This window comes from Psychrobacter celer (assembly GCF_016107555.1).
Lineage (GTDB): Bacteria > Pseudomonadota > Gammaproteobacteria > Pseudomonadales > Moraxellaceae > Psychrobacter > Psychrobacter celer.
This window is the reverse complement of sequence record NZ_JABASU010000024.1, coordinates 1-44,720: the sequence shown is the minus strand read 5'-3', so window position 1 is coordinate 44,720 and position 44,720 is coordinate 1. Positions and strand designations below refer to the sequence as shown.

The 44,720-nt window shown below is 46.8% G+C and carries 33 protein-coding genes, 1 other RNA gene and 1 pseudogene; 18 read left to right on the top strand and 17 right to left on the bottom strand.

What is annotated here, in order from left to right:
* Nucleotides 1-75 precede the first annotated feature (75 nt).
* Both JFC05_RS10540 and JFC05_RS10535 read left to right on the top strand, forming a co-directional pair.
* Nucleotides 76-315 (top strand): hypothetical protein, encoded by a 240-nt coding sequence (locus JFC05_RS10540; RefSeq protein ID WP_198336852.1) that lies wholly within the window; start codon nt 76-78, stop codon nt 313-315.
* A 21-nt stretch (nt 316-336) separates the two neighbouring features.
* Entirely contained in the window at nt 337-1,413 is a 1,077-nt protein-coding gene (locus JFC05_RS10535; protein ID WP_198336851.1) for a hypothetical protein, read from the top strand.
* A gap of 101 nt (nt 1,414-1,514) precedes the next feature.
* On the opposite strand, the gene JFC05_RS10530 is transcribed toward JFC05_RS10535, so the two are convergent.
* The 11 genes and pseudogenes from JFC05_RS10530 to ffs all read right to left on the bottom strand — a co-directional run bounded on the left by JFC05_RS10530 (nt 1,515) and on the right by ffs (nt 15,308).
* Nucleotides 1,515-2,273 carry a low temperature requirement protein A gene (locus JFC05_RS10530; RefSeq protein WP_227697527.1) on the bottom strand — a complete coding sequence of 253 codons (759 nt, stop codon included), beginning with the start codon at nt 2,271-2,273 and terminating at the stop codon, nt 1,515-1,517.
* 234 nt (nt 2,274-2,507) lie between these two features.
* Complete coding sequence (locus JFC05_RS10525; protein ID WP_227697526.1) at nt 2,508-4,214, bottom strand: ABC transporter ATP-binding protein; 1,707 nt, start codon at nt 4,212-4,214, stop codon at nt 2,508-2,510.
* Nucleotide 4,215: 1 nt separating this feature from the next.
* The gene (locus JFC05_RS10520) at nt 4,216-5,253 is read right to left on the bottom strand and encodes an ABC transporter permease (protein WP_198336850.1); all 1,038 of its coding nucleotides are present in this window, start codon (nt 5,251-5,253) and stop codon (nt 4,216-4,218) included.
* Nucleotides 5,254-5,294: 41 nt separating this feature from the next.
* Nucleotides 5,295-6,365, bottom strand: coding sequence for a microcin C ABC transporter permease YejB (gene yejB / locus JFC05_RS10515; RefSeq protein WP_105245699.1), 1,071 nt, complete (start codon nt 6,363-6,365; stop codon nt 5,295-5,297).
* A 20-nt stretch (nt 6,366-6,385) separates the two neighbouring features.
* Nucleotides 6,386-7,165 (bottom strand): hydroxyacylglutathione hydrolase, encoded by a 780-nt coding sequence (gene gloB / locus JFC05_RS10510; protein WP_075100892.1) that lies wholly within the window; start codon nt 7,163-7,165, stop codon nt 6,386-6,388.
* A 109-nt stretch (nt 7,166-7,274) separates the two neighbouring features.
* Nucleotides 7,275-8,823 (bottom strand): annotated as a pseudogene (locus tag JFC05_RS10505) (extracellular solute-binding protein).
* A 375-nt stretch (nt 8,824-9,198) separates the two neighbouring features.
* Nucleotides 9,199-10,350, bottom strand: coding sequence for a 3-phosphoserine/phosphohydroxythreonine transaminase (gene serC / locus JFC05_RS10500; protein WP_198336849.1), 1,152 nt, complete (start codon nt 10,348-10,350; stop codon nt 9,199-9,201).
* 141 nt (nt 10,351-10,491) lie between these two features.
* Entirely contained in the window at nt 10,492-11,328 is an 837-nt protein-coding gene (locus JFC05_RS10495) for a hypothetical protein (protein WP_198336848.1), read from the bottom strand.
* A gap of 41 nt (nt 11,329-11,369) precedes the next feature.
* Nucleotides 11,370-14,306 carry a M48 family metalloprotease gene (locus JFC05_RS10490; protein WP_198336847.1) on the bottom strand — a complete coding sequence of 979 codons (2,937 nt, stop codon included), beginning with the start codon at nt 14,304-14,306 and terminating at the stop codon, nt 11,370-11,372.
* Nucleotides 14,307-14,353: 47 nt separating this feature from the next.
* Entirely contained in the window at nt 14,354-14,950 is a 597-nt protein-coding gene (locus JFC05_RS10485) for a LemA family protein (protein WP_198336846.1), read from the bottom strand.
* A gap of 261 nt (nt 14,951-15,211) precedes the next feature.
* Nucleotides 15,212-15,308: signal recognition particle sRNA small type (gene ffs / locus JFC05_RS10480), an RNA gene on the bottom strand.
* A 251-nt stretch (nt 15,309-15,559) separates the two neighbouring features.
* On the opposite strand from ffs, the gene JFC05_RS10475 reads away from it, so the two are divergent.
* A complete protein-coding gene (locus JFC05_RS10475; protein WP_198336845.1) occupies nt 15,560-16,276 on the top strand; it encodes an SIMPL domain-containing protein in 717 nt (238 codons plus the stop codon).
* A gap of 210 nt (nt 16,277-16,486) precedes the next feature.
* Here JFC05_RS10475 and JFC05_RS10470 read toward each other — a convergent pair whose 3' ends face one another.
* From JFC05_RS10470 to JFC05_RS10460, 3 genes are all read right to left on the bottom strand, one after another.
* Nucleotides 16,487-17,320 carry a DUF4124 domain-containing protein gene (locus JFC05_RS10470; protein ID WP_198336844.1) on the bottom strand — a complete coding sequence of 278 codons (834 nt, stop codon included), beginning with the start codon at nt 17,318-17,320 and terminating at the stop codon, nt 16,487-16,489.
* 199 nt (nt 17,321-17,519) lie between these two features.
* Nucleotides 17,520-18,929, bottom strand: a complete 1,410-nt coding sequence (gene glnA, locus JFC05_RS10465) for a type I glutamate--ammonia ligase (RefSeq protein WP_198336843.1) — start codon at nt 18,927-18,929, stop codon at nt 17,520-17,522.
* 166 nt (nt 18,930-19,095) lie between these two features.
* A complete protein-coding gene (locus tag JFC05_RS10460) occupies nt 19,096-19,278 on the bottom strand; it encodes a hypothetical protein (RefSeq protein WP_198336842.1) in 183 nt (60 codons plus the stop codon).
* 489 nt (nt 19,279-19,767) lie between these two features.
* Between JFC05_RS10460 and JFC05_RS10455 the strand changes: the two genes are divergently transcribed.
* The 5 genes from JFC05_RS10455 (at nt 19,768) to JFC05_RS10435 (ending at nt 24,143) form a co-directional block, all read left to right on the top strand.
* Nucleotides 19,768-20,391, top strand: a complete 624-nt coding sequence (locus JFC05_RS10455; protein WP_105245670.1) for an anthranilate synthase component II — start codon at nt 19,768-19,770, stop codon at nt 20,389-20,391.
* Between the two features lie 127 nt (nt 20,392-20,518).
* A complete protein-coding gene (gene trpD, locus JFC05_RS10450; protein ID WP_198336841.1) occupies nt 20,519-21,640 on the top strand; it encodes an anthranilate phosphoribosyltransferase in 1,122 nt (373 codons plus the stop codon).
* 66 nt (nt 21,641-21,706) lie between these two features.
* On the top strand, nt 21,707-22,576 hold the full coding sequence (trpC, locus tag JFC05_RS10445; RefSeq protein WP_105245666.1) for an indole-3-glycerol phosphate synthase TrpC: 870 nt from the start codon (nt 21,707-21,709) through the stop codon (nt 22,574-22,576).
* 70 nt (nt 22,577-22,646) lie between these two features.
* Nucleotides 22,647-23,378: a Smr/MutS family protein gene (locus tag JFC05_RS10440; RefSeq protein ID WP_198336840.1), complete on the top strand. Its 732-nt coding sequence runs from the start codon at nt 22,647-22,649 to the stop codon at nt 23,376-23,378.
* A gap of 132 nt (nt 23,379-23,510) precedes the next feature.
* A complete protein-coding gene (locus JFC05_RS10435) occupies nt 23,511-24,143 on the top strand; it encodes a DNA-3-methyladenine glycosylase family protein (protein WP_105245661.1) in 633 nt (210 codons plus the stop codon).
* Nucleotides 24,144-24,243: 100 nt separating this feature from the next.
* Here JFC05_RS10435 and JFC05_RS10430 read toward each other — a convergent pair whose 3' ends face one another.
* Nucleotides 24,244-26,175 (bottom strand): mechanosensitive ion channel family protein, encoded by a 1,932-nt coding sequence (locus JFC05_RS10430; RefSeq protein WP_198336854.1) that lies wholly within the window; start codon nt 26,173-26,175, stop codon nt 24,244-24,246.
* A gap of 415 nt (nt 26,176-26,590) precedes the next feature.
* On the opposite strand from JFC05_RS10430, the gene JFC05_RS10425 reads away from it, so the two are divergent.
* The 3 genes from JFC05_RS10425 (at nt 26,591) to JFC05_RS10415 (ending at nt 31,163) form a co-directional block, all read left to right on the top strand.
* Nucleotides 26,591-28,564: a TonB-dependent receptor domain-containing protein gene (locus JFC05_RS10425; RefSeq protein WP_198336839.1), complete on the top strand. Its 1,974-nt coding sequence runs from the start codon at nt 26,591-26,593 to the stop codon at nt 28,562-28,564.
* Between the two features lie 314 nt (nt 28,565-28,878).
* Nucleotides 28,879-30,303, top strand: coding sequence for an adenosylhomocysteinase (ahcY, locus tag JFC05_RS10420; protein ID WP_198336838.1), 1,425 nt, complete (start codon nt 28,879-28,881; stop codon nt 30,301-30,303).
* Between the two features lie 11 nt (nt 30,304-30,314).
* Nucleotides 30,315-31,163: a methylenetetrahydrofolate reductase gene (locus JFC05_RS10415; protein WP_198336837.1), complete on the top strand. Its 849-nt coding sequence runs from the start codon at nt 30,315-30,317 to the stop codon at nt 31,161-31,163.
* Nucleotides 31,164-31,168: 5 nt separating this feature from the next.
* Here the strand turns inward: JFC05_RS10415 and JFC05_RS10410 are convergent, their stop codons facing one another.
* A complete protein-coding gene (locus tag JFC05_RS10410) occupies nt 31,169-31,330 on the bottom strand; it encodes a hypothetical protein (RefSeq protein WP_198336836.1) in 162 nt (53 codons plus the stop codon).
* Between the two features lie 86 nt (nt 31,331-31,416).
* Here JFC05_RS10410 and JFC05_RS10405 point away from each other — a divergent pair, with 86 nt between their 5' ends.
* The 5 genes from JFC05_RS10405 (at nt 31,417) to JFC05_RS10385 (ending at nt 41,129) form a co-directional block, all read left to right on the top strand.
* On the top strand, nt 31,417-32,271 hold the full coding sequence (locus JFC05_RS10405) for a 16S rRNA (uracil(1498)-N(3))-methyltransferase (RefSeq protein ID WP_198336835.1): 855 nt from the start codon (nt 31,417-31,419) through the stop codon (nt 32,269-32,271).
* 72 nt (nt 32,272-32,343) lie between these two features.
* Nucleotides 32,344-34,059: a putative bifunctional diguanylate cyclase/phosphodiesterase gene (locus JFC05_RS10400; protein ID WP_227697524.1), complete on the top strand. Its 1,716-nt coding sequence runs from the start codon at nt 32,344-32,346 to the stop codon at nt 34,057-34,059.
* 387 nt (nt 34,060-34,446) lie between these two features.
* Nucleotides 34,447-36,240, top strand: coding sequence for an acyl-CoA dehydrogenase C-terminal domain-containing protein (locus JFC05_RS10395; RefSeq protein ID WP_100749676.1), 1,794 nt, complete (start codon nt 34,447-34,449; stop codon nt 36,238-36,240).
* A gap of 268 nt (nt 36,241-36,508) precedes the next feature.
* Complete coding sequence (locus JFC05_RS10390; protein WP_198336834.1) at nt 36,509-38,293, top strand: acyl-CoA dehydrogenase C-terminal domain-containing protein; 1,785 nt, start codon at nt 36,509-36,511, stop codon at nt 38,291-38,293.
* A 370-nt stretch (nt 38,294-38,663) separates the two neighbouring features.
* Entirely contained in the window at nt 38,664-41,129 is a 2,466-nt protein-coding gene (locus JFC05_RS10385) for a site-specific recombinase (RefSeq protein ID WP_198336833.1), read from the top strand.
* 406 nt (nt 41,130-41,535) lie between these two features.
* Here the strand turns inward: JFC05_RS10385 and JFC05_RS10380 are convergent, their stop codons facing one another.
* Nucleotides 41,536-43,680, bottom strand: a complete 2,145-nt coding sequence (locus JFC05_RS10380) for a heavy metal translocating P-type ATPase (protein WP_198336832.1) — start codon at nt 43,678-43,680, stop codon at nt 41,536-41,538.
* 180 nt (nt 43,681-43,860) lie between these two features.
* On the opposite strand from JFC05_RS10380, the gene cadR reads away from it, so the two are divergent.
* Both cadR and JFC05_RS10370 read left to right on the top strand, forming a co-directional pair.
* Nucleotides 43,861-44,271 carry a Cd(II)/Pb(II)-responsive transcriptional regulator gene (gene cadR, locus JFC05_RS10375; RefSeq protein WP_105246652.1) on the top strand — a complete coding sequence of 137 codons (411 nt, stop codon included), beginning with the start codon at nt 43,861-43,863 and terminating at the stop codon, nt 44,269-44,271.
* Nucleotides 44,272-44,325: 54 nt separating this feature from the next.
* Nucleotides 44,326-44,658 carry a YnfA family protein gene (locus JFC05_RS10370; RefSeq protein WP_198336831.1) on the top strand — a complete coding sequence of 111 codons (333 nt, stop codon included), beginning with the start codon at nt 44,326-44,328 and terminating at the stop codon, nt 44,656-44,658.
* Nucleotides 44,659-44,720 lie beyond the last annotated feature (62 nt).

Genomic DNA, 44,720 nt, shown 5'->3' with positions numbered 1-44,720 from the left:
GACAGGTGGCTTAATTATTCTACGATGATGTTGTGTTAAGAATGGGGTATTTACAGTACCGTCAGTTACTTAGACTTGGCCGAAGGCAATATCTATCAATCGAGTGCCAATCCTGCACTACATCCTGAAGTGCAGCGGCGGCTTATGTGGGACGGTGAGCACAATCCGTATAACATCCTACCTGTCACAGAAGAGCGAATCGCCGCGTTTAACAATCAAAACCGAAAAATGAAAATAAAATGGTACTCAGGCATTGCAATTAATGTCATATGGTTTGTCGGGTCGATATTGTATGTGATGCTGGTGATTGCCTAGATGAAAACTGGAATGTGTTAAATGCAACTACGCAACGATTTTGCCACCCATATTAGTGAGCTTAACAATCCTATTGAGCGTCCCTATACCACCAGTATAGACAAAAGCTTATTAGAGAGTACTGAAGATATTGAACATCTTAATAAAGAAATCCACGACGTCAATCCTGATTACTTAACATTCCTACCTGCGTACTTCTGGGTGTTTTATTTTGTTATTGGTTGGGTGTATTTTTCTTCACATTTTTTTGTAGCTACTTTTATTGGGGATATATTTTATAAAGATATGTTTGAGGGAGGTATGTCTTTAGGAGGTATTTCCTACTTTAGAGTATTCTTTCTAATAGCTTTATTCATAGTTGCTTGTACACCTCTAATCCTGCTTCTCTATCAATTCATTAGAAAGTATCCCATTCGCACCCAGTATTATTTTTTAAAAAAACAACAAAAAATAGCCTACTACTATCGCCCACTATGGAAATTTAGACAGCCCTACGAGCTAAAGATAGTGGACTACAAAGACGTTATTCCAGACCTGCATCAAGATCCATACAATCGAGCGTATACACCGCTTAACTTGTATGTCGCTGATCCTGAGACCGGAGACATCACCCATCATCTAAAGCTAGAAGATTATAGAGTCAACCCACGCGTACAATGGGCATTTATCCGCACTTATATGGAAAGCCCAGCGAATGATCTGCCAATAGACTCTCAGTTCTGCGAAGCTTATCCAGTTGACACAAGCAAATCACTATTTGCCTGTGCTGATATTATCTATCGCAAAAGCGGCATACTACCTAGCAATCATTCAGGCGGCGATCAGATCATGGTCTTTATAATAGGCTCAATAATCGCTTTGGGTAATTTATTTCAGGCCAATCATTATCAATGTACCAAGCGAGCTATCTTACATCCCGACGTACAAAAGCTTTTAACTTGGGACGGTCAAGATAATCCATATCCGATACAGCCTATAACTGATGAAGCCAAACTAGCCTTTGAAGGTAGAAATTGGGAGGTCAATGTCAGATGGGTATGTATCATACTCATCAACGTTGGCTTATTTGTATGGGCAGTGGTGGCTTATAATAGCTAGCATATATAGTAAACCCTACCAAGAATTGTTACGATAATTCTAATCTAAATTCCAGCTCGCTAATTACCATGACATACCCCATTATCCTTCGTAAAAAGGTACTACAGTCTCTTGAACAAGGCATGATCACCAGCGACAGATTCTGTAATCAAATTGAGCATACTGCCGAGACCTGCAATCGAGAAAAAAATAAAAAAGTGACCATAGCCAAACAAAAACAAATCATGATGGCGACGTTCTTTGTTTAAAATTCTATCAAAGGGTACGATAAAATATAGCCACCATAACGAAAACACCAACGCGACTAAGCTTGAGCCTAGAAACATAATAGAGCGGGCGGCGGAAGAAGAGTTGGCTAAAAAATATTGAATGGTATTGCTAACCCCGACCACGCCCTCGCCCAATACGATGATGGTAAGCAAGCCATAACGCTCGGCAATGTGCCCCGGATGCCAGTTATCAAACTGCTCTGAGCGCGCCCAGACTGGCATCAGTAGCTCTGCTAGGATGAATAAAAACAAAGCAGGCGTCTGTAGAGCCGCGGGCAAAAATAGCCAACTTATCCATAAGGCTTGTAAGCCTAGCAAGCCCACCATACTACGACAAGCGACTTTTTGATGACCTGGTACTTGCCGATAAACACGCCACCACTGGCTACAGCTCGCCAGTCGCATAATAGCGTACCCTGTCACCCCAATCCATGTCAGCCCTTGCTCATAAAATTGATGAATATTGGCTGCTATCATTAGTGAGCCAAACCTCTGAAACATCACGGATATACAATAAAACCTGTCGTCAGGGTCGTATCCCGAGGCAAACCAAGTAAGGCTGGTCCATGCAAAGGATAAAAAACGCCACAATAAAGGTCAAAAATCCCGATAAGTCATGCTCACTTAAACAGCTATAAAAACCATAGCCGCCGCTACGGCAATGACATAGACCAAGCCAAACAATAGCTCAAGCGTGGTCGAAGGCCTGTTTGGCTCATTCATTGGTATCACGCGCTCGAATGGGTTTTATTTTGAGCCTACTTATCATCTATGGTGTTCCAGGTTTTATAAATTCGTATAGTTATTTTATTCTGACTGCTTAGACTAAAGCATACTCGCTTGCAATAATTGCTTGGCATACGGATGCTTTGGATTATCAAAAATAGCTTCGGTCGCTCCAGACTCGATGCACGTGCCTTCTTTTAGTACCATAATATGCTGGCATAAAGCGCGCACCACCTTTAGATCGTGACTGATAAACACGTAACTGATGTGCAATTTTTCTTGAATCTCTCGTAGCAAGCTGACCACCGTGACCTGCGTGGTGCTATCAAGTGCGGACGTCGGCTCATCAAGTATCAATAAACTTGGCTGCATCACAAGCGCACGAGCAAGCGCTACCCGCTGACGCTGACCGCCTGACAGCTCATGCGGATAACGCTGGGCAAACTCAGCAGGCAGGTGCACGGTCGCCAGACTATCCATCACTGCCTGCTGACGGGCGACCTTAGCCACGCCTTGTACCAACAGCCCTTCTTCAACTATCTGCATCACCGTCATACGCGGGTTGATACTGGCAAAGGGGTCTTGAAATACCATCTGAATCTGCGAACGGAATTTTCGCAGCTCACTCCTAGACAGTACCGCGATATCTTGGCTGTTCACCACAATCTGACCACTGATGCGTGCTTGATGACTCAGTAATTGGCTCAGCGCCAAGGCAATGGTGGTTTTGCCAGAGCCGGACTCGCCAACGATGCCGAGCGCCTGCCCTTCTTGCAGCGTCATATCGACGTTTTTTACTGCATCAAACCAGCGCTTGATGCCGCCAAATAGACTTTTTTCAATCGGAAACTGTACTTGTAAATGACTGACTTGCAATACGGTTGGCCGCTGACTTTCATCCTCAAATAGATCTAATGCTTGCCCAAAATCTTGCTCGATAAGGGTGCGAGTATAGTCAGATGCTGGCTGATTAAACACCTCGGCAGTTTTCCCCTGCTCAATCGTTTGACCTTGGCACATGACGATGACGTTATCGCTATAGCGTTTGACCAAATTAAGATCATGGCTGATAAGTATCATCGCCATCTGATGCAGCCGCTTGAGCTTATCTAGCAGCTCAAGAATCTCATGCTGCAGAGTGACATCCAACGCAGTGGTTGGCTCATCAGCGATTAAGATATCAGGCTGCTGCGCCAATGCCATGGCGATCATTACCCGCTGGCGTTGGCCGCCTGACAACTCATGTGGATAGCGATGCAGCTTGTCAGCGGGGTCAGTGATATTGACATCACTTAGCAAAGCGATGCTCCTGTCTCGCCAGTGCTTTTTGGGCACGCCGCTTAGACGCAACGACTCGGCAATTTGCTTAGCAACCGTATGTAATGGGTTCAACGCTGTCATCGGCTCTTGAAACACCATAGCAATGCGCTGACCACGGATAGCGCGCAGCGCTGCATCACGTGTTTTATGATTGCTTATCGGCAATGTTGTCATTGTTGTCATTTTTGCCGCGTCTGCTAACTGCACCTCACCTGTGACGCTCAAGCTATTTGGCAGCAAGCCCAACAGTGCAAGACTGGCGATCGACTTACCAGAGCCTGACTCGCCGACGACAGCCAGTGTCTCCCCTTGTCGCAGCTCGTACGTTAGCTTATCGACTAGAGTCACACCAGAAGTAGTGGCAATACTAAGCTTTTCCACTGTCAGCATGAGCTTGTTTGCGGCATTGCTAGAATCATCCTTTAGACGATTATTTTGCTTAGTAGCAGTTTTCATATTGGCGTTTATCATCTTATCAGTTGTCATATCACGAGCGCCTCGGATCAAAGGCATCACGCAGTGCTTCGCCAACAAAGATGAGCAAGGATAAGATAAAAGTCAGACTAAAAAACCCTGATAGTGCCAGCCAAGGCGCATCAAGGTTGTTTTTGCCTTGTACCATCAGCTCACCAAGTGACGGAGAGCCAGGCGGTAAGCCGTACCCTAAAAAATCTAACGCGGTTAAGGCAATGATATTGGCCGTTAGGATAAACGGCAACTGCGATAAGCTAGAGGCCAAGGCATTGGGCAAGATGTGCCTCATCATAATGCGGCTGTCCGACACCCCAAGGTTACGGGCTGCGCGGACATAATCAAAGTTACGCGCCCGCAAAAACTCGGCGCGTACCAAACCGACCAATCCCATCCAGCCAAATAGCAGCATCATAGCAAACAACATAAAGATACTCGGACTAAACAAGCTGACCAAAATAATAATCATAAACAGCTGAGGCATCCCGCCCCACACTTCCATAAAGCGCTGCCCTGCCAAATCTACCCAGCCACCGTAATAGCCTTGTATCGCACCGACAATAATACCAATCATCGCCCCTGCCAGCGTCAAAGCGATACCAAATAACAACGACACCCGCATGCCATAAAGTATGCGCGCCAGCACATCACGACCCAAATCATCCGTACCCAGCCAGTTTTGGCTATTGGGCGGCGCAGGATAAGGCAGACCCAGCGCAACATTTGGCGTCTGATCGGCAAAGGGAATGGGCGGCATCACATAAAAGCCTTGCTCATTAATCAGCGTTTGCACCGCAGGGTCTTTATAATTGGTTTCGGTCTCAAACACACCGCCAAACGTCGTCTCAGGATAGGCCTTTAGCACGGGAAAATAGTAGTCGCCTTGATACTGCACAAGTAGCGGCTTGTCATTGGCAATCACGTTGGCTGCCATACAAAGGACAAATATTAGGGCAAAAATAGCGAGCGATACGACCCCTAGACGATTGCGACGAAAGCGGTTTAGGCGTGCTTGCCAAATAGGATTTAGGCGGCGTTTTTTTGTCATCGTCATAGACGGACTTGCAGGCGCTGAAGGTAATGGTTGACTTGACATTAGCGACCCTCAAAATCAATACGCGGATCAATGAGGTGATAACTTAAATCACTGATGAGCTGTAATAGTAGACCAACTAAGGTAAAGATAAACAGCGTGCCAAATATCACTGGATAATCACGCTGCTGAATGGCCTCAAAGCCAAGCAGTCCTAAACCATCGAGTTTAAAGATGATTTCAATAAGAAAATTACCAGCAAAGAAAATCCCAACGATGGCCGCGGGGATACCAGCGATAATAATCAGCATCGCGTTACGAAACACATGACCGTACAGCACTTGACGCGCGCCTAAGCCTTTGGCACGTGCGGTGAGGACATATTGCTTACCCAGCTCCTCTAAAAAGCTAAACTTGGTCAAATAAGTCAAGCCGGCAAAACCGCCAACGGTACTTGCTAATAGCGGCAGTGCCAAATGCCAAAAGTAATCTTTCACTTTACCCAAGGTACTTAACTGATCAAAATTCTCGGAGGTCAGTCCCTGCAGCGGAAAGATATTCCAGTAGCTGCCACCCGCAAAAAACACCAACAGTATGACGGCAAACACAAACACAGGTATCGCATGGCCAATGGCGAGCAGCATAGCAGTGGCTTTATCAATCCCCGAGCCGTGATGCATGGCTTTGTAGATACCAAGTGGGATGGCAATCATATATATCAGCAGCGTACTCCACAGCCCAAGCGAGATAGATACTGGCAGCTTTTCTATAATCAGATCGGTCACCGTCTGGCCCTTAAAAAACGACTCACCAAAATCTAACTGGGCGTAGTTCTTTAGCATCAGCCAAAAGCGCTCAGGCGCTGACTTATCAAAGCCGTATTGCGCATTGATTGCGGCCACCATCTCCTCAGATAGGCCGCGCGTGCCTTGGTAGGTACTATCATTGCCGCCTGCACTACCCGCGCCGATACTGCCGCCGAGCGCATTGTCTTTTGCGCCTTGCTCAATCAATGCCAGCTGCTGCTCCACAGGACCGCCTGGCGCCGCTTGTACAATCACAAAGTTCGCCAACAATATCAAAAATAGCGTCGGTAATATCAGCAGCAATCTTTTTAAGATATAACGACCCATATGTCAGCTTCCTAAAATAATTAGAAGTTGTTTTTCAGCTCACGTAGCGCGGCAAATACCGTCAGTGACTTATCATCATCGATCGCCATCTTGGCCTTGACACCTGCGATCACACTCGGCTCTTGTGTGCGCAAAAACACATTAACAGCACGCTCATGCGCTAAGGTCACCGGCAGTGTTGGGGTGCCTTGGGCGGTTTTTTCTTCTGCTTGCGCCAATGCTTGCTGCATCGCTTCATTAGCAGGCTCGATAGAGAGACCAAAGCGTAGATTGCTGGCAGTATATTCATGCGCTGGATACAGCAGCGTCTCGGCTGGCAGTCCGTTTAAACGCTTAAAGCTCTCATGCAGCTGCTCTATCGTTCCTGTAAACACGCGGCCGCAGCCAGCACTAAACAAGGTATCTCCGCAAAAACAATGCTTTTGACCATCGATATCTAAGACATAAGCCACGTGACTTGCCGTATGACCCGACACGTCCCATACTTGCGCCGCGCAGCCCCAGGCACTGACCGTACTACCATCCTTGATGGTCTGGTCTTCATCGACCGTATGCTCGCCATGGGCCACCAGATGTGTCATCGGATAAGACTCTTGTAGCTCTGCCACACCGCCGATATGATCATGATGATGGTGGGTGGTCCAGATAGACGTCAGCTCCAGCTCATTGTCTTCTAGATAAGCAACGACAGGCTCAGCTTGACCCGGATCAATGACGATGGCTTGCTTGTTATTTTCATTAATGAGCGCCCAGATATAGTTGTCATTAAACGCTTTAATCGGGTGAATACGAATACTCATATCAAATCCTTACCAGTAGTTATAGGTGTTGCTTATCTTTTTATTCAAGTATTGAGAATGGCTATTTTTGATAAACGATACATTAGATATTGGGTGCCCAAGCCATCGTTTATTTTTTCAAGTAGTTATTAACGCGCGCTTCGGCTGCTTTATCCACCCACCAGTAGTCGATTCCGACTGCATTGGTCGGCAGTGTGCCATTATGGCGATACTGATTCCAGTAGGCAACATTGGTACTAGATTTGCCATATAGCGGGACCATATAGTGACCTGCGCGTAGCAGACGATCAAGGACGTGCGTATATAAGACAATCTCGTCACGACTTTCGGCGTCGCCTAATTGCTCTATCACCTCATCTATCGCCGCGTTTTTGATACCTGCCGTGTTTCGGTTGCCCGTCTCATCGGCAGCGCTACTACCCCAAAACCCTACTTGCTCAGCACCAGGCGATAAGCTTTGGGCAAATACATCGACCACCATATCATAATCAAAACGGCGCATTCGCTCGTAATATTGTGGGCCATCGACTTGCCGCAAGGTCGCATCGAACCCTAGGCGCTTGAGATTACGAATATAAGGCAGCAACACACGTCCCATGGTCTCGCCCGTCATCAGCATCTCAATCCGAGCACGCTTGCCATTAGGCTGATATAGCTGCATATCGTCATAATAAAAACCCGCATCTAGCAAAAGCGCACGCGCCTTTAATAACCCTTCACGATTGAAGCCGCTAGCATCGCTGGTGGGAAGTTGCCATCTCGCCAGTACTGCACGGCGCTGAATCGGCTCAAGTGTCGGCAGTAGTGGTTTTAGCACCTGCATCTCGGTAGGCGATGGCATGCCCGTAGCGGCAAGCTCCGAGCCATGAAAAAAGCTTTGCAGGCGCTCATACTGCCCATGAAACAGTGTCTTATTCATCCATTCAAAATCATAAGCGGCGCTCAGTGCTTGGCGCACGCGAATGTCTTGAAACAATGGCCGGCGCAAATTCATCACCAGCGCCTGCATAGGTACTGGGTTTTGACTGCTGATGGTTTCTTTTTTAATGAGCCCTGCTTTTACCGCTGGGAAGCGATAACCGGTTGCCCAATTAGAGGCTTTATTTTCTGGGCGAAAGCGATATTGTCCAGACTTAAACCCTTCAAAGGCAATCTCATCACTTTGGTAATAGACAAACTTAATCCTGTCAAAGTTATAGCGACCGCGATTGACCATCAAATCTCGCCCCCAGTAATTGGGATCACGGACATAGCTCACCGAGCGTCCCGCATCGACGCGGCCAAGCTTATAAGGCCCACTGCCCATGAGCGGCGTTAGGCTGATTTTTTCAAAGTCGGTATCGATAGAGGATTTGGCAAACACTGGAAACTGCCCGACTGTTAATAGAATCTCTTTATTATCAATAGTCGGTACCGACCATCGCCACCCCCGTGGTCATCCATTTGTTGGCCGCATTAAAGGTGCCGCGCGCATCGAGTGACAGCGTGCCGCCTTTGGGCGCATTTGGATTGGCATAGGGCATATATGGGGCGTCGGCATATTCAGTGGGACTATTATGACCAAGCGCTGTCGTGGTAACAGGCGCTGCCATAGCTATCGGCAGCCAGCCGATGACCAGAACAAACAAAACGGTTTTTGGCAGGGCTTTTTTGGGCATCATGGGGTATCAATAGACCTCTTTACTTACCGTACCTATCATCGAAAAAACGTGAGCATTATAGCCATAACACGTAAAAACCACTGCCAAGCTCTGCCCTCGAAAAATTTTATCATAACAAACTTAGGTTTTTTCACCTAATGATTTGCTGGATCGATGTCGTCATGCTCGAGGCTTTTTTGATAATACAGCGCAGCGATGAGGTGGGTTTACATCAGTAGAGGCACGGTTTTAGGTATACAGTAGGTTTGCCCAGCGGTTTTTTGACTGACAATAAAAACGCCTGCACATAAAAAAGACGCCGCTTATAAAAGTGGCGTCCTTTTTGTCTTTTAGTGTTTGCGTGATAGCGTTTGAATTATAGCGATCGCTTGATTAAGCATGCTTTTTTTCAAAGGCAATCATAAAATCCACCAGCTGCTGTACCCACTCAAGCGGTACGGCATTATAAATACTAGCGCGCATACCGCCGACATCGCGGTGACCTTTTAGGTTCAATAGTCCTGCGGCCTCTGACTCTTCTAAAAACACCTTATCCAGACTGCTGTCTGCCAAGGTAAAAGGCACATTCATAATCGAGCGATATTGTTTGGCAACCGGATTATTATAAAAATCACTATCATCGATTGTCTGGTATAGCAGATCCGCCTTTTTCTGATTGATTTTACCGATAGCTTCAACGCCGCCTTGCTCTTCTAACCAGTCGAATACTAGACCCGCTAGATACCATGAATACGTCGCTGGCGTGTTAGACATCGACTCTTTTTCAGCCTGATGCGTATAGTTCATCAGCAGCGGGCACCAATCGCTGGCTTGGTTTAGTAAATCTTCACGGATAATGACGATAACAAGACCCGCTGGACCGATGTTTTTTTGTGCGCCGGCGTAAATCATGCCAAATTTTGACACATCTATCGGCTGTGACAAAATGCAAGAAGACATATCGGCAATAATAGGCGCGTCGACTTGTGGTGGCTCAAATATCTGTAGACCGTGAATGGTTTCGTTGGCACAGTAGTGAAAATACGCCGCATCGTCGCTTAGGTTCCACTCGCTTTGGGCTGGCACGTCAGTAAAATTACTGTCTTTGCCAGTAGCGACCTCATTGACTGCGCCCAACCCCAATGCTTCATAGCGTTTGGCTTCTTTGACCGCTTTACCTGACCAAGCGCCCGTCGTTAGATAGTCACCGCGCCCACCATTTAATAAATTCAGAGGAATCGCCGAAAACTGTAAGCTGGCACCGCCTTGCAAAAACAGCACTTTATAGTTATCTGGAATCTCCATCAATGCCCGTAACTTGCTCTCAGCCTTTTCTGTGATAGCGACATAGTCTTTACTACGATGGCTCATCTCCATCACCGAAAGGCCGCGCCCTTGCCAGTCAAGCAGCTCGCTTTGTGCATGCTCTAAGACGGTGGTGGGCATGGTCGCAGGACCCGCACAGAAGTTTGGCAGACGATGCGCGGCAGCGTTTGGATTGGTAGAAGCGTTGGATGTGCGGATAGATTCTGGGGTTGTAGACATGGTTATTATCCTAAATTGATGAGGTCATCATTGTTGGTTAACAGCTAAGCTGATTAACGATTAAAGCGCCTAGGGCGAATTTTTAAAGGCATTGTCAGTCTGGCAGTTTTCTTATTATCTCAAATGCTCAGTTATGTTTATTTACGAGACAGATTTTGCTATCTGTTGCCAAAACTGCCGCTTCAGACGGCTATCGGCGAGCATCTCATCCAAAGTTGGGAGCGTAGTTAGGGCAGGATGCGTCAGCCCTTCAGGCAAGGCCGTCAAAGCTCCCACTTGCACCTCTTCACTACGCCCAATCTTAAAAACATAGCCTGCTAAGCTGGCACTGGCAAGCTCGGCGGTATCCATGCCCGCACAGATCGGAAACGCCGTGGTCTCACAAGTCATCGATAACGCTTGGGTGATGTTTTGCCACAGTTTTTGGCTGTCCCCACTGAGGGTTTGCATGTCCACCATTATGACCCAGTTGCCGTAGCGGCCACCTTGTAAACTAAACGGCAACACCTTTTTGTTGCTCTCATCAGCATATTTATCTGCTGATGCATGTATCGCTGATGGCGCAGCAGTGGTTGTTTTTACGGCGTCAACGAGTGGTGCCACCACCTGCTCGACGGTTGGTAGATCAGGCTCACCATCCAAATAGGCATCATCGTGATAAGAAGACGTATCGCTCGTGTCTACATGATTTGACGAGCCATCATCGATGCGGTGGGGATGGCGGTCATTGACGGGGCTTTGGGTATTCCACGCTGCTTCGCTGTCGCTAACATCGCTGACAGGACTGCGCTGCGAAGAGGCAAGAGAGATGCTAGGGCTTGAGAGGTTTGACGGACTTTCGCTAATGGCGGGGATATCAGCCATGCTTAGTGTCGCAGCATCTGGGCGCACCCACTGATCGATGCCCATCATCGCTAGGATTTGGCGCTGCTGCACACGGCGCTGTAGTACAATTTGCGGATCTTGGATATCACTCATGCGGTTCTGCTGTCTTATTTTTTAATTGAGAGCGGGCGATGTTAAAAAAGCTGGCGAACGCCTAACCAATGCTCTGCCAGCATCATCAGGCAGTCGTATTCATCTTGACTGATTATCGTATCGTGTAACATGACAGTATGCAATGTACTTAGCCATCGTCGATACTCATTATAATCTATTTGGCCGTTATCCTGTTGTCTCTTGCCACAATTATTATCTTCCGCCTTATTAGTGCTCGCTGTATCAGCATGGTCCGCGTGATACGCTGGCACCATACAGACCACCGCTAACAGCTGGCTACTATTTAAGTGGGATGCGGTCATTAATAGCCACTGTAGATTTGCATCGCTGACGGCATTTAAGTCAATATCAATCAAACGGGCATGCCGCCTCACATCCACGATGTAGCGCGCAGCACTCTCCCATGCTGGCAGCCTATGGCGATGGGCGTTTTTGGACAGCCGATACGCCAGTAGTATCAGCACCGACCTCCTCACGGCATCCAGACCAGAAAACACCTGACCTGATGGGTCAAGCTGCGCACCTATATCCTCCATACCCGCCTGCAATAGCGTCTGCCAGCCAGACGGCTTATCGGTATTCTTGTCATTTAACACCGCAAAAAGCGTTGGCAATAACCGCTGTAAATGTAGTGCTTGCCATAATGACACGATAGACACTTCTTGTGGCTTGGTGCATGCCACTTGATCAGATACTGATAATGGTGTATCTGTGCCAGACACAAGGTCTGCTGAGATATCCTGAGCAAAGTCAAAGGTCAAATCAACTGCCAGCTGGCGAGCAAACAGCTGTAGTAAACCGCACTGATAGCGAGCGAGCATGGTACGGCTGCTTTGTTGCTGCTGATAATGCTGATGGGCGTGGTGGTCATGGCTGCGCTCGTTTTGCAGGCGCTGTGCGTTAATTGTCTGTGCCGATAAGTCTTGCTGATGCAGCTGCTTTATCGCAAAAACCAGCACCGCACTGTCTAAGCGCCGATCCAAATTGGCCACCGCTGTCAGCAGTTTAGCATCTATCGTATGCGGTAAGATGGGCAGGTTGTTATGGCTGTCATGATTGCTATCTACAGTGGATGCTGCGCTTTCCTTGCCTTGATCTTGTTGCGTATTACTTTGCGATACTTCATCACCGATAACCCCCTCCCAAATATCGTACAAATCATATTTCATCGTCGTCGTCAGCAAGCGCCGTTGATGACATAACATGATGGCTTCGATCAAAGCTTGCGCGCCCAATGGGTGATGACTGTGATCCAGCACGTACTGCGGCAGGCAAACCTGATGCAAATCGTCGCTATCGATCCATGGTTTTTTTGGTAAATCGCTATCGGGTTTTGCCATCCATGGCTTTAATAGCTGACAGGCACCTATATCCTCTACTGATACTTGCAAGCGGCCATCAATTACGACATCTTCTTTTATGATAAAGGGCAGCGCCGACTCTGCCTCTAAGGCATTATTAGGCTCATTGATCAAAACATCGACATTTTCTTTGATGTTTTCTTCAGCATTTTTGTCTTTTTTGGTAGCAGTAGCAGGGAGGTTATTAACAATTGGTTTTTTATCTTTACTTAGGCTATTTGCTTGGACTTCGCCCCAATCACCTAGGCGACGCTGCGCATATATCTGTTTTATTTTTTGCTGGTTTAAGCGTTTTTCATGGGCAACTTGCACAGCAAAGTCATGATAGGCTTTGGCATTGACGGCACTCATGCGCTCGCTTAAGCTTGGGTGGGTAGCAAACCACGATACATCCCCTAAGTCCGCGCCGCTACTGGCAAAGAAAAAATGACTCAGACCATTGATATCAGCGATGTTGGTTAAGCGCGAGCCTACTGTGTCTTGATGAATCGCTTTTAGAGTCTCTATAATCGCCGGCGAGCGGGTCAACTGTACGCTGGTGGCGTCGGCGAGCAATTCACGCTCACGGTTGAAGCTGTGTTTGATCAACTGAGCGCAGGCCATACTCGAAAAGCTCAGCCCATGTAACAGCAGTGTCCACACGCTACGCGGCGCTTGCCGATCAATGATAGGATGATTCAGCCGGCGCGACTGAGACTGCGTCAATGATAGCGGTTTGTGCGATTGGGCCTGCCAGTACGACACCCATTCGCGATGCGTGGTAAAGCTTGCCGTCTGCGCCTCGGTACGACGTGCATGACTGTCGATGCTACGCTGCGGCATCAAAGCGCTTTGACTAACGCTGCTATCAATAGAGCCAGCATAGCGATTGTCACTTATCAAGCGATTGCTATTATGACTGATAGGATCGCTCCAATCATACAGTATCTGTAGTCCTGCTAGCACCACCATCAGCTGTAGGTTAAATGTCGCATCACCATGTAATATATGACCGTACTCATGGCCGATCAGTCCATATAATGCTTCATCAGAGAGCTTGTCTAACGCACCCTGCGTCACGACCAATACCATGTCTTGACTATGGCGGCCAGCGACAAAACCATTGATACCTTGCTCATCAGGCAGCACGTACAATATCGGCATATCCAGCCCCGATGCAATAGCCAGCTGCTGCGCGATTTCGTAGTAGCGGCGATAGACAGGAGGGAAATCTCGCTCATCACGCACTGCGATCTGACGGTCACTAAAGCGAACTTTTTTGGCCGCAGTATGCTGCTGAGCCACCCCTTGACTGTGCTCCCACGCATCCTGACTGCTATCAACAAACAAACGAACCGCCCCCACGCGTTGAGCAATCGCGCGGCCACCCGCTCTGAGGCGGCGATACTCTACAAAACTACCACCAACAAAACTCGCTATGATCCAAACGATGACCAAAACCAACGCCCAGTAGTAAATACCCCCTGTAAATATCGTCAGCAACAACCACACAACTCCGAGAGCCACTGCTATATGAGCCAAGACGATCAAAAAAAACAGCCCATAAAGTAACAGACTGCGGCGCGTGCGTATCCGCTGCTGAGCAAAAAAATCCATCCGCTTATCTCAAATTGGCGACACTTTTTGTGCTTTTACTTGGTATCTCAAGTCATATCTACAACAGGGGCTTTGGCAATGGCGTCTCTATCTGCAAAGACCAGTGGGCTGAGCGGACGAAATCCAAAAGTGCTGCTGACCAGATTGTTTGGAAACACCTCACGGTCATTATTATAAAACATCACGCTATCGTTATAGTGCTGACGGGCAAAGCCTATACGGTTTTCGGTATTGGTCAGCTCATCCATCAGCTCTTTGATCATGCTATCCGCTTTTAGCTCAGGATACGCCTCCACCACCGCTGAGAGTTGCCCCAAAGCTTTAGACAGCATGCCTTCTGCTTTGGCAAACAACGCCATATGCTCAAGCGACTCTGGCTGATGATGCGTAGAGTCTTGTAGGCTTTGGGCGTGATTACGGGCGCTAATCACACGGCTTAAGGTTTCTTCTTCATGCGTCAGATAACGCTTGGCGGCCTCAACCAAGTTTGGAATCAAGTCATGACGACGCTTGAGCTGGACATCTATCTGCGCAAAACCATTTTTTGCTTGATTGCGCGCGCGTACCAATTTATTAAATATCGACACCCCAAACACGACCAGTAGTACCATGAATATAATCAGTAGCCAAATAAACATCTTCATAAGCAAATCCCAATGTGTCTAGAGTATTAATGATACGTTAATACCTTGTATTTTATCTTAAATTTATTCATGAAGCGCTAGCATTGGGCAATTTTCAGATAAAAAAAAGCCCTTTATGATAAAGGACTGAATATCGAAAACTGCTTTTGATGTTTTATAATTTTGATGTACTAGAGAGGCATAGAGATAGGTATTAACCAAAACAGGCTGTGACTGGACAATGATAAAGACCAATATCAAATTTTAGGCAAAAAAAAGCGACTCCGTCAGCACATCCTCGGCACACATTGTATCTACTACCGTTGCTACCTTCCGGTCCTGGCGGGATTCATAGTACAATGTTGCGAGGCTACCAACGGAGCCACCAGAGCAGATTATACAAGATTTTTTTAGTATTACAACCCCTATCTCAAAACTGTTTTTTTTAATCGAAAATAAGTCTGTAACCTAGCTCACAAAATTCTCACAGCAACTTATACAGATTTTGCTATTTTAGTGAATGAAGTTGCACACATATCAACACTTAAAAATAAGAGGTACAACTTCCTTTGTAAATACCTTTTGAAAGTATTCATATGAATACCCTTAACATTGATTTAGGAGATAACTATGAAAAATGCTCTATTGAATAAACTGGCCATCGCTTCTTGTACTGCTTGTTTAATGACAGCCATGATGGGTAGCGCGCATGCCGAGCCGACAGGCTATGATCAGCTGAGCTTTCAAACCGAAGTCAAAGAAGAGGTGCAAAATGACGAAGTACGCGCCAGCATGTACAAAAAAGCCCAAGCCAGTACCTCAAAAGCCTTGGCCACCACGCTCAACACATCTATTAATAATGCCATGAAAATCGCCAAGCGCTACCCGAGCGTGACTGTCAGCACCGGACAGCAGCGCACCTATCCGCGATATGATAAAAACGACAAAATCATTGGCTGGACGGGGCAAGCCAGTATCGATCTAAAAAGCACCGACTTTGCGGCTACCAGCCAGCTAATTGCTGATTTGCAAGAAACGCTAGTGATGGATAACCTAAACTTTGGCGTCTCTGACAGCAAAAAAGACGCACTAGAGCAAAAGCTGATGACCGAAGCGTCTCGCGCTTTTCAGCAGCAGGCCAAAAACCTAACGCGCGCTTGGAATGCACGCGGCTACCGTGTGGTCACGGTCAATCTAAACACAGGAAACAACTACCCTCGTCCAATGTATGGCAGCATGAATATGAAAGTAGAAGCCGCCGATGCTTCAGTACCTAGTCAGAGTTTTGAATCGGGCAATAGCACCATCTCTGTCACCGCCAACGGCACCATCGAGCTGACCAAATAGCTTTTGCGCCATAAAGACAGCTGTTAGTAAAAAACTTTATAAGTACCTAACTAGACCTCTTGCAAAAGTACCGTTTTATTGACCTTCGTTGACGGAGTATCAAAGGCTAGCAATGACTTATGCAAGAGATCTACTAACTATCAAAGAATATCAAGGGCAGCCACTTATCGTAGTGACTGCCCTTTTTTGTATGCTATTAGGGCATGGCACTTACTTGGTAAAAGCATCATTAGTTTTAGGCTGTGCATTTTGAACCGTTTGTAGACTGCCATCCTTTTGACGCAGTTTTAACAGCAGTTTTTGATGCCATGGTAGATTTTGGTAGGCTAAGCGCTGCTGCGCGATTTTTTTATTGTTTTGGAGGGTTTGAGTGTTTTGAATCACATGTACCGTACGGGCTGTTTCTTTGAGCAGCTGTCCTTTCTCATTTTGTATGACCGCCTTTATGTTATGCGCGCCAGGCATAAGATCGACAGTGGCGATAGAAGCACTTAACCTTTGTGCAACCTCACTACCATCCAGATAAATACGGACTCCATCACCTGCCTGCAAGGCAGGCGTCACCTGTACGCGCACCTCGATGCTTTGAGCAGGACGGCGATATGCGCGAGTCTCGCTAGGCTCGGCGATCATAAGCTGATAGCTCACTGTCTTGCGCGCCTTATCTGTGCTATTGGCCTTGCTCACAGGCGCAGATGACGAGGTCGCCTCGCCAGTCACCTGACCAATCGTGTCTCTACCAGTAGAAACAGCCGTCTGACTGACGGTTTTGTCTGTCTGCTGTTCATAGTTTTGTGGCCGATCGGTAAAGGTGACTTGTCCCGTCTTTTCATCGACTACTTTATAGATGGTTGCTGCGTGACTGGTGGGCACTGCGATAGGTACTGTGATACTCACTGAAAGTACGGTCAGCGCTGTCAGCAAACCGAAACATTTGGCTTTTATGCCTCTGGTCTTTAGAGTACTGGACTTTAGAGCGCTGATTGTTACATCAGCATCTTTTATATGAGTGTTTTTTATATGAGCAAGGATAAATGTCGTCATGGTCAAGCCACCTAATCAGTCTGATACTTCCTATTATGCGGTATTTGCGTGATGAAATCAGTAGCGATGTTTTATTCATTTATCGGGTGGCGTATTTTTCATTTTCGCGCATAAAAAACACCAGCCAAGACAAGCTTAACTGGTGATTTGATGTTATTTTACATTTAGCTTAAATTCAGTGTTTTGAGTACGCAGCTGATTAGCAGCTGTAGTACATGTCAAACTCAACAGGATGCACAGTTACGTTCAGACGTTGTACTTCTTCTTCTTTCAAAGCAATAAACGCTTCTAGCATGTCTTTAGTGAACACATCGCCTTTTAACAAAAACTCGTGGTCGTCTTTTAGCGCCTGTAGTGCAACATCTAGACTCTCTGCAACCGTTGGGATTTGTGCTTCTTCTTCTGGTGGCAAGTCATATAAGTTTTTGTCAGCCGCTTCACCTGGATGCATCTTGTTCTGGATACCGTCAAGACCTGCCATCAATAGCGCAGCAAATGCTAAGTATGGGTTGGCCGTTGGATCTGGGAAACGCGCTTCGACGCGTACTGCTTTTGGACTGCTCACGTGCGGAATACGGATAGACGCTGAGCGGTTTGATGCAGAATACGCAAGCTTGATAGGTGCTTCGTAATGCGGTACCAGACGCTTGTAGCTGTTCGTTGATGGGTTGGTAATCGCATTCAGCGCACGAGCATGCTTGATTATACCACCAATGAAGTACAATGCTGTCTCAGACAGACCAGCATACTCATCACCAGAGAACGTGTTTACGCCATCTTTTGAGATCGACATATGTACGTGCATACCTGAACCGTTGTCACCAACGATTGGTTTTGGCATAAAGGTCGCTGTTTTACCAAACTGGTGCGCCACGTTATGGACAACATATTTCAATTGCTGAACTTCATCCGCTTTACGTACCATCGTGTTGAATGCAACACCAATCTCAGACTGGCAAGAAGCCACTTCGTGATGATGAACTTCTACGCGGCCTTCACCAACGATCTCTTCGATACGTTCACACATGACAGAACGCATGTCATGCGAGCTGTCGATTGGTGGTACTGGGAAGTAACCGCCCTTAACGCGTGGACGATGCGCCATGTTGCCCCACTCGTATGTCTCGTTGGTTGACCAAGCCGCTTCTTCAGCAGTGATCTTGTGGCTCACGCCAGACATATCAACTGACCACTTAACATCATCAAATACAAAGAATTCAGGCTCAGGACCGAAATAAGCCGTGTCACCGATACCAGTAGACTTCAAATACTCTTCTGCGCGGCGAGCAATAGAACGTGGATCACGATCATAGCCTTGTAGCGTTGATGGCTCGATGATATCGCAGGTCACGACGACTGTAACGGCATCAAAAAACGGGTCGATAAAAGCCGTTTCAGGGTCAGGACGTAGGATCATATCTGAGGCTTCAATGCCCTTCCAGCCAGCGATAGATGAACCATCAAACATTTTGCCGTCTTCTAGTACTTCTTCGTCGATGGTAGAGGCAGGAAAACTGATGTGTTGCTCTTTACCGCGAGTATCGGTAAAGCGAAAATCCACCCATTTAGCATTAGATGATTTGATAAGATCCAATAATTTATCCGACATAAATAGTCTCCGTTGTGTTGATTAGATATTTGCAATATAAACTGTTTTAACGCTATTTTAACAACATATGACTGACAATGTTGCTTTGTTCAAATGCTGGCTGATTATTATTAATAAACAGTGATAGGCAGCAGTAGCTGATAAAGAAGCAGCTCATCATCAACCCTCATACTGTCCGCTGACAATAATGATGCAACTGCTGTGCCAAGCTGCTTGGCGCATGACAGTGCAGCAAACCCATCGGCAGCCAAATAGTAAATAAATACAGATATTTAGCGTGTTTTTGCCAATGCGTGATAAAGATATCTTGTTGGGCGATCACCGCCATATGATGATTTGGCGCATTCATTAGTGTCTTTAATGCACCAAATTAGCTCATACAATGGTGCAACCTGTCTCTTCGATGCTCTTTTTTGGGGCAAATCACCTGTCTGGTCAGCACTGCTCCCTGTTTTAACTCAATCGACTATATCAGAGTGAGTCGATTTTTGATACATTGCCTCATGTCAATAAAAAGGTGTTTTTATATAAAACTAACTATAAGCGGTAATACAGAAAATCCGTGATAAACCTGCTGGCTGTCGTGCTGCGTTTGATAGCACGCAAAATAGTGGTAAGATAACGGCGGACGATAAAAACTGTGACAATCTTATAAGCTGGCGCACGCTCAACCATGCAGCAAACAAGCATGTAGCAAAAAACGAAAAAACGAAAAAACGAAAAAACGAAAAAACGAAAAAACGAAAAAACGACCAAAGCTGTCGTTCTACATCTACAAAAGCAAGACTTATAAAGCTAAGATTTATAAAAAAGCCAAACCAACTAAGTTGATACCCACATGATTTTGATGATCGATAATTACGACAGCTTTACGTACAATATTGTACAGTACTTCGGTGAACTACAGCAGGATATCACCGTCTGGCGTAACGATGAGATCAGTCTCCAGCAGATCCAAGCCCTCGCACCAGATGCGATCGTAATTGGCCCTGGCCCGTGTACCCCTGACCAAGCGGGTATTTCTTTGCAAGTTATCGATGCCTTTAAGGGCGTCATACCTATCTTGGGCATCTGTCTTGGCCATCAAGCCATTGGACAGGCTTTTGGGGCGCAGATCATCAAGGCAGGCGCGGTCATGCATGGCCGCCTATCTGCGGTATATCATAACGACCAAGGCGTATTTTTTGGCCTGCCAGCACCCGTGCAAGTCACCCGCTATCACTCACTGGTGATTGACCAAGCCAGCTTGCCTGAGTGCCTAGAGATGACTGCTTGGACACAACATAGTAATGGTAGCATCGAGGAGATCATGGGCGTTCGTCATACTGCCTACGCCATTGAAGGCGTGCAGTTTCATCCAGAGTCCATCCTAAGCCAAGCAGGTTATCAGCTGCTCAATAATTTTTTGCACACTCATGGTTTGGCAGTACTGCCTACAGATGCCTTACCGCAAGTCGGTTAAAGTCCGTTCAGTTTAAGACTGTTTGGCGGCAATTTATTTGCCAATTTACTGACAATGCTGATGATAAATAATCTATAACGCCCACGCCTTTTAACCCTTATTTATAAAAATACTAAGCGAGAGAACAATGAGCACAATAAAAACAGAGAATACCACTACCCCAGATCATATCGCTCAGCTATCTGATGAGCAGACGCACAAACTCCTGACCACCGCATTGGCGAGAATCTTTCAGCACATTGACCTAACCTTTGATGAGATGTATCAAGTCATGCTGATTATCATGCAGGGTCGATGTAGTGATGCCATGATGGGTGCGATTTTGACGGGTCTGCGCATGAAAGGCGAGTCCATCGACGAGATTACCGCATCGGCCAGCGCCATGCGTGACTTAGCAGCCAACATTACACCGGCAGACTGCCACTATCTGGTCGATATCGTCGGTACGGGCGGTGATGGTGCCAATTTGTTTAACGTCTCTACCGCTTCAGCCTTGGTCGCAGCAGCGGCAGGGGCACAAGTGGCCAAACATGGTAACCGCGGCGTGTCGACCAAATCTGGCAGCTCCGATTTGCTTGAACAAGCAGGGATCAGCTTGACACTCAGCCCAGAGCAGGCCAAGCAATGCATAGAAAATCAAGGCATTGGCTTTTTATTTGCGCCCAATCACCACAGCGCCATGCGCTATGCAAACCCCGTACGCCGTGAGCTAAAAGCGCGGACGATATTTAATATTCTGGGCCCATTGACCAACCCAGCTGGCGTGCCCAATCTGGTCATTGGCGTCTTTACCGCAGCGCTGTGTGAGCCTATCGCTAAGGTGATGAAAAATCTAGGGGCGCGTCACGTCATGGTGGTCGGTGCCAAAGACGGCCTAGATGAAATCAGCTTGGCCACTTCTACGACGGTCGCTGAGTTAAAAGACGGTACGGTCACAGTCTTTGAGATGATGCCAGAAGACGCGGGGGTCGAGTCGCAAACCCTCATCGGTCTGGATGTTGACTCCCCTAAAGAGAGTCTGGAGCTGATACGCGCCGCCCTGTCGGGTACAGACACTCATGATCGCGCGGTGCTCAAGGCTCGTGATATGATTGCACTCAATGCAGGCGCGGCCATTTATACAGCAGGACTGGCCAGCAACTATCCAAATGGTGTTAGCCGCGCTCAAAAGATCATTCAAAATGGCGATGCCTTGACCAAGCTTGAGTCTTTGGCACAATATACTAAGCAGCTGGCGCAAAACACTTAAGTTTTTCATACAGCCATCGCCCACTGACTTTTGCCCTTTTACCTTTAGACATATTCGGACACCAGCATGACCCATACAGACATACCTTCAGTATTACAGCGCATCGTTGCGACCAAACACCTTGAGGTAAAAGCGGCTCGTGAGGCGCTATCTCTAGATGACTTAAAAGCCAAGGTGCTGGCCAATCAGCAGCCGCGGCGCGGCTTTGCTCAGTCACTACGAGCGGCCAGCACCAGCGAGAGCGGCATCGGTATCATCGCCGAGATTAAAAAAGCATCGCCTTCTAAAGGCATCATCAATCATAACTTTGCCCCCGCATTGTTCGCCCAGCAATATGAGCAGGCGGGTGCCAGTTGTCTGTCTGTCCTCACCGATCGCGAGTACTTTCAGGGAGAAGATAGTTACCTTGAGGCGGCGGCCAATGCTGCCACACTGCCGCTACTGCGTAAAGACTTTATGGTCGATGTGTATCAGATTTATCAATCCTACTTGCTGGGTGCAGACTGTATCTTACTGATTATGGCGTGTCTTGATGATGAGCAAGCACGGCAGCTGCATGCGCTGAGTATCGATCTGGGTATGGATGTGTTGATTGAAGTCCATACCAAAACCGAGCTTGAGCGCGCCCTCCAGCTGCCTCGTAGTGTCCACAACATCTATGGCATCAATAATCGCGATTTAAATACATTCGCTGTCGATCTACAGACCACGCTTGAGTTAAAAAACACCTTAATCAAATCATTGGCCGCTGACGCCGACAGCCATGGACAACAGCCACTTATCGTGACTGAAAGTGGGATTCATAGCAGTGCTGATATTCGCCTGATGCTAAACAACGACATTCAGCACTTTTTGATCGGTGAGCAGTTTATGAAAACCGAGCATCCTGGACAAGCGTTACAATCCTTACTTGCAGGCGTCGCAGCAGACGCGTAAAGTAACTAAAAAATGCCACAGTACACATTACCCAACTACCTTTTCATCAACCAACGATACCTTAACTGTTATGTCAAATTCTCTATTTTCTAAAGAAATGCAAGATCAGCTCAAAGAGCTAAAAGGCCAGCTGAGTAAAGGCCGTGATACCAACTCACCTGAGGGCGAAAACCAAAAGCCGACTGAGCCTGTATCGCTGCCGACGCAAAAACAAGTCAAAAAAACGGTCAAACAACTAGACAGTGAGCATATCGACGACGACAAAGTGCTGTTTATGCAAGCAATGCATGGCGTCACTCAGCTCGAAGACAAAAACGTGCGCTCCCCTGTCACCAACACCAGAGCTGGCAAACCTGATGCCACGACTTTATCAAAACGTGCCGCCGCGCAAGGCAGTGAAAGCGGCGATCTAAGCGCCGGCTTATCAGACATGCAAGCTTTGCTCAATCCTGTAGCAAGCGAAGCATACTTATCGTACAAACAGCCAACCCTACAAAACAAAATATTTGATCAACTAAAAAAAGGCAAATTGCGCTGGTATGATGCCGTAGACATCCATGGCTGTACCATCGAAGAAGCCCGCACCGCGATGACCCAACTACTCAGCCAAGCCAAAGCCAACAACGAAACTGTGGTCAAAATCGTCCATGGCAAAGGCTCTGAGGCCGTCTTAAAAACCTGTGTGAATGGCTGGCTCCGTCAACTGCCTGAAGTACTGGCGTTTTGCTCGGCCTCGCCAAAAGATGGCGGCAATGGTGCGGTACTAGTACTGCTAAAAAAACCAAAAGGCGCGAGTGAATAAACCTTAAAGCAAAGCAAAAAAAAGACTGCCCAACAAGCAGTCTTTTTTTATAGATGATGTGGTTTTAGAATATAGGATGATGTGCTTTTTAGAAGATAGTGCGCCTTATAACTTCGATAAGAGTAAATAACGATGAGCATACAGACCCTTGACACCCCTGAGCAGCTAGCAGCACATATCGATGCGTTGATAGCAATCGAGCCGAGATTTGCGCCGGTCTACGAGCAAGTGGGCTTACCCAGTCTGCGGCACAATACTGGCGGCTTTATGCAATTGATGCGAGCGATGGTCGGCCAGCAGTTGTCTGTCGCTGCGGCAGCCAGTATTTGGCAGCGCTTGCTTGAGACCGGCTTGACCACTCCTAGCATGATTCAGCACGCAAGCGATGACGCGCTCAGAGCCCAAGGCTTATCTAAACAAAAAATTCGCTATATTCGCTCTTTGGTTGCGCATGATATAGACTTTGCTAGCCTAAAAACCCTACCAGATGAGGCAGTAATAAACATCCTAACCACCGTCACAGGTATCGGGCGCTGGACGGCTGAGATGTACTTATTGTTTTCTTTACAGCGCGCTGACATCCTTGCTGTTGATGACTTGGCGATCAAAGTTGCCGCCATGACACTGCTGGACTTGCCTGAGCGTCCTACCCCAAAACGACTCCACTCTCTAACGCAGCATTGGTCACCTTACCGTAGCACAGCCAGCCTATTACTTTGGTCGTATTACGGGCAGCTGCGTAATAAGACCGCTGTACCTATCTAAGAACCCATGATTTACCATCATCATTGCAAACAATATTTTTTATAACAATTATAGTTTTTATAGCGACTATAGCAATGCCACGCCTTATATGGCTGTCTTTTTAGGGCTGGTTCCATATTGACAAGCCAAACTTGCGTTTGGTGTGCTTAAACTTCCTCTTTTTTAGCGCACGGCCTTTTTCTCTGAGCGCCTTGATGCCATGTTGTTTTTTGGTCGCCGTGGCGTCAGGTGACGCGGCAGTCTTTTTATCTTTGCTGGCTCTATGGTCTTTATCCAGATCTATGTTGTGGGCATCATCATGATGTTTATCTTGTTTTTTATCCATGTCGTCGCGAGCATGCTGGGCGCTACCATCTGTCCTATTAGCCATGTCGTCATCTTTTGACGCGTTACTTGCAGACTCGTCATTATCAGATTTTTGCTCGCTGTTTGCTTTAGACGACGCAACATCGGTTTGATTGACTATCAGCTGCTGCGTAGGCAGTGCATGCTCGACGTCGTATTTTTTGACCTGAGTTAATATATCAACGAGCACGACGTTTTGCTTATCATAAAACTCCATCACGTTATTGGCGTTGATATAGGCTTGCAGCTGAATCACATAGCTATCTTGGCGCAGCTCTAAGATATGGACCTGATTCCATTCTTGGTTGGTCAAATAATGCTCATTTAAAAACTCATCTAAGTCTTTGACCATCTTAAAGACCACATCGATATCAGCGGTACGCTTAATATACAGCTGATGAAAAAACCGAAACATATCACGCGAGGTAAAGTTTTCGATTTGCATCGAAGAAAAATCACCGTTTGGCACAGTGACGATGGTACGCGTCAAGGTGCGCACGCGTGATGAGCGAATACCGATATCGATGACCGTGCCTTCATACGTGCCAAATTTACAATAGTCCCCTATGCGTACGGGAGAATCTGCGACCACCACCACACTACCGACGAGGTTTTCGATGGTCTTTTGCGCACCAAGCGCCAATGCCAGACCACCGACCCCTAGTGCGGCAATCCCTGTGGTCAAATCAAACCCTAAATTACCAAAGATGACAATCACCGCAAAGATGAGCAGCAACGCTTTGACGACTTTTCGTAGCAGCCCTAAGATAGAGACACGCTCGGTATAGTTTTTCTTATAGCTTAAATTGACCGCGCGGGTAAATATCGCATCAATGACGCGCAGTAATAACCAAGTCAACGCCAACCACGAGGCGATATCAGCAAAACGATTGACCGGCTCTCGCAGCGTCACCGAGACGCCAGCATAGACCATCACCTCAGACAGTATCAGCGCCATAATGACCACAGAGAGTGGCAGTACCACTTTGTTTGGCAAAGGTAGCGGGACGCCGCGTACTCGCGGATAGGCGATTCGCAGAAGATGATACAGTAGCCAGACTAAAATATAAGTAAAGACAAAACTGCTGACGATCATCGTCAGCGCCGCCACTAAGTCCGCCATCTGATAGCCAAACAGCTTTTTGCCTTCCAATGAGTCAACTGTATAGCGAGACACCAACGTCGGCTCGGTGTTTTCTATCACTTCGGGTACCGAGCTGAGCGTCTCACTAGAAAACTGCCAATACTGTTCGCCTTGCTTAGACAGCACTCTCTCAAGCACCAACGGGACGCTTGTTTCTCCGACATTGATGACCCCGACGTTTTCTTGATTCGGTGGTAATTGATCCGTGAGATTACCCTCAGGTGTATTACTGATTTGTAGGTCAGGCTGAAAACGGCCGCCAGCATCTAGTGCTTGCTTAAACTGACGCACGACCGTGGTGGGATTGTCCGACTTAGACAAATTAAGATAATTGCTCGCCAGCAGGTAGTCGTTTTCGCCCAGCGCCTTAATAAACCCTTGTACCGTATGGCGCGGCGTGTCGCGCCCAAACGAATCTGGTATAGGCGTGCTTGCCGACTCTTCACTGCCAGTCGTGCCATTTACGCCAAGCGTTGTCGTTTCTGCAGCAAAGGACGCTGTGGGCAGCAGTACGCTCATCGCCATGATAAGCAAAAGCATCATAGTGATAAACGGGGTTTTTAGGCTGGTAGACAGTACATCTGGAGCCTGACGAAAAGTCAGATGGTGCTTAATAGACAAAACAAACCTCTTAGCTTGATGAGTGGCACAAAAAGGGCAGATAAAACCCTTACTATCATAACAATTATTTATCACAACAGTGCTTTTGATTGCATGTTTTTGTAGATGGCTGCCGTCAAATTTATTTAGGCGTTTTGCTTTACCGCTCCGACCATGAGCGTCATTCAACCTACCTTGAGGAAAGATTAGGTTAAAGTGGTTTATAAAGGGATAATTTTTGTAGATAATGAGCGCAGTTTTGCCTATTTATTTTTTTTTGTAATTTTTGACACCTTTTACGTCTTAATAGTTATTTCTTATTTCTATATTTTTTAATTTGATTATTTTGGAATTGACCATGTCTTTATCACGTTCATCTTCACGTACCTATCTTCGCCTAAGTATCTTAAGCGCGCTTGGTTTATTTGCAGTCAACACAGCAATGGCGGCGACCCCTGAGGTAATCAATACTAACGATAGCGAGATGCCACAAGTTGAGCTTGACAAAATTGTCGTGACAGCGACGCGTACGCCTACCAAAACCAGTAATGTGGTCGCGCAAACACGAGTGATCGATAAGGAAGAGCTACAACGTTATCAAGGTCAGACGGCACTTGACGTTTTAAAACGTCAGCCAGGGTTCAGTCATTACACTAATGGCGGAGCAGGCACTACCTCAAATTTTTATATACGCGGTTATGATGGCAAGCAAGTCTTAGTGCTCATTGATGGCGTACGCTATAGCTCTTTGAGTACGGGCGGTGCAACATTAAATCTACTTCCAGTAGATCAGATTGATCGTATTGAAGTCTTGTATGGTGCTTCAGGCTCTAGTATTTATGGTGCCGATGCGATGGGCGGCGTTATCCAAGTGTTCACTAAAGGCAATAATATCGAACAAAGCAATATTTCTGTGACCGCAGGTATCGGCTCTCATGATCAATATTTATATGGTGCGAGCGCTCAATTTGCTAATGATAAGGGTACTACGCTGAGCCTAGCAGCCAGTCACAACGAAACAGACGGGTTTAACGCTACTTTACCTCGTGACCTACCAAGTCAGACTGATGATGATGGCTTTGAGAGTGATAACTACAGTTTATTTCTTAATCAAAAAATTAATGATAGTTTAAGATTTGGAATTAGCGGTCTTTATTCGAAATCAACAACCGATATTGACTCTTATGATGATTACATGACGGGCGCTCCTGCTTTAAAGCATGCATTTTCAGATCAAGAAAGTGGAGCTGCTAGCGCATATCTTGAACATTTTACCGATAGCAGCAACACTAAACTTCAATATGGTTATAGTATCGACGAATCAACAACTTATGAGACTGATGTAAATAATGGCAGTCAATATGATACTAAGCAGCAGCAAATAAGCTTAGTGAGAACTCAGACGTTGCCTATTGGTAAAGCCATTATAGGTGCTGAACATTTAAATCAAGAGCTGAAATCAAATGTATATGATGCTAATGATCGTAAAGTAAAAAGCGGCTTCCTAAGCTATTTAGTCTCGCATAACAATATCGATGCCCAAGCTAATGTACGTTATGATGATTACTCTGACTTTGATAGTGAAACGACTTATAACTTAGGAGCAGCCTATCATCTTACTCCAGAATTTCGAGTAGGAGCTAATTATGCAAAAGGCTTTCGCGCCCCTACTTTTAATGACTTGTATTACCCAAATTCAGGTAACCCTAACCTAAAACCTGAAACCAGCGATAACTATGAGGCATTTATTGAGTACAATACGGGGCTCCAATCCACACGCTTAACCGGCTATCATAATAAAGTTGACGATTTAATTAGTTTCGTTTCAATATTTGATACTGATGGTAAATATGCTGGCGGTAGCAGTGAAAACGTTGATAAAGCTAAAATTAAAGGTTTAACCTTAACATCAGACTGGGTTCTTGATAGCTACTTATTTGGAGCGAGTTACGACTATCAAAAAGCTAAAGATGATAGCGATTACACTGGTAAAGTCGACGATCTTGGTAATCCTATTGATTACAATGGTAACTATCTTCCTATTCGCCCTGAGAACAAAGGCCTTATCTACTTAGGTTATCACTTACCGAGCTTAGATATCCGTGCTGAATATGAATACATAGGTCATTATTATTACAGTGTAAACAATGCTGATTCACAGATCATAGACAGCTTTGGTCTATTTAATATTAGTGGCAATTATCAGTTGACAGACAATTTAACAATGAGTGCTCGCTTAAATAATATTACTAATAAAGAATATGTGACAGCGCTTGGTTATAATACTGACGGTACTAACTTCTTCACCTCACTCACCTATAACTGGTTTTAAGCTTATTTGGTAAAAATTAGAACTTATATATAAATAATCAAGGCTATCGATAGATGGCCTTTTTTTTATGACGTAAGCACTTACGATTTTCCGCAGCCAATAGGTGACAAATTAATCCTCATCAATTACAATAACGACCTCCGAGAGGTGTTGCGCCATAATCATCGATTACTGCAATTAAGCTTTATTGCTTTGCAAGTCATTTATTATGTTAGGCTCGGTTAACTGTTTATGACCATTTTTGGTTATGAACAGCGCAAATAACGGCACCTGCGTTTTTATTCTTTTTATCTATTAACTGATAGGAGCATATTATGGACGCAGTGTCTAACACCCCATCTGCCCATACGATCGACCCCTCTTTCACTGACTATAAAGTCGCCGACATTAGCCTTGCTGATTACGGTCGCCGTGAAATCACCCTTGCCGAAGCTGAAATGCCTGCATTGATGGGTCTACGTCGTCGCTATCAAGACGAGCAGCCACTCAAAGGCGCCAAAATCGCCGGCTGTATTCATATGACCATTCAGACCGCAGTGCTTATCGAAACACTCGTTGCGCTCGGTGCAGAAGTACGCTGGACCTCATGTAATATTTTTTCGACCCAAGACCACGCAGCGGCAGCGATTGCGGCGGCTGGCATTCCTGTGTTTGCTTGGAAGGGCGAAACTGAAGAAGAGTACGAGTGGTGCCTCCGTCAGCAAGTACATGTCGGCGGCGAAGCATCAGGCGAGCTTTGGGATGCCAACTTGATCTTAGATGATGGCGGCGACCTTACTGCGTTGATTCACAATGAATACCCACAGATGCTCGATAGTATCCATGGTATCTCAGAAGAGACCACCACAGGTGTGCATCGTTTGATCGAAATGCTAGGCAAAGGCACGCTAAAAGTACCGGCTATCAACGTCAACGACGCGGTGACCAAATCAAAAAATGACAACAAATACGGCTGCCGTCATAGCTTAAATGACGCCATCAAACGCGCAACCGATATGTTCCTTGCAGGTCGCCGCGCGTTAGTCATTGGTTATGGTGATGTGGGCAAAGGCTCAACCCAAAGCCTACGCCAAGAAGGCATGATCGTACGTGTCTCAGAAGTCGATCCTATCTGTGCGATGCAGGCCTGTATGGACGGCTATGAAGTATTGTCTCCGTACATCGATGGCGACAACACCGGCGGCGCAGACAGCATCAACAAGCAGTTGCTAGCAGACACTGATTTGATCGTCACAACGACAGGTAACTATCATGTCTGTGACAGACACATGCTCGCAGCATTAAAGCCTGGTGCGGTCGTCTGTAATATCGGTCACTTCGACACCGAAATCGACACGCAATTTATGCGTGACAACTGGCGCTGGGTTGAGATCAAACCACAAGTACATCAAGTGTTCCGCTCAGATGACGAAAACGACTATCTGATTTTGCTTGCCGAAGGTCGCTTAGTGAACCTAGGTAACGCAACCGGTCACCCGTCACGCGTGATGGACGGCTCGTTTGCCAACCAAGTCTTGGCGCAAATGTACTTGTTTGAAGAAAAATTCGCTGATTTGCCAATGGATGCACGCGCGGACAACTTGTACGTCAAAGTACTACCGAAAAAACTCGACGAAGAAGTCGCAGCAGCGATGGTAGCTGGCTTTAATGGTACGCTGACTAAGCTGACTAAAGAGCAAGCTGACTACCTAGGTGTGCCAGTCGAAGGCCCGTTTAAGCCTGACGCTTATAAATACTAAGGAGCGTGATTATGAGCAAGCCTGCTTTTTCTTTTGAGTTCTTCCCTGCCAAAACTGAGCAAGGGGGTCAAAAGCTCCTAAACACCTATGACGAACTAAACAAACTGGCACCAAGCTATTTTTCAGTGACTTACGGTGCGGGTGGCTCGACACGTAGCCGTACGCTAAACATCGTACAGACCTTATGTGCGCGCGGCGATACTGATATTGCGCCGCACATGTCGTGTATCGGTGATGATAAGGTCGAAATCGCAGGCCTGCTCGATCACTATAAAGCACTGGGCATCAAGCGTCTGGTGGCGCTGCGCGGCGATTTGCCCTCAGGTCAGATCGGTATGGGTGAGCTGCCATTTGCATTAGATTTGGTCAAGTTCATTCGTGAGCATTCAGGCGAGCACTTTCGTATCGAGGTCGCCGCCTACCCTGAGATGCATCCGCAAGCGCGTAGCTTTGAGTTTGATATCGACAACTTAGTCAACAAGTACCAAGCAGGTGCCAACGCGGCGATTACTCAGTTTTTTTATAATGCTGATAGCTACTTGTACTTGCGTGATACGTTAGAAAGGCGTGGTATCGACACGGTCGCACAGCCATTAATCGCTGGTATCATGCCGATCACCAACTCCAGCAATTTAGTACGCTTTGCTGATAGCTGCGGCGCTGATATTCCGCGTTATGTGCGTAAACGCTTGGCGGATTTTGGCGATGACAGCAAATCTATTCGCGAGTTTGGTTTTGATGTGGTGTATCGCTTATGTGAGCGCTTAATGAGCGAAGGCGTGCCAGCCATGCATTTTTATAGCATGAACAAAGTTGAGCCAAATAAACGCTTGGTTGAAGCACTGGGCCTTAGCGCTTAGACTACTTATATAGTAATAAAAACTGGCGTTCTTAGGAGCGCCAGTTTTTTGTTGCAAGCTTTTTTTGTTGCAAGCTTTTTTTGTTGCAAGCTTTTTTTGTTGCAAGCTTTTTTTGTTGCAAGCTTTTTTTGTTGCAAGCTTTTTTTGTTGCAAGCTTTTTTTGTCATCGCGTTTTTATCTCCCCTCCTCACTTCACCAATAGTCTGCTAAGATACTAAGACAGACTATTGTTCAACCAAAGGATGAACCGACTGTGCGACGTTTTTTTTATGCCAGCAGTAATACTAAGGACACACCTTACCCGCCATTGAGCACGGTTGCGATTGGTGCCAGCATCGAATTGACCGACAGTATCGTTCATCACTGGTGCCGTGTACTACGCGCAAATATCGGCGATGAAGGGGTGTTGTTTGATGGTTTTGGCGGTGAGTATCACGTACAGCTCCAAAGCATCAGTAAAAAACACGCCACGGTGGCGGTGTTGGCTCACAGCATAGATGAGCGTACGGCGCCTATTCTCAGCCAGATTGGTCTGGTGATGAGCCGCGGCGAGCGTATGGATTATGCCATTCAAAAGTCCACCGAGCTTGGGGTGACGGCGATTCAATTGCTCACCAGCCATCATGGCGAGGTCAATCTAAAACCTGCGCAAGTAGAGAAAAAGCTGGCGCACTGGCAGCAAGTGGCAATAGCGGCCTGTGAGCAGTGTGGCCTCAACCGTCCGCCGCTCATCTTTGTGCCTATCTCTATCACTGATTGGCTGACACAGCCGTCGCGTAGCGCGCCACACCTCGCCGTCAGTCCTTTGGTCGCCGAGCTAAGCCAAGACCATTACTACCAAGCACTGCAGCAGCCAGCCGATTTACGCTTGCAGCTTAGCGTCCCAGCAGTAGGACAACCTGCGATGCCAGAGGCGTTATTGCCAGTACTAAAACAAGCGGCGCCTTATATTGAGTTGCTCATTGGCCCTGAAGGCGGTCTTAGCGATGAGGAGTGCAAGTGGGCGGCGGATGCAGGCTTTGCACCTTGGCAAATTGGCGCAAGGGTACTGCGCACCGAAACAGCGCCTGTGGTTGCTTTAGCGACTTTGGACGCGCTGACTTTATAACACAAGCACTCGGCTCGCTCATTGTTATGATGACAAACCGACTAATGATCCACCTTTGCCATGATGATTTCGATGATGACTACTTTTGCTCCCATCCCCATTGCCGACAAGCAGCTACTGCTGACCAAACTGTGTGAGCAATGCGATGATGCTATTTTCATTTTAGATGAAAACCTACGCTATTTGTCGATCAATGCCAGTTATGAGCTTATCATCGGCTATAGCGAGTCTTTTTTGCTGGGTCGGCCGCTTGGAGTCTATGCCGCTGATTTTTTGTCAGAGGAAGAAAGAGGCGTTTTGACGCAAATCACCAACCAACTTGATAGTAGCGGCTTTTATGAAAGTGATTTTTCGATGGCCAACCGTTATGGTGAGATACTACAGTGCCATATCACGTATCGCAAGGTAGCCATAGAGGCCAAGACTTATTATATCGGTCTGATTCGTGATATGTCTTCTGCGGCCAAAGACCGAAAGCAGCTGACCCATCTGCTCAATTACGATCAGCTGACCGGCCTGCCCAACCGTAAGGTTTTTTTGAGCCAGACCAGTGATTTGCTGCTCGACAGCTATCAAGAGGTGATCATCGTCCGTCTCAATATCGATCGGTATCGTAGTCTTGCAAGCCTATTGGGTCCTGATGGTATCAATCATTTAATCAAAAGCTTTGTGGCTCGTCTCAAGGCGCTAGAGTTGGGCTGTTTGCGCTGCTTTTCGCACTTTGGCGGCGATGATTTTGCGTTGTTATTTGAATGCCATGATGCCAATATGGTGCGCCATCAGTTAGATAAGCTCATGCAGATGTGTGAGCGGCCTTTTTCGATCGATAAGGACACCAAAACCGACGCCAATATCTATTGTCATATCTCCGTCGGTGTCAGCTATTTCCCGCAAAACGACACCGAGCTGACAGGGCTTTTGACCAAAGCTGAAAAAGCCTTGCATTATGTCAAGCAGCAAGGCGGCGACGATATCTGCTGGTACAATGCGGCGATCGAAGAAGCCACCGCTGGCAGTTTACAGTTAGAGGCTGAGTTAAGAGAGGCCACCACCGCAGGCCAGTTTATTCCCTATTATCAGCCAAAATTCGACTTGCCGACGGGTCATATTACCGGCTTTGAAGCGTTGGTACGCTGGCAACATCCCACTCGCGGTCTACTAAAACCAAAACATTTTATCGATGCTATTTTGACCCATAAGCTCTCGTTTGAGCTGTTTTCACAGATGGCTAACAAGATTGCCAACCAGTTATCTGAATGGCAACAGCAAGGGCTTCATCAGCATATTTGTATCAACGCAGATGCTGCTGAATTTAGCCACCCTGATTTTTTTGAGATGGTCAGTAGCCTGCTGGTAGAGCACGGTATCTCGGCCCATCAGCTACATATCGAAGTCACCGAATCATCTTTGATACAGCGCCATGACAATGTCAAAAAACAACTAGCTCTGCTAAAAGATCTGGGTATTTGTATTGCCTTAGACGACTTTGGCACCGGCTATGCATCCTTGAGTTATTTACAAGAATACCCGTTTGATTTTATCAAAGTCGATAAAAGCTTTATCTCAAACATTGAGTCGGATCGCACCCAGTATGCCATTGTCAAAGCCATCTTAGACTTGGCTGCGGCGTTAGATATGCAAGTGGTCGCCGAAGGAATCGAGACTGAGGCGCAGCGTGATCGGTTGCTGGCGATGGGCTGCCAGTATGGTCAAGGCTATTGGTTTGGAAAACCCGTGCCCGCCGAGGTCGCCACCGACATGCTCATCAAACAGTCAACCATCAAATAATATAAGCAAATACCGGCGGCTATGATTGATTTTATCGTATCGGTAACATCAGTATTTTCATACGGTTATTACTCTGTGTCTTTTGCGTCTAACGCTGATTGCACAACCGATGCAAGGCAGGTTCATGACTTATCAGTCCTGTCACCAAACTTGTATAATCACCGATGAACGCCTATCTTTTATAGTGAATTTGTTGGAATATATTAAGTCTCAAACCGACTCTGACAATCACCATTCTTTTCAATACCATTTTATGTCATCGCGCACGTAGTCTATCTGTATGGCAGCCTATTATTTATTTGTGCTTGTCAACTTACTGTAGTGAGCCTACCGACTATCGTAATCTATAGACTGTGCCTGCTGACATGTTAAAAAGGACAGGAAGTTATGCAATACAAAGCGCCCTTACGTGACATTCAATTCGTGATGCATGAGCTACTCGATAGTGAAAGCCACTACAAAACGTTGCCTGCATTTCAAGAGGCTGATCGTGAGTTGATGGACAGCCTATTTGAAATGGCGGCAAGCTTTGCCGAAAACGAGCTATCACCTTTGAATCAAAGCGGCGATGCAGAAGGCTGCCAGTTTGACAACGGTACTGTGACCACACCCACAGGCTTTAAAGAAGCTTATAAGCAGTACTGTGAGCTTGGCTTCCCAGCGCTATCAGCTGAAGAAGAATTTGGTGGTCAAAACATGCCGTTCTCACTATCAACGGTCATCAATGAGATGATCGGTACGGCTAACTGGTCATTTTCTATGTATCCTGGCCTATCGCATGGCGCAATTCAAACCATCGAGCACCATGGCACTGATGAGCAAAAACAAACTTACCTAGAAAAAATGGTCACCGGCGAATGGTCAGGCACCATGTGCTTGACAGAAGCCCATGCTGGTTCTGACTTGGGTATTATCCGTACCAAAGCTGAGCCAAATGATGACGGTACTTATAGCATCACCGGTCAAAAAATCTTCATCTCAGCAGGCGAGCACGACCTCACCGACAACATCATTCATATCGTTCTAGCCCGTCTACCAGGCGCGCCTGCTGGCACCAAAGGCATCTCACTGTTTATCGTACCTAAAGTGTTGGTCAATGAAGACAACAGCCTTGGCGAAAACAACAACGTCGTCTGTGGCTCTATTGAGCATAAAATGGGTATCAAAGCCTCAGCGACTTGCGTGATGAACTTTGATGGTGCAAAAGGCTACTTGATTGGCCCAGAAAACCGCGGTCTACAGTGCATGTTTACCTTTATGAACGTCGCTCGTATCGGTACAGCAGTTCAAGGCTTGACCGCAGCAGAATATGCGTTCCAAGGCTCATTAACCTATGCCAAAGACCGCCTAGCGATGCGCTCACTATCAGGTGCCAAAGCGCCAGAAAAAGTCGCTGACCCAATCATCGTTCATCCAGCGGTTCGTAACATGCTATTGACCGAAAAAGCCTTTGCTGAAGGCGGTCGTGCGCTGGTTTATTACCTCTCACACTTTGCGGATACTGTTGCAAAAGGCGAAGGCGATGACCTGAAGTTTGCTGACCAAATGCTGTCACTATTGACACCGATTGCTAAAGCGTTTTTGACCGAAACTGGTCTAGAAGCGGCTAACCATGGCGTACAGGTCTATGGCGGTCACGGCTTTATCAGTGAGTGGGGTATGGAGCAAAACGTCCGTGACACGCGTATCGCTTGCCTCTACGAAGGCACCACAGAAATCCAAGCACTCGACCTACTCGGCCGTAAAGTTTTGGGCTCACAAGGTAAAATGCTGGCCAACTTTGTCAACATCATCCAGACGTTCTGCCAAGAGCACAAAGACAATGACGAGATGGGTCAGTTCATCCGCCCACTTGCCAAGCACGTCAAAGAATGGGGCGACTTGACTGCACGCATCGGTATGCAAGCAACTGAAAACCCAGATGCAGTTGGCGGTGCGGCTGTTGACTACTTATACTTTAGCGGTTATGTGACCCTAGCTTACTTATGGGCGCGTATGGCCTTGGTCGCGCAGACGGCATTGGCAGACGGTACTGGCGAAAAAGCCTTCTATGATGCCAAAGTCAAAACCGCGCAATTCTACTTTGCAAAATTATTGCCGCGTACCACCACGCATGTACAGCGTATCAGCACAGGTGTTGAGCCGTATATGACCATGGATGTGGATCAATTTGCGTTTTAATAGTGTTTTTGTAGTATTTTGACGACCGCACACTATACCTATATCGGCAACATACCAAAGTGTGTTGCCGATTTTGTTGGTCAATTATATTTTGGTGTACGCATAATTCACGAAGAAACACACCCGCTCATAGGCTTATTTGTTAAACTTTGCTTAGCCGTTGCTTTGATTATGAGTCGCGCAGATGACCTCAAAAAGCAATCCATACGTTTGGCACTTCTTATTTTCATCACTCCAACTTTTATTTATTTGAACCAAAGGAATGTTTATGGCTGTTTATAATGCCCCTCTTAATGACATGCGCTTTATCTTAAACGATGTATTTAACGCGCCTGAGTTTTGGCAAAATAACGAAAACCTAGCTCATGTCGATACGGAAACCGTCGATATGATTTTAGAAGAAATGGCAAAACTGTCAAAAAACGTTTTGTTGCCTATCAACCGTAGCGGTGATGAAGAAGGCGCAACCTTTGAGGGTGATGGCGTTGTCACCACGCCTACTGGTTTTAAAGAAGCTTATAAGCAGTATGCCGAATCAGGCTGGGTGGGCTTGAGTGGTAATGCTGAGTACGGCGGTCAAGGTTTTCCAAAGATGGTCACCATGCTGACCGAAGAGATGGTATTTACCGCCAACCAATCCTTCGCCCTCTACCCTAACCTAACGGTTGGCGCGACGCTTTGCCTCAACGCGGCGGCGTCTGAAGAGCAAAAACAAACCTATCTAGAAAAAATGTACGCCGGCGAATGGTCAGGTACGATGTGCTTGACTGAGCCACATGCAGGTACTGACCTCGGTATCATCAAAACCAAAGCCGTGCCTAACGATGATGGTAGCTACAATATCTCTGGTACCAAAATCTTTATCACTGGTGGTGAGCATGACCTCACTGACAATATCATTCATTTGGTATTGGCAAAAACCCCTAATGCGCCAGAAGGCTCAAAAGGCATTTCATTGTTTGTCGTGCCAAAATTCTTGGTCAATGAAGATGGTAGCTTGGGCGAGCGCAACACCTTGGCGGTTGGCTCTATCGAGCACAAGATGGGTATCAAAGCCTCAGCGACTTGCGTGATGAACTTTGATAACGCCAAAGGCTGGATGGTGGGCGCAGAAAACACCGGCTTATCTTCTATGTTTATCATGATGAACTATGAGCGTGTGACCATGGGTCTACAAGGCCTTGGTGGCTCTGAGCTGGCTTATCAAAACGCAGCATTATACGCCAATGACCGTGGTCAGGGTCGCAGTGACACCCAAATCCAAAGCCCAGAAAAACCTGCTGATGCCATCATCCATCATGCTGATGTGCGCCGCATGCTGCTAAATGCCAAAGCCAACACCGAAGCGTCACGCTGCTTTGCCATGTATGTCGCCAAAAACCTTGACGAAGAAAAGTTTAGTACTGACCCAGAGGCCGCTCAAGCCGCGGCGGCGCGCGTTGCCCTACTGACGCCAGTTGCCAAAGCCTTCTTAACCGACAAAGCACTAGAAGCCACGGTTGATTGCCAGCAAGTATTTGGTGGTCATGGCTATATCCGTGAATGGGGCATGGAGCAAATCGTCCGTGATACTCGTATCGCGCAGATCTATGAAGGTACCAACGGTATTCAAGCGCTTGACCTACTCGGTCGTAAAGTGGCAAAAAATAACGGCAAATATGTCACCCATTTCTTAGGTGAAATTCGTGATTTTGTCAACAACATGCAGGCCGATCATGGCATCAAGCAGGCCACCCTAGATGCAGCTGACACCATCGAAGAGCTGACCACCACAGTGCTAAGCAATATCGGCGAGCGTAAGAGCGAAATCAACGGCTGCGCGGTTGACTATATGCATGCCTTTGGTTACCTTGCCTACTCGTATATGTTTGCCTTGATGGTCGAGGCCGCCAATGGCAAAGAGGGTGAGTTCTACACCAACAAAGCCAAGCTTGCTGATTATTTCGTTGGCCGTATCTTGCCACGTATCAATGCGCATGCACAGATGGTCAAAGCTGGTAGTGACCCAATGATGAACTTTGATCTTGATTATTTTGATGTGCCTGCCAACTAATCTGTCGCGATTGGCACATTAAAAGATATAAAAAAGGGACAGTTAGGTGACTGTCCCTTTTTTTGCCCAAACCATTTGGTCTGTGTTATAGGTCTATGCTATGGATATCAAGATATTCGTGAGTGGTTTGACGCCGTTTGATAATATTTAGCCATTTTAGTCCATTTAGGTGACTGTCGATTGTATTAAGGACACGCCTTAGTAAAAATAACTGCTAACAAAATAATTCACCACCGAACTATCGTTATGATTAAAATAACGCAGGATACTTGTCTGATGGTGTGCTGCTCGTTGGTCGCCCAGCAACTTTGATGACTCTTAAATAATAAAAGCCGCTTATAATAAATCCTCTCATAATAAAGGACGCAACGTGTCAGAACTAAAACGCATTTTGCAACAGATTACTGCGCTCAGTGATGTGCCCGATCCGGTGGTGCTCAAGCGCTTGATAAATGAGCTGCGCGTCAGTGATAGAGAGCCTGCCCTAGCCAATCAAAACATTCAATCACTAATCGATATCCTACGTCAGCATCCAGAGTATGCAGATGGGCTGGCCAGCTTTGTATTAAAGCTCATTATCGAGTATCGACAAATTGCGCTATACACCGACACAGGCATCATGTCGGATCAAGGATTTTTTAACAGTCTGCGCCGGCTGATTGGGCATCGGTTTTTGCCTTTATTGCCGCAAGAAGACTCCGTCGTTGAACTGGTGGGTTATTTATTTAATAAGCGCTCTGATGAACGCTGGCTGGCCAACATCGAGCGCGACAAGTGGGATGCGCTGGTCGAGCTATTAAAAGTCAATGAGCAGCATCTGGATCTAGTCGCTACCGCCAAAAACAATATATTAAACGCCATTATTATCTTATCGTACCGCATTAGCGGCATTGGCTTGCACCCCGATCTGATGGAGTCGTATCCTCAGATACTCAACTACTCTGCGTCTTTTGTCGCCCAAAACCAAGAAGCCGTGCTGTTTGTCAATCAGTATCGCCAAGCCCACGAGCTAGATACGCTGACAGACATCACGCCCGAAAAAGCCGTAGACCCAGCGCCCTTGCTGGTCATGCTTGAGCAGTGCGAAGGCATCGTCGCCACCGTACGTAAGCGCATTTATAAAACAGGTATCTCTATTCGTCTGACCAACATGATGCTGCGCCTTGATCAAAGCCTGCAGCGCATGCGCATCTTGACCGAGCTTGTGACCGATGATCATCAAAAGCGAGATCATGCGGTGATTGAGCTGGTGCAGACGCTGATTACCACGGCCAATCGCCGCTATAGTATTGGCTATTTGATTGACAATAATACCAAACTGCTATCGCGCAAAGTCACAGAAAACGCCAGCCGCGTCGGTGAGCACTATATCAGTACCGACAAAGCTGGCTATCAAAAAATGTTTAAAAAGGCCTCTATCGGCGGTTTTGTCATTGCCTTTATGGCTACCATCAAGATACTGGCCTATCAATTGGCCTTAGCGCCGATGGGACGCGCGTTTGTTAATAGTATGATTTATGGCTTGGGTTTTGTATTCATTCATGTCATTCACGGTACAGTCGCCACCAAGCAGCCGGCCATGACTGCTGCGGCCATCGCCTCAACGATATCGGACGGCTCGGGCAAAAAATCACGGCAATTGACCAAGCTCTCAGAGCTGGTGGTCGATATTTTGCGCACGCAGTTTGTCGCTATCATGGGTAACGTCATGCTGGCTATCCCAGTTGCTTTGATTATCTCGTTTGCATGGCTACAGTACACAGGCGCACCGATGATCGACACCACCAAGGCTGAGCACCTCCTGCACGACCTTGACCCTTTTCGCTCATTGGCTCTGCCTCATGCTGCCATCGCTGGGGTTTATTTATTCTTATCAGGTCTGATTGCAGGCTATTATGATAATTTGGCGGTTTATAACCATGTCGGGGCGCGTATCCAGCGTCATCGACTCTTGCAATACGTACTGCCCAAATCATGGCTCCAGCGGCTGGGCGGTTTTGTCGAGGCCAACCTCGGCGCTATCATGGGCAACTTTTTGTTCGGTGTGTTTTTGGGCAGTACAGCTACCATTGGCTTTATCTTTGGGCTACCGATTGATATCCGCCATATCGCCTTTGCCTCAGCCAACCTAGCGCATGGATTGTTTAATATCTCCGCCGACCAAATCAGCTGGAGCGTAATTTTATTGTCGATCCTAGGAGTGGCGCTAATTGGCATCGTCAACCTGATGGTCAGTTTTTCTCTGGCGCTGTTTGTCGCGCTACGCTCCAAAGAAGTACGTTTCTTTGAATGGGGTCGTTTGACCAAATTGGTGTTTGGTCACATTATCAGTCATCCTTCTGACTTTTTTTGGCCACGTGACAAGCCCATGAAATATGCGCGTATCGATAGCCAAGGACACATGATATTTGATGACACCTCGGCACAAAAAAGCGGTAAACCCCTTCCAAGTAACTATGTGGTACGCCGCCTATCCGATGTCAGAATACTGCCTGAGTCCAAACAGGCAGGGGCACAAAATGCGCAGACCAGCACCGACATATACTACGCCAATCAACCAAAAGGCGATCATATACAGCCGCATGCACCGCCAAAAAAAGTCATCGACTTAGATGACGGCCTCGTCGATGAAGAGCTAAACAGTGTACCGTACGCCAATGATATTCAATACGGCAAAACCAACAATCTGTCAGCTGATAGTAGCGCGCAAAACCAGCGCCATCATACTGACCAAAATAGTGCTGACCAAAGCATGAGCGCCCCTGATAGCAAGCCTGCAGGCGATGCCAAAACGCCACTGCCAAAACCCAAAAAACCACCAAAACTGCCCAGTTAATACGGGCACTTTGCTTATTCCGAACTGGGGTTTATATAGAGCGTGTCTTGGTGGTGTGTCAAAAAGTATGCTGATTAAAACTTGAACAGTTTTTGAAGCCTTGAAAGCCCTATAGAATCAGAGAACTTAGCATAGATTTTTTATTGGCTTCTATCGCCAGCATACTTTTTAGAACACCACCAAAAATGAGATGAATGGCAGCCAAACATTGTGATTAGATATTTTGATCAAACATTGTCATCAAACAACGAACACAGCGCAGAGAATATCGAGCTATTAGTCAGCTAATTGACAGCGTTTGACCAGAGTTAGCCATCTTTAACCCATTTAGATGATTATCTATTGAAGTAAGGACACGCTCTAAGCATTACAGGTATTCAATATCTCGTTGTGTTAAGGGCGCTTGCTAATGGACGTTTTTAAAACGCATTAAACGTAAAGCATTAAGTGTAACCAGCACGGTTGCGCCAGTATCAGCCAATACCGCGATCCATAAACCAGTGATACCGAGTACCGTGGTGATTAAAAACACTGCTTTGAGGCCCAGCGCAAAAATCACGTTTTGATGAATATTAGATAAGGTTGCACGTGACAATGCAATCAGATGAGCGACGTCGGTCACGCGACTTTTTAATAAAGCGACGTCAGCCGTTTCAATGGCGACATCAGTACCACCGCCCATCGCGATACCGACATCGGCAGTCGCTAACGCTGGCGCATCATTGATACCATCACCAATCATCGCTATTTGGGCTTTAGTCTTCATCTCGTCTATCAAACGCAGCTTATCTTCGGGCAACAGCTCAGCTTGCCACTCTATATCTAGATGACTAGCAAGCGCTTGAGCAGTAAGGCGGTTGTCGCCCGTCAGCATCATGGAGCAAACCCCCATTGCATGAAGCTGTGCTACGCCTTCTTTGGCATCGTCCCGCAACTCATCTCGTAGCGCGATTAGCCCGAGCACCTCACAGCTTTGCTCATCGAACAGTACCGACACCGTTTTTCCTTCATTTTGTAACGCTTCGATTTGGGCATTTTGTTTGGCGGTTATTGAGGCTTGGTCGGCGGCATATACAGGAGAGCCGATGGTTAAAGAGCGCCCAGCTACCGTCGCATGCACAGCTTTACCTGCAGTCGCGTGAGCCTTAGACGCTACTGGTATGGCAATATTGGCCGTTTTGGCGTGATCGATGATGGCTTTTGCAAGCGGATGGTTAGAGGCGGACTCAACACTGGCAAACAGCGCTAATATCGCATTTTCATCTTGAGCATCCATATACTGCTGGGCAAAAGTGACAACATCGGTCACGCGGGGTTTGCCTTCCGTTAACGTACCTGTCTTGTCAAAAGCAACCGTATTGACGCGACCAATGGTTTCTAACGCGCTCCCACCTTTGATTAGCAGGCCGCGGCGCGTCCCAACAGCCAGACCCGAGGCGATAGCGGCCGGTGTGGATAGGACGAGGGCGCAAGGACAGGCGATGAGCAATAATGCCAAACCGCGATATAACCAAGTTGCCCACTCCCCGCCCATCACTAACGGCGGGATAACGATAACCAAAGCGGCAATCGCCATCACTGCTGGCGTGTAGTAGCGGCTAAACTTTTCAATAAAACGCGCAGTGGGCGCTTTGGAGGCTTGTGCCTGCTCCACTAGCTCAATGATTCGTGCAATGATATTGTCAGCGGCTGTTTTTTCTACGCGTATGTGCAGCGCGCCCTCCATATTGATAGCGCCTGCAAACACCTTGTCGCCTATTGTTTTGGCAACGGGGATAGACTCGCCGGTGATGGGCGATTCATCAAGGCTAGATGCGCCCTGAGTAATAATGCCGTCAGCAGATACCTTATCGCCCGGACGTACCAGCACCAAATCATCGACTTGTAATGAAGATGCCGGTACATCGCGCTGCCCGCCTTGTGCGTCAAGTAAAATCGCAGTCTTTGGCACCAGTGCCGCCAAAGCCCTAATGCCAGCACGCGCGCGATCAGCAGCCACGCTCTCTAGTAGCTCGCCGACTGAGAATAAGAATACCACTGCTGCTGCCTCTGCAGGCTCACCAATAATAAGCGCACCAATTGCCGCAATCGACATCAGCATCTCAATCGAAAAAGGCGTGCCGGTCGACGCTAAGGCAAAGGCTTTACGAGCAAAAGGAGACACGCCCACAATGACGGCAACAGCAAATGCCCACATACCATAATCAGAAAAAACCACTGATAGCGCGTAAGCAGCGCTCATCAACATACCAAGACCAATGACTCGCTTACCTTTGCCGCTTTGCCACCAACGTGGCTGCTCTGTAGCGGACTGACGGCTACTATTTGCTGCGGTTGATTTATCCGTTATGGCAGATATACCAAACCCGAGGCGCTTAATGGTTTTTTCGATGTCACTAAATTGCGTCTCTCCATCAGGAGCCAGTGTTAGCGTTAACTTTTCGGTGGCAAAGTTAAGCTGTACATCAGAGATGTCAGGCATACGAGCGAGCGCCGTTTCGATTTTACCGACGCAGCTGGCACAGTCCATACCTTCGATATGATATTGCATAATTATTTTTCCTAATGCGTTGTCCTGATAACTTGTGCTGCTATAAGCATTTTTTATAAATCTATTATGAACCCTATAGTGGCTTTAGAGTCAAGGTGCTTCTTCTTTAACGTCATAACATTGATTTATTAGCCATTAAACTTTATAGTTACTTTAATGTTTAATGCTCAAGAGGCAGTTATGCTGATTAAAATCGGAGAACTCGCTAAACGCACAGGCGCGACAGTAGAAACCATTCGTTACTATGAAAAGAAAGGATTGTTGCCTGAGCCTTCACGCAGTGCAGGCAACTATCGTTTATATAATGACACGCACATCGAGCGTCTACAGTTTATCCTGCACTGTCGTACGCTTGATATGACGTTGGATGAAGTACGGGTGTTACTACAATACTGGGATGAGCCTGACAGAGACTGCGGCAATGTAGATGCCTTGTTGGATGAGCATATTGAGGCGGTAGAAGTTCGTATTGAAGAGTTGATGCAGTTAAAACAGCATCTAATGGATTTGCGAAAAAAATGCCTATCTAGCGCACCCGCAGTATCCTGTGGGATATTAAATGCCCTTGCTGATAATTCTTGTCATCAGTAGAGACATCAGCCGTATTGTTTAGACACTACATTATAAATAATCAAAGGAATAATTTTGTCTGAATTAAAAACTGTTGGGCTTTTTGCCATTACTGCACTAGCAGAGATTGTAGGTTGCTACTTGCCATATTTATGGCTAAGAGAAGGTAAGTCAATATGGCTGCTTGTTCCTAGTGCCCTTAGTTTGACCGCCTTTGTTTGGCTGCTAACTTTACATCCAACCGCCGTTGGTAGGGTTTATGCGGCTTACGGTGGTGTGTATGTAACGATTGCAATTCTATGGTTATGGGCTGTCGATGGTATTCAACCAACGGCGTGGGACATCTTAGGCACATCAGTGGCACTGCTAGGCATGGCTATTATCATGTTTGCACCGCGCACTACATAGTGCAATACCGTTCCAAAAATCTTACTCAAACCTAGCCAATATTGACTATTAGATAGGTTTGA

What these genes read in the sequence shown, in the direction of transcription:
- JFC05_RS10535 (WP_198336851.1), top strand. Translation starts at nt 337, where the DNA reads ATGCAACTACGCAACGATTTTGCCACCCATATTAGTGAGCTTAACAAT.
- JFC05_RS10525 (WP_227697526.1), bottom strand. Translation starts at nt 4,214, where the DNA reads ATGACAACTGATAAGATGATAAACGCCAATATGAAAACTGCTACTAAG.
- JFC05_RS10520 (WP_198336850.1), bottom strand. Translation starts at nt 5,253, where the DNA reads ATGACGATGACAAAAAAACGCCGCCTAAATCCTATTTGGCAAGCACGC.
- yejB (WP_105245699.1), bottom strand. Translation starts at nt 6,365, where the DNA reads ATGGGTCGTTATATCTTAAAAAGATTGCTGCTGATATTACCGACGCTA.
- gloB (WP_075100892.1), bottom strand. Translation starts at nt 7,165, where the DNA reads ATGAGTATTCGTATTCACCCGATTAAAGCGTTTAATGACAACTATATC.
- serC (WP_198336849.1), bottom strand. Translation starts at nt 10,350, where the DNA reads ATGTCTACAACCCCAGAATCTATCCGCACATCCAACGCTTCTACCAAT.
- JFC05_RS10495 (WP_198336848.1), bottom strand. Translation starts at nt 11,328, where the DNA reads ATGAGTGATATCCAAGATCCGCAAATTGTACTACAGCGCCGTGTGCAG.
- JFC05_RS10490 (WP_198336847.1), bottom strand. Translation starts at nt 14,306, where the DNA reads ATGGATTTTTTTGCTCAGCAGCGGATACGCACGCGCCGCAGTCTGTTA.
- JFC05_RS10485 (WP_198336846.1), bottom strand. Translation starts at nt 14,950, where the DNA reads ATGAAGATGTTTATTTGGCTACTGATTATATTCATGGTACTACTGGTC.
- JFC05_RS10475 (WP_198336845.1), top strand. Translation starts at nt 15,560, where the DNA reads ATGAAAAATGCTCTATTGAATAAACTGGCCATCGCTTCTTGTACTGCT.
- JFC05_RS10470 (WP_198336844.1), bottom strand. Translation starts at nt 17,320, where the DNA reads ATGACGACATTTATCCTTGCTCATATAAAAAACACTCATATAAAAGAT.
- glnA (WP_198336843.1), bottom strand. Translation starts at nt 18,929, where the DNA reads ATGTCGGATAAATTATTGGATCTTATCAAATCATCTAATGCTAAATGG.
- JFC05_RS10460 (WP_198336842.1), bottom strand. Translation starts at nt 19,278, where the DNA reads ATGAATGCGCCAAATCATCATATGGCGGTGATCGCCCAACAAGATATC.
- JFC05_RS10455 (WP_105245670.1), top strand. Translation starts at nt 19,768, where the DNA reads ATGATTTTGATGATCGATAATTACGACAGCTTTACGTACAATATTGTA.
- trpD (WP_198336841.1), top strand. Translation starts at nt 20,519, where the DNA reads ATGAGCACAATAAAAACAGAGAATACCACTACCCCAGATCATATCGCT.
- trpC (WP_105245666.1), top strand. Translation starts at nt 21,707, where the DNA reads ATGACCCATACAGACATACCTTCAGTATTACAGCGCATCGTTGCGACC.
- JFC05_RS10440 (WP_198336840.1), top strand. Translation starts at nt 22,647, where the DNA reads ATGTCAAATTCTCTATTTTCTAAAGAAATGCAAGATCAGCTCAAAGAG.
- JFC05_RS10435 (WP_105245661.1), top strand. Translation starts at nt 23,511, where the DNA reads ATGAGCATACAGACCCTTGACACCCCTGAGCAGCTAGCAGCACATATC.
- JFC05_RS10430 (WP_198336854.1), bottom strand. Translation starts at nt 26,175, where the DNA reads ATGATGCTTTTGCTTATCATGGCGATGAGCGTACTGCTGCCCACAGCG.
- JFC05_RS10425 (WP_198336839.1), top strand. Translation starts at nt 26,591, where the DNA reads ATGTCTTTATCACGTTCATCTTCACGTACCTATCTTCGCCTAAGTATC.
- ahcY (WP_198336838.1), top strand. Translation starts at nt 28,879, where the DNA reads ATGGACGCAGTGTCTAACACCCCATCTGCCCATACGATCGACCCCTCT.
- JFC05_RS10415 (WP_198336837.1), top strand. Translation starts at nt 30,315, where the DNA reads ATGAGCAAGCCTGCTTTTTCTTTTGAGTTCTTCCCTGCCAAAACTGAG.
- JFC05_RS10410 (WP_198336836.1), bottom strand. Translation starts at nt 31,330, where the DNA reads ATGACAAAAAAAGCTTGCAACAAAAAAAGCTTGCAACAAAAAAAGCTT.
- JFC05_RS10400 (WP_227697524.1), top strand. Translation starts at nt 32,344, where the DNA reads ATGATGACTACTTTTGCTCCCATCCCCATTGCCGACAAGCAGCTACTG.
- JFC05_RS10395 (WP_100749676.1), top strand. Translation starts at nt 34,447, where the DNA reads ATGCAATACAAAGCGCCCTTACGTGACATTCAATTCGTGATGCATGAG.
- JFC05_RS10390 (WP_198336834.1), top strand. Translation starts at nt 36,509, where the DNA reads ATGGCTGTTTATAATGCCCCTCTTAATGACATGCGCTTTATCTTAAAC.
- JFC05_RS10380 (WP_198336832.1), bottom strand. Translation starts at nt 43,680, where the DNA reads ATGCAATATCATATCGAAGGTATGGACTGTGCCAGCTGCGTCGGTAAA.
- cadR (WP_105246652.1), top strand. Translation starts at nt 43,861, where the DNA reads ATGCTGATTAAAATCGGAGAACTCGCTAAACGCACAGGCGCGACAGTA.